Below are 54,005 nucleotides of genomic sequence, written 5' to 3'. Positions count from 1 at the left end.
GTCTCGTGCGCCTGACGGCGCAGCAGCTGGACCAGGACACCGCGGCGAGCCAGGACACCGTAGGCGGCACCGTGGACTCGGAGTGGCGGATCGACCGGGGCGAGAAGCAGCTCGTCGAGGTCGACGACACGCCCCCCGCTCCGCCGGCCGGTACGGCCACGACGCCCGCGGGCTGAAGCCCGGGTCCTGCGGAGGGGTGCCGCCCGCACCCGCGGGCGACGCGGTCCGGCGCGTGCCGGACCGCGGTGCCGGACCCCGGCCGGGCCGGGGTCCGCGCGCCGGGCCTAGGCCGCGACGAGCTGCCAGACGACGTCGGTGTCGTCCGTCAGCGCGAAGGTCCAGCGCTCGGCGCGGGCCTGCTCCTTCGTGCGGGAGCCCTCGACGATCGTCTGCGTGTCGCGGTCCTCGCGGTACCAGCGGCCGTGGTACTGCACGGCGACCTCGATGCGGGGCGGCGAGCTCTCGCCGATCACGCGCTCGATGACGACCTCGTCGATGCGCGGGCCGCGGACGACCGTGCGGACGTCGCCGCGGGTGTCGGCGTAGAGCAGGCGGCGCACGGCGTCCTGGGTGGCGACCTCCTCGAGGCCGGCGTCCGGGCCGTCGATCGCCGTCGTCCAGGCGGCGACCGCGCGGCGGACCGCCACGGTCAGCACGTCCGGGCTGAAGCGGTCGTCCACGAGGGAGAGGTCCAGCGCGGTCGCGCGGGCGTCGTCGGAGAGCGAGGCCGGGATCAGCTCGGTGAGCGTCTCGAGGTCGGTGCGGTCCGCCACCGCGATCTCGGTGCGCGACCGGTCGGCGAGCGTCGGGTCCATGTCGGGCCGGGCGACGACCGGGGCCATCAGGTTGTGGTCCCCCTCGCCGTCCTCCTCGATCGAGAGCAGGATCCAGCGGCCGTCGCGCTTGCCGAGGGTCCAGTACTGCGAGAGCACGATGTTCTCGTCGACGGCGCCCTCCTCGAACATGCGCTGGCCCCAGCGGGTGTCGACCCAGCTCTGGGCCCGGGCCTGCACGTGCACGACGACGCGGTCGTCCTCGTCGGCGGCGTGGTTGACCACGTTGACGATGCGCACCTCGGGCGTCGAGACCACGCGGGAGTGCGACTGCCAGCCGCGGCTCTCGAAGTCGTCGAGCCGGCGCGTCCACTCGCGCAGCAGGTCCGGGCCGACGAGCCGGGCCAACCGCGTGCGGTCGCCTTCGTCCCAGGCGTCCTGCGTGTCGACCACGAGACCGGCGGCGGCGGCCTTGAGGTCGTCGGGGTCGAACGCCGCGTCGTCCTCGGCGGCCTCCATGGCCTGCGGGAGCACCTCGGCCTCGCGCTGGGCGCGCTGACGGCCGCTGCTGCGGCGCTGGCCCGAGGCGGCGGCCGAGTTCATCGCGCGGAAGATCATCGGCAGGACGACCATCAGCACGACGACGATGAGGATGAGGACCAGGAGGCCCCCGCCACCGCCAATGGGGATGAAGAAGAACCCGCCGCCGCCGCCGGTGCGTCGGCCGCTGCCGAAGCCCCCGCCGGAGCTGCCCCCGCCGCTGAAGCGGCCCGAGCCTCGGCCCGCCAGCGCCAGGACCGCGGGATGGGTGAGCAGTGCGGCCAGCATCATCCGAGGATGCCACGATGCGCGTCTCCGTGCGCCCCTTAGGAGCGTTCGCCCGCCACGACGGTCGGACGACGGGCGGGTCGACGTCACACAGTGCACACCCGTGCACTAGGATGCTCGGACGATGACCGGTGCTCCTCCCGCCCCTGCCGGCGCGCGTCGCGACGCGGGGCGCCCGGCGCCGCCGCTGCCGCCGCGCGGGCCGCTGCTGCGCGCCTCGGCCCGGCTGGCCGGGCGCGAGGGCCTTCCCGTGGCCGCGTTGGCGTGGCAGGCGGAGGCGGCCAGGCGACGCCCGCAGCTCGCAGCCGAGGCCACCCGTCTCGCCGCCCCGCGTCTGTGGTCCGACACGGTCGGCAGCCTCGCCGGGACCGCCTGGCGCGTGGTCCGCACCGCGGCGCCCGACGCGCCCTTCGCGCTGCTCTCCGCCGGTGCCACCGCGGTCGGGCTCCCCGTCGCACCGCCCGACACGAGCGCGGGCACCCTGGCCCGCGCGGAGCGGCTCGTGCGCGCGGGCGGGCCGGCGTACGTGAAGCTCGGGCAGTTCGTGGCGAGCGCCCGCGGCCTGCTGCCTGACGAGTGGGTCGACGCCTTCGCGTGGTGTCGCGACGAGGCGCCGCCGCTGGCGCCCGGCGTCGCCGAGGGGGTCGTCCGCCGCGAGCTGGGCGGCGACCTCGGGGCCCTGGCCCGGTTCGACGCCGAGCCGCTGGCCGCCGGATCGATCGGCCAGGTCCACCGCGGCGCGCTGGCGGACGGCACCGAGGTCGTCGTCAAGGTGCGCCGACCGGACCTGCGGGAGCGCTTCCGCGCCGACATCGAGGCCCTCGCACTCGTCTGCGCCGCCGCGGACCGGCTGCACTCGGGGGCCCGCGCGGCGAACCTGCCCGGCTTCGTCCAGCTCTTCGCGCAGCTCACGCTCGAGGAGCTCGACTTCCGGCTCGAGGCCGCGAACCTCGTGGAGAGCATCGCCGTGCTCGAGGACCTCGGCGCGGGCCACGTGCGCGTGCCGCGGCCGATCCCGGGGATGGTCACGGAGCGGCTGCTGGTCATGGAGCACGTGGCCGGCGTGTCCTATGCGCGCCTGCCCCCGGCGGCCGAGCTCGGCGCCCACGGGGAGCGGCTGCTCGAGGTCGGCGTGCGCAGCGTGCTCGAGGCGACGCTCGTGCACGGGCTCTTCCACGGCGACCTGCACGCGGGCAACGTGCTCGTGGACGGGGAGACGTTCTCCATGGTCGACTTCGGCATGTGCGGCCGGCTGGACGCCGCGCAGCGGGCCGGGCTCGTGCGGTTCCTCGTCGCGTTCGCGGCCTCGGACGCCCGCGGGCAGGTCGAGGCGATGCGGACCTTCGGGGCGATCGGGGCCGACGCCGACGTCGAGGCCCTCGTCGCGCGGCTGCAGGAGGACGTCTCGCGGCTCGACGCCCGCACGGACGGCGAGGTCACCTTCGACCGGCTCGGGGACACGCTGGGCCGGCTGCTGCGGACCCTGGCCTCCGGTGGGTTCGTGATGCCGAAGGAGCTCGTGCTCTTCTTCAAGAACCTGCTCTACCTGTCGAGCTTCGCGGCCAGCGTCGCCCCGGACGCCGACGTGCTGCGTGTGGTGGAGGGCATCCTGGCCGGGCTCTTCGCCCGCGAGGGGGACGCCCTCGCCGGGCTCGTGGGCTGAGGCCGCGCCGTCCGCGCTGCCCGGGAGGGGCCGTGGGGTCGGCCTCGGGCGCGGCGGGCGACCCGGCGGCCGTGTCTCTAGGCGGCCGTGTTCGCGGACGCGGCGGTGGAGCCGCGCGACGCCCGGCCCGGCTGGGCCCGGCCGGCGCCGGCGCGCCGCGCCCGGGGGTCCGGCAGCACGGCGCCCAGAGCGCCGCTGCGCACGGTGGACGGCCGCGGGTCCCGGCAGAGCGCGAGCGCGTCGTCCAGGCGGATCTGCGCGGCGGTGCGGCCGGCGAGGGCGCGCCGCCGCACGTCCTCGTGCTCCGCGTGGCGGGGGATGCCGGCGGGGCATCCGCGGAGCTCCTCCGCGACCTCGAACAGGCCCGCGATGGCCTGCGAGGTGCGGCAGCGGGCGCCCGCGGCGAGGTCCGGGTCGGGATGACCCAGCTCGCACAGGTCCTGCCGTACGACGTAGAGGAGCTGCACGATCTCCTCCGTGATGCGGTCCGCCAGGTGCTCGTTCCGGGGCGACGTCGCGGGCTCCTGGTATCCGTTCGCGTCTGCCATCACAACGAGTATCGGGGCCCTGCGTGCACCGCACGATAGTCCGATCGGATGATCTTCCGAGAGCGTGTCCGCCGTCCCGCGGGGTGCCACCCCGCGGGCGGCGGGCCGGACGGCCGGCGCGTCGGCGGCGGGCATCATAGGTCGGCAATGATGAGATCCACTCTCAGGTAGACTGAGGCGACGCGGGTGTGGTTCGGCCGCTTCCCGCGCCCCCTCTTCGTCGTCAGGACCAGCATGCCGCAGCCCTTCAGCACCTCTCCGTCCCGCCCGTCGCGGGGCTCCTCCCGTCCCGCGCTGCGCCGCGCGCTCCGTCCCACGCTCGCGGTCGCCGCGGCCACCGTGGTGCTCGCCGGCTGCGGCTCCGGCGACGACGCCTCGGGCACGTCCGGCGCGTCGGGCGACGCGGTCGACGTGGTCGTCACGACCTCGCAGCTCGGCGACATCGTCCGCGAGGTCGGCGGCTCCTCCGTCGACGTGCACCAGATCCTCTCGGCCAACACCGACCCGCACGAGTACGAGCCGCGCCCCTCCGACGTGACCGCCACCGCGGGGGCGAAGGTCGTCTTCGCCTCGGGCCTGGGCCTCGACGACTGGGTCGCCGACGTCCAGAAGCAGTCGGGCGCGAAGGCGCAGCTCGTGAAGGTCGGCGACACCGTGCCGACGAAGCTCGCCGGCGAGGGCGAGCACGCCCACGACGAGGAGGCGGGCCACGACCACGCCGAGGACGAGGCCGGGCACGACCACGCCGACGAGGAGGCGGGCCACGACCACGCCGAGGGCGAGGCCGGCCACGACCACGCCGAAGGGGAGGCCTCCCACGCCGAGGAGGAGCACGCGGCGGAGGAGGAGCACGCGGGGCACGACCACGGCGACGGCGAGTTCGACGCCCACTGGTGGCACGACCCCAAGAACGTCGAGCACGCGGTCGGCGTCGTCCGCGACGCGCTGGTCAAGGCCGACCCGGGCGCGGCCGACGCGATCCGCAAGAGCGCCTCGGCCTACCTCACGAAGGTGCAGGACCTCGACGCGAAGATCGAGCAGTGCGTCTCGGCCGTGCCGAAGGGCGAGCGCAAGCTCGTGACGAGCCACGACGCCTTCGGGTACTTCGCGCACCGCTACGAGATCACGGTCGTCGGCGCCGCGATCCCGTCCCAGACCACGCGGGCGCAGCCCTCGGCCCAGGACGTCGCGCGGCTCACGAAGCTCATCCGCACGGAGAAGGTCAAGGCGATCTTCCCCGAGTCCTCCGTCAACCCGAAGCTCGCCGACGCGATCGCGAAGGAGACCGGGGCGTCGTCCGACCTGACGCTCTACGGCGACACGCTGGGTCCCGACGGCTCGGACGGCGACACGTACCTCGGCATGGAGGCCCACAACGCCGACGCCGTCGTCCGCGGCCTGACCGGCAAGGCGAAGGGCTGCGACGCCGCGCCGACCCGGTGACCGCGGGCGGCGCCGACCGCGACCGCTGGCTGGCCCACGCGTCGGCCCGGATGACCGCGGCAGGCCTGCGGGCCGGCGCCGCCCGGACCGCCGTGGTCGAGACCCTGGCCCGCGAGGGTCAGTGCCTGCTCACGGCGGCGGAGATCGCGGCGCTGTCCCGCGACGGCCGCGCCGCGTCGATCGCCACGGTCTACCGGGTCGTCGAGGAGCTCTCCGAGCTGGGGCTGCTGCACCGGCTCGACGGCCGCGACGGGGTGGCGCGGTTCGAGATCGCCGACCCGGAGCACCATCACCACCACGCGGTGGACGAGCGCACGGGCGCCGTGCGGCCGTTCCACGACGAGGACCTCGAGGCGGCCATCGCCGCCGTCGCCCGCCGGCTCGGCCTTGAGCTGACCGGGCACGACGTGGTCCTCCGCGGCACGTGGCCGCAGGGGCCGCCGCCGACCTGAGAGTGCGTCCCATGTGCATCCGCTGGGCGATGGGGCCGCCGGGCCCTACGGTCTGGGGCATGAGCGACCACGAGATCCACGCCGGGCACGACCACGTCCACGGTCCGGGCTGCGGCCACACCGCCATCGAGCACGGCGACCACGTGGACTACCTGCACGACGGGCACCTGCACCACCCGCACGGGGACCACGTCGACGAGCACGTCGTCGCCGTCGACGAGACGCACCCCGACGGCCACACGACCCCCGCCGCGGGCCACGAGGCCGCCCACGTCCACGGGCCCGACTGCGGCCACCCCGCCGTGCCGCACGGCGACCACGAGGACTACCTCGTCGACGGCCACCTGCACCACCCGCACGGGGACCACTGCGACGACCACGGGGCCGTGGCCGTCGTCTGAGCGGACCCGGCGGGCCGCAGGAGGGCGGGCTATCCCCGGCTGAACGGCAGCTCGGCCGTCAGCCAGCCGATGAGCTCGCCCGGGTTGCGGCTCTGCGTCCACACGCGGCCGGGGCCGGAGAACTCGAAGACGAGGCCCTCGCCGGACTTCAGGGTCTGCATCAGGCCCTTGGCGACCTTGCGGGTGGTGAACTGCACGCCGTCCTCGAACGCGACCATGTGGCCCGAGTCGAGGACCATCGTCTCGCCCGCGGCCAGCTCCACGACGTCGAGGGCGCCGTAGCAGGAGGCCACGACCTGGCCCCGGCCCTCGGCGCGGACGAGGAACCCGCCCTCGCCGCCGGCCAGGTTCTTCAGGCCGCCCCACTTCGTGTCGATCTCGACGCCGTCGGAGGAGCAGAGCCAGGCGCTGCGGGCCAGGTTCACGCCGCCGTCCACGTCGATCGCCGTGGCGTCGCCGGGCAGGCGCGCGGCGCAGTCGACCCAGCCGCCCTGGGGGCCGGCGGTCAGGCGAGTGACGAACAGGCTCTCGCCGCCCAGCACGCTGTGCTTGAAGCCCTTGAGCAGCCCGCCCTCGGCCTTCGACTCGACGGAGACCCCGGACGACGTGGCCATCATCGCGCCCGACTCGGCGCGCACCCCCTCCCCGGCGGTGAGGGTGATCCGGGCGACGGCGAAGGCGGGACGGTGACGGATGTCGATCTGCACGGGGACCTCGGGGTGGGGAGACGGGGACGCCGCGACCCTAGCCCCGCCGCCTACAGGCCCCCTAAGCGCCGGCGACGTCGCGCACCGCCCCTGCCGGCGCCGTGGGGTCCACGCGCCCTCAGCAGGCGAGCACGAAGGAGGCGCCGGGCGTGCGGGCGACCTGCGTCGCGCCACCGGTCCAGCGGCAGCTCCAGCCGGCGCCCGCGGCGGCGCAGGTGACCGCGGGGACCTGGCCGGGGCAGGCCCGGACGTGCGTGTCCTCCACGAACTGCTCCGCCGCGGCGGCCGTGACGAGCTGGGTGCCGGCCGCGGTGGTGGGCGCGACCGGGACGAAGAGCACGGCGGCGGAGACGGCGAGGAGGACGCCCAGGAGGGCGACCAGGGTCGCGACGCGTCCGGAGGCCTGGGAGTCGGCGCGGCGGGAAGGGGTTCCCGCGGCGGCCACGACGTTGCTGCTCATGGAGGCCATGCTGCAGCCGAGACAGATCGTTCCGGGAACGGCGCGGGATCAGTCGCGTATCGCCCGCGCGGCCGCAACGGTGGCGAACGGGGGGCCGACGCGGTAGCCTCGACGAACGTAGGTTCGAAGGCGCTGCGCTGCGCCGGCGGTGACGGCTCGTTGACGACGGGTCGACTCCGAGGCGGTGCGCATGGGAGAGGTCCCGCGGCTGACGACATGCAGCACACGTGCCCCAGGCACGCGGAGCCGACCTCCGCGCGATCAGGTACGACCGTCGTCACGAGCCCCCACCCCCGGGGCGAGGAGCCCCCACCAGTGTCCGAGAGCTACGAACAGCGAGACGTGCTCGACGTCGCCCTGATCCGCCTGTACCGCGCCACGCGCGATCCCCGGCGGCTCGAGCGGCTCGTGGAGCGGTTCACGCCGCTCGTGCGGTCCATCGTCCGGCCGTACGTCGGCCGCGGCGAGGCGGCGGACGACCTCTTCCAGGTCGGCATGCTCGGCCTGTTGAAGGCGATCGAGCGGTTCGAGCCCTCCGGCGGCAGCTTCGGGGCCTACGCGCGGCCCACGATCTCGGGCGAGATCAAGCGGCACTTCCGCGACCACACGTGGGCCGTGAAGGTCCCGCGCTCCATGCAGGAGCTGGGCGCGAAGGTCAACCACGCCCGCAAGGCGATGCCGTCGGCGACCGTCGACGAGATCGCCGGCCACGTCGGCGCGTCGGTCGAGTCCGTGATGGAGGCCGAGGTCGCGCACGACGCCTACCGCGTCCGCTCGCTGGACTATCGTGCCCCCGACGAGGACGCATCACCGATGGATCGCGTCAGCACGCACGAGATGGGGTACGAGGAAGTGGTGCTTCGTGACGAGGTAGCCGACGCCCTCTCCGTCCTGGGGCCGCGCGACCGCGAGGTCGTCGAGCTGCGGTACTTCGACGAGCAGCTGCAGCGCGAGATCGGTGTCGGGGTAGGCGTGTCGCAGATGCAGGTCTCGCGGCTGCTCAACCGCGCCATCGACGCGATGCACGACCACCTGGCGCCGGACCCCGGCAGCCCGTCGACCCTCGGTGACTCCTCGGCGGTGACGGGGTGAGCGTCCCCGGCACGCACGGGGGGCCGGGCGACGGCCCGCGGCAGGCCGATCGGGCCGGTGGGCCGCGCGTCGTACCCGCCGCCGACGGCACGCGCTCCGTCCCCACGCTGTTGGCGGCCGTCGTCGCGGCGCTCGACGCCGTCGACGACCACGTCGTGATCCTCGACCCGCAGGGCCGGGTCGTGCACGCGAACGTCGCCTGGCAGCGGTTCGCGCTGAACAACGGCTGGGAGAACCCCCGCTGGATCGGCATGGACTACCTCGGCGCGGGCGTCCCGCGGGTCGACGGCAGCGAGGACTCCGTCACCGCGGGCATCCGCAGCGTGCTCGAGGGCCGTCGCGAGCGGTACGTCGCCGAGTACGACTGTCACGCGCCCGACGAGCTCCGCTGGTTCAACATGCGGGTGACGCGGATCGCCGTCCCCGGGGTCGGCGCCGTCGTCACGCACACCGACGTCACGCACCGCCGGCTGGCCGAGCGGGCGCTCGAGCACCGCGCCACCCACGACGAGCTGACCGGGCTCGCCAACCGGGCGAGCGTGCAGCAGTCCGTCGCCGAGATGCTGCGGGCCGGCCAGGTCGTGGGCATCCTCTCCGTCCGGCTCGAGGTCGCCGCCGGCGGCGGGGCGCAGCTGCAGGACCCCGCGATCCGCGAGGCCGCGCACCTGCTGCAGGAGCTCTTCCCGGCGCCGGCCGTCACGGGGCGCTACACCCACGACCGCCTGGTCGTCGCCGCCGCCGGCATGACGGACGAGGGCCTCGGGCTGAGCGAGACGATCGTCCGCACCGCCCTGCGCGACCGTCTGTGGGACGACCACGGCGTCGACGTCTCCATCGTCGCGAGCCACACGACGGACGACCACGCGGCCCGCGCCGCGCTCGGCGAGACGCAGTCCGAGGGCTGAGCCGCGGTGGGGAGGCGACGCGCCGCGCGCGTCGCCTCCCCACCGGAGGCCCGGGGGACCGGCCGGTGAGTGGCCGGCCCGGTCGGCGGCCTACGCCGCCAGGGCGGCGGGGGCGGGGCGCCCGCCGGCGGCCACGTGCTCGTGCATCCGCTCGACGGACTGGCTGATGATCCGCGAGACCTGCATCTGCGACACGCCGATGCGCTCGGCGATCTCCCGCTGCAGCAGCTCGTCGTAGAACCGCCAGGTCACGACGGAGCGCTCGCGCTCGTCCAGCGCCTCGAAGGCGTCGCGGATCGTGGCGTCCAGCTCGACCCGGTCGTAGCCCGGATCGTCGCCGCCGCGCGTGTCGAGGACCTCACGGGTCTCGCCCGCGGGGTGGTCGAGGGAGAGCGCGCGGTACGCCTGCGCGCCCTGCATGCCCTCGCGGACCTGCTCCACGGTGATCCCGAGGCGCTCGGCGAGCTCCTCCGGGGTCGCCTCGCGGCCGTGGTCGGCGAGCACCTGCCGACGCTCCGCCTGGAGCTTCTGGTCGAGCTCCTGGACCGAGCGGGGCACGTGCAGCGCCCAGCAGTGGTCCCGGAAGTGCCGCTTGATCTCGCCCGTGATGTTGGGTGAGGCGAAGGACACGAACCGCGTCCCCGCGCCGGGATCGAAGCGATCGATGGCCTTCACCAGGCCGATCAGCCCGACCTGGACCAGGTCCTCGAGCTGCTCGCCGCGGCCGGCGTACCGGCGGGCGAGGGAGCGCACGAGCGGCATGCACCGTCGCACCAGCTCTTCGCGGGCCTGCACGTCGCCGTGCTCGTGAACGCGTCGCAGGAGATCGAGATCGACCTGCTCGCGCCGTGTTGCGTCTTCCAGCATGAATGTGCCTCCGCGTTGCGTGGTCTTCCATTCCGGCTGGTCCTCGGAGACGAGGGGACACATCTCCAGGGCACCGCACCTTGCTGTCTCTGCACGTGAACTGCCGTCGGGTACACCCGCGCGTGATTCCCGGGTGCGACCACCCCGGGGGGAGCGGTCGGCGCCGGTTTGCACGCCACGACAATCGCTACGCACCGACACAAGAACCCACGTCGCGCGCCCGGCAATCACGGATTCGCGAAAACGTTCACGGTGCCCGGACCGGCGACGCGCCCTCGCCGCCCCGACCGCCTGCTCCGCCGTGCCGCCCCGCTCCCCGCATCCCGCCCGCCCCGCCGTCGTGCTCGCGGCGCCCGGCGCGGCGGACACGTGGATCGCCCGACGGCCCTGGCGTACGTGGCCCTGGGCGGTCGCCCCGCACACCTGCTGCTGCCGCGGTGGCAGCCGGTCGGAGAGGCGGCCGAGGGGCTCGACGCGGCGCTGCGCGCGGCGGCGGCGGTCGTCGCACCCCCGCGGCCCGCGCCCCGCGACGGGCGGCCCGTCTAGACCACGGTGGCGGGCGGGTGCGTCGCGGCCCCGGCGTGCGTCGCGGCGGTCGTGGCCGGGTGGAGCGCGGCCCCGCCGCACGAGGGCCGCAGGACGGGGACGGGGCTTCGCCGCGCCAGGCGCCGGAGTCCGGGGATCCCGCACGAGCCCGGCTCGGCCCCTTGCACCACGAGCAGGTCGTGCCCGCCGCGCTCCAGGGCCCGCAGGACGCGCTCGTCCGGGCGCTCGGGACCGTCGAGCACGCAGGTGCGCACGGACAGGTCGGCGGGCAGCTCGTCGCGCGCGGCGGCGAGCAGGCGCTCGCCGGTGACGCAGGCCTCGCGCCGGGCCATGGCGAGCTCGAAGCCGCCGTAGATGCCGCACCACCAGGGGACCCAGGTCGCGGGGACCAGGGCGACCGTCAATCGCGAGCGATGGCTGCTGGACACCGCGACCGCCAGGTCGAGGGCGCGCCGGCCGGCCGCGCCGGCCGTCAGGAGCAGCAGCGGCTCGCGGATCATCGGGAGGCGCGCTCCGTCGTCGCCCGGGAGCGGAGGGGGTGGACCGGCATGGCTCAGCGTACCCCGGGGTGGGGCCGCGGTGGGGCGGATCCGAGCGTGCACCGTACGTGGCCGCCGGGGTGCGTTGCGTGCCGCCCGGGCCCGCACCCGTTCCGCTTCACCCCGCCGCGCGGCCGACCGTCGCGCACACGAGGTAGTCGGCCCCCGGGGCGAACGGCCAGCGCCAGAACGTCGGCGGCCCGGGGTGGACGCCGGCGCGCTCCAGGGCCGTCCGCGGGTCGCAGCCGGACGGGGTCGTGCCGGTCGCGGCGAGGGCGAGCGCGGCGTCCGGGTCGGTCGTGGCGAGCTGGAGCACGTCGTCGAGCGCGAAGGGCTGCTCGTGGCCGGCCCACCACCCCACCAGGTCGTGGAGGACGACCACCGTCCCTCCCGGCGCGCTTGCGACGAGTCGCGCCACCACGGCGTCCGTCAGCAGCTGGCCGTACCGGTCCAGCGCCGCGCCGGCGGTGCGGCCCGGCAGCCCGGCGTCGCGCAGCGCGGGGTAGAGGAGCTGCGTGAGGAAGAGGTCGGCGACCACGACGTCGTAGCCGCCGGCCCCGACCGGCCCGCGGACGGATCGGACGAGGGTCACGGGGTCCGCTGCCGCCGCGTCGGTGGCCGTCGTCACGGCGGACACGATCGCGTCCGCCGCCCCGGCGGTCACGTCCTCCACCACGGGCCGCACGTGCCGGTGGCGCGTGGCCCGTGCGGTGCGGTGGACGACGCGCGGGTCGACGTCGACCAGGTCGAGCGCGCCGCTGCGCCGCGCGAGCCGGCCGAGGGGCAGGTCGTGCCCGTTGCCGGCACCGACGACCGCGACGCGGGCACCCTGGGCGACGACCGCATCGAGCACCGTCCACGTCGCGGCGCGCGCCGGCCGCCAGCGGGCGAACCGGGCGCGGGACGCCTGGGCGTTGCGGGCGCTGTTGGCGGCGCGGACCGGGGCGTCGGGGACGGGCGGCATCGCGCGCATCTTCCCGCGGCGGCACCCGGCGCGGTCCGCCGCCGGGCGCGACCTGCTCGCTGGGCTCGAGGCGGGCGGTGCGGGGGGGGGTGGCTCAGGCGCCCTGCACCCGGATCATCCAGAGCTGTTCCTCGAGCTTGGCGATGACGCCGTGCAGGACGTCGGAGGTCACCGGGTCGAGGTCCTCGATCGGCGCGTTGCGCTCGCGGATCACGCCGACGGCGTCCGTCAGGATCGCGGTCAGCCGGCGTACGAGCTCGGCGTCGCGCTGCGGGCCGGCCTCGAGGGCGGGCAGGGTCGAGCGGGAGCTGATCGTCTCGGCGCGGCCGTCCGGGGCGTAGCCCAGGGCGACGGCGCGCTCGGCGACGGCGTCGCCGGCCTCGCGCCACGCGTCGATCATCTCGTCGAGCTGGAGGTGCAGGCTGCGGAAGTGGGGGCCCTGCACGTTCCAGTGGGCGTGCTTGCCCAGGAGGGCCAGGTCGGTGAGGACCACGAGGACGGACTGCAGCTCGGCGCCGATCGCCTCGCGGTCGGCGTGGCGGAGGGTCGGGTGGTGGTCGACGCTGAGGACGTGCTCGGACATGGGGTGCTCCTTCGGGTGGCCGCGGGGAGTGCGGCGTCCAGGCGACCGTAGATCCGCGGGACGGGCGCAGATAGCGTCATTTGACCGTCCCTCGCGCTCCGCCGCGACGCGACCCCGAGGGGCACGCCGCTTCGCTCTGCACCGCGCGGGCGACGTGCCCCTCGGCCGGCGGCGGGCGCGTTCGGGGGTCGCCGGATTCGAACCCCGTGGGGCTCCGGCCGGGTGGCGCGGGCCACGCGGCGCGGACGTCCGGCCGGGCGTAGGGTGCCCCGGGCGTGTCCGTCGTCTTGCGTGTCCCCGGGGTCCTCTCGGCCCTGATCACCTCCTGCATCGCCCAGATCCCGATGGGCGCGCTGGGGTTGCTGTTCATCCTCCACACGCGGGACGTGACGGGCGACTACGCGGCGGGCGGGCTGGTAGCCGGCGTCTACGCCCTCGTCCTCGGGATCACGAACCCCGTGCAGGCGCGGTTCGCGGACCGGCGGGGACAGGTCGGCGTGCTGCTGCTCGGCGCGCCCGTGTGTGCCGCGGCGCTCGTCGCGCAGGCCCTGCTGCCCGACACCGCGCCCCTCTGGCTGCGGGTCGTGCTCGCCGGGGTGGTGGGCGCGGCCCAGCCGCCCGTGGGCTCGTTCCGGCGACGCGTCTGGAACGTCCTGATCACGGACGACGGGCTGCGTCACCGGGCCTACGCGACGGAGGGCGCGCTCCTCGAGTTCGTCTACATCCTCGGGCCCGTCGCGGTCGTCGCCGGCGTCGGCTCGTGGTCGCACACCGGGGCGATGGTGCTCTGCGCGGTCGCGATCCTGGCGGGCAATCTGCTGTTCGCTCGCCACCCCGCGGTGCGCAGCCTGGAGGGGGCGCCCCCGACGGGGCACGGGTTCGTGGGCGCGCTGCGGGCGCCCGGGGTGGTCGTCGCCGCGGTCGTCTTCCTCACGCTCGGCGTCGCCGTCGGCGCCGCCGAGGTCGGGGTGCCCGCGGCGCTGGAGGAGATGCACGACCGCTCCCTGACCGGCATCGCGCTCGGCCTCTGGGGCCTCGGATCGATGCTCGGCGGCATCGCGATGTCGCGCACGCAGGCCCCGGCCCGGCCCGTCCGGCGCCTGGCGGTCTTCGTCGCCGCGTGGGGCGCCCTGCACGGGCTGCTGGCCGTCGCGAGCAGCCCGTTGCTCCTCTGCATCGGCCTGCTGGCCGCGGGGGCGACGATCGCGCCGACGTTCACGGTCCTCAACGGCCTGCTCGACCAGATCGCCCTGCCCGGCACGCTGACGGAGGCGTTCACGTGGACGTCGACGGGGATGATGGTCGGCTCCGCCGCCGGCGGGGCCCTGGCCGGGCACCTGGCGGACAGCACCTCGGCCGCGGCGGCCCTGGCGCTGGGCGGCGTCGGCGTGCTCGGTGCCGTGGTGCTCGCCTGCACCCGCGGCACGATGTCCCGCCCGCCGCGGACACCTGCCGCGCCCGCGTAGGCGCGGCGGCAGCTCCAGGCCGGCGGGGGCGGCGCGGCATTCCGGGGTGCCGGCGTGCCGCGACGCCCCGGGCGTCCGGGGCGTCGACCGGCGTGGGCGCGGCCTAGACGTCGTCGCGGACGACGCCCACCGTCAGCACGGGCGCGCGGGCGACGAGGGTCGCCAGCTCCGTGATCGCGCCCTCGCCGGCGCGCCACTCGCGGTAGGCGGCGTCGGCGTCGAGCGACTCCCACTCCTCGACGGCGAGCACCCGCGTCGGATCGGTGTGGTCCTGCACGACGGTGACGGACCGGTTGCCGGCGAAGGCGCGGGTGCGCGGCAGCTCGCGCCGCAGGATCTCGAGGCCCTCGTCCAGGCCCTCCTGGGTGAACTGGACGTCGAGGATGGCGGTGACGGACATGGGTGCTCCGGGTGTCGGTGGGTGCGGGAGGGGGCGCCGTGTCGCGGGTGCGGACCGACCGCGCCGCCGGGGTGGCCGTGTCGGCGGTCGGCGGCGCCGCGCACGGTGCGCGTGACCCTGGGGACGCTCGCACACCGCGGGCTTCGGCCGTCCCGCACGGGACGACGGGGGCTACGCGCGTTCGGGGGCGACGGGGCCGGCGGGCCCGGCGGCCGGCCCCGTCGGGACGGGGGTCTCGTCCTCCGCGCGCTCCGGCGCGTCGACCTGCGCCCGCTCCGGCGCGTCGTCGTCCGCGCGCTCCGGGGCGTCGACCTCGGCCCCCCAAGCGTCGAGCAGCCGCATCGCCCGCTCCGACGGCGAGCCCGCCTCGGTCGTGTAGGCGATGAGCAGCTGGTCCGGGTCGTCGGGCAGGCGCAGGGCCTCGTAGCGGATGGAGAGCTCGCCGACGACGGGGTGGCGGTAGTCCTTCGTGCCGAAGGTGCGCTCCGTGACGTCGTGCGTCGCCCACCAGCCCGCGAACTGCGGGGACTTCATCGACAGCTCACCGATGAGCTCGCTCAGGTCGGGGTCCTCGGGGTGGCGGCCCGCGTCGAAGCGCAGCATCGCCACGGTCTCGCGGGCCACCGTCTCCCAGTCCGGGTAGAGCTCGTGGGCCTCCTCGCCGAGGAAGATCCAGCGCGCCATGTTGCGCTGCGGCGCGGGCAGCGCGTCGAAGTCCGTCAGGAGCAGCCGCGCCATGCGGTTGGTCGCCAGCACGTCCATGCGGCGGCCGAGCACGAAGGCGGGGGAGGAGATGCTGTTCAGCAGCTGGACGACGCCGGGCCGCAGGCGCTGCGGGGCGCTGCGCCGGCGGCGGCGCGCGGCGGGCTGGGGGCGCAGCAGGTCGGTCAGGTGGGTGCGCTCCGTCGCGTCCAGGCGCAGGGCCTGGGCGATGGCGTCGATGACCATGTCGGAGACGTTGCCGGCCCGGCCCTGCTCGAGCCGCGTGTAGTACTCGACGCTGACCCCCGCGAGCTGCGCGAGCTCGGAGCGGCGCAGGCCCGGCACGCGGCGGCGCTCGCCGGTGGACGGCACGCCCACGTCCTCGGGCTGCAGGCGCGCCCTGCGGGACTGGAGGAACTCCGCGATCTCGCTGCGGTCGGGCATGCCGGGATGATCCCACGGGGCCCCGTCCGCAACGTGGCCCTGGCGGAACCAGTCTCGCCGGAACCGGGTCGCAGGGAGGTCTGGTTGCCCGTCGGCGCAGGGCGCAAGGTGTGGTCCATGAGCACCACCGACACCACCACCCACACCGAGAACACCCTCCCGCTGGCCGGCCGCGTGGCCGTCGTCACCGGGGCCTCCAGCGGCATCGGCGAGGCCACCGCCGAGACGCTCGCCGCCCGCGGCGCGAAGGTCGCGCTGCTCGCCCGCCGCGAGGACCGCCTGGCCGCGCTGGCCGAGCGCATCACCCGCGCCGGCGGCACCGCCCTCGCCGTGCCGACCGACGTCCGCGACCGCGACGCCGTGCGGGCCGCCGCGGAGCGGATCGCCGCCGAGCTCGGCGGCGTCGACCTCGTCTTCGCCAACGCCGGCGTGCAGCACGTCTCGCCGATCGAGGACCTGCGCACGGGCGACTGGCAGCACCAGATCGACCTGAACGTCACGGGCGTGATGAACACCATCGGGGCGTTCGTCCCCTCCCTGATCGCGGCCGCCGCCGAGGGCCGCCCGGCCGACCTGATGACCACGTCGTCCATCGCCGCGAGCCGCCAGCTCGAGAAGTTCCAGGTCTACTCGGGCACGAAGGGCTACATCAGCCAGATGTCGCGGGTCCTGCGCGTCGAGCTCGCGCCGAAGGGGGTCCGCGTCACCACGATCTCGCCCGGGATGGTCGACACGGAGCTGCCCGAGCACGTCGACGACCCGGACGCGACGAAGCTCATGGCCGATCTCATCGCCCAGATCGACGTCCTGCAGTCCTCCGACGTGGCCGACACCGTGGCCTTCGTCGCGGGCGCGCCCCGCCACGTGAACCTGGCGGAGATCACGATCCTGCCGACCCAGCAGGCGATCTGACCCGGGCCCGCCGCGAGCACGAGGAGCGCACGATGACTACGAGGACCACCACGACGGGCCGGGCGCCGGAGGCGTCCGGCGACCCGGCGACCACGGGGGCTCCGGCGCCCGGTACCGACGAGACGGCCGCGGCCGTTCCGGCGTCGTCCGCCGCGGCGGACGACGCGCCGCACCCCTACGTGGGGATGTGGGTGACCGCCGACGACCGGATCCGCCAGGAGCTGCTGCCGGAGGGCCGCTACGAGGAGGCGCGCGGCACGGTCGAGCGCGCGTACACGGGGCGCTACGCCGTGACGGGCACGCACATCGACTACGTCGACGACACCGGCTTCACCGCCGACGGCACGTTCGACGGCGATGTCCTGCACCACGGCGGGTGGCGGTTCTACCGCGAGGGGAGCGCCGCTCAGCGGGCCGCCGCGCGCGGCTGACGCCGCACCCCGCGGAGCAGGAGCGCCGTGCCGCGCACGGCGCCCCGGTCACGGACGAGCGCCCGCCAGACGGCGAGCCGCGGATGCGCGGCCGCGGGCGCGCCGTCGCCCCCGAACCGCGCGCGCTCCTCGCGGTCGGCCAGCTCCGCCACCGCCGGGCCGATCTCCGCCAGGCGCGGGCGCAGGGCCGCCAGCGTGGTGGCGGGGCCGACCGGACCGGGGGCGAGCCGGACGAGCAGGTCGCCGACCGGCGCTCCGCCGCGGCGTCGGCGCCGCAGCACGATCGCGCCGCCGCCCGCCAGCAGGAGCGCGAGCGGGGCGAGGACGGCCGGGGGCAGCCCCGCGCCGCCCGTCCCGCCGGCGCCGGCGGTCGCGAGCAGGTCGACCTCGGCGTCGACCGCGGCCTCGGCGTCGAGCGGGGTCGGGTTGAAGGGGACCCAGCCGTAGCCCGGGAAGTAGACCTCGATCCACGCGTGCGCGTCGCGGTCGCGGACCTCGTAGGTGCGGTCCCCGGCGGGGACGCCGGTCGCGAAGCCGGTGACGACGCGCGTCGGGATCCCCGCCAGGCGCAGCAGCAGCGCCGCCCCGCCCGCGAAGTGCTGGCAGTAGCCCTCCCGCGACTCGACGAGGAAGTCGACCACGGGCGCGTCCCCCATGGGGTACTCCGCGACGTCCGTCGTGTAGCGGTACTCCCCGCTCTCGACGAGGTGCGCCTGCACCCGCCGCACGACCTCGAGCTGCGAGGTCGTCCCGCGCGACAGCTTCCGCGCGAGCTGCAGCGTGCGGCCCCAGGGCGTGGCGCGCCAGCCGCGAGGCATGCCGTCGGCCATCTCGACCGCGGGGCGGCGGCTGCGGCGGGCGTTCTGCCGCGGCCAGAAGCGGGTGAAGGGCTCGTACTGCTCGCCCGTCGGGATCTGCACGTCCTCGAGCTGGGCGGGGGTGACGTCGACGACGTCGGAGGTGACCTCGTAGGTCTGGTCCCGGCGCGGCGCGGGCTGCAGCCGGCGTGCCTCGCCCCACTCGGGGGTGACGGCGCCGGCGCCGTCGACCCCGGTGATCCGCCCCGGCGCGACGACGAGCGCGTTGCGCAGGCCCTTGACGCGCACCTTCGTCGTGGTGCTCGTGGCCGCCGGCTCGGGCAGGGGGTCGGGTGGGCGGACGGACATCGTCCAGCCGCGGCCGTCGAAGCGCTGGAGCACCTGCATGCGCCACAGGGCCGGGCGATCCGCCGTGACCTCGAGCATCGTCGCGCCGGTGCGGCGGTCGGTGAGCGGGCCGTAGGACTGGGTGGTGTCGAGGCGGGAGAACGCGGGCGGACGCCCGGCGGCGTCGACGAACGGCAGCCAGCGGTCCTGCGGCCCCAGGGCCTGCCCGCCGATCGCCGCGACGAGCGCGACGGCCGCGGTGGCCGGGATCGCCGTGCGCAGCCGACCGCGCGCGGCCCACAGGACGCCGGCGGCCAGGACCGCGGCCCCCGGCCAGGAGGCGTCACCGGGCTGCTCGAGCAGCAGGGCGGTCACCAGGGGGAGCGCCGCGAGGCCGAAGGCGGCGATCGCGGTCGTGCGCCCCCGCCGCCGGGCGAACGCGGCGGCGAGCCAGGCGCCCGCGCCGCCGACGAGCAGCGCGCCGGCCAGCGGCCACGGGTCGCCGGCGACGGGCTCCCGACCGGGGACCGTGAGGCTGTCGAGGCCGTCGAAGAGGAACACGGAGGAGGCGTTCCACGCGCCCGGCTTCAGCGACGAGGCCGGGACGCCCGCGAGCAGCAACGCCATCGGGATCCAGGCGAGCAGGAACAGGACGCCGGTCCGCACCCGCAGGCGCCCGAGGGTCAGCGCGAGGGCGACGAGCGCCATCGGGATCGCCCACAGGAGGCCGGCGCCGAGAACGGGCCACCAGGCGGCGGCGCCGGCGGCGGAGAGCACGCCGAGGGCGATGCCCCGGTGGACCGGCCGGGCCGGCGCGGTCGGTCGGGACGGCGCGCTCGGTCCGGAACCGCGGCCGCGGCGGGCGGTCCAGGCGCTCATGCGGCCGACCAGGTCGGGAGGGGGACGAGCCCCAGCGGCAGCGGCGGACGGTCGCCCGTCGCCTCGGGCGGGGCGGCGGAGGCCGAGATCCGCAGGGCGTCGTCCTCGCCGGGCGGCACGCGGGTGGCGACGTCGTGGTCCAGGTCGGCGAGCCGCCGGTGCACCGCCGGCCAGCCCGCGGCGTCGGCCACCGTGGTGGGCGTGCGGTCCCCCGGCAGCAGCACGCGGCAGCCGCCCGCCCGTGCCAGCACCTGCACCTGCCCGGCGGCGGCGCGGGCCGCCCAGTCGACGGCGCCGTCGCCCGCGGCGCCCGCGGTGTCGACGACGACGAGGGGCAGCCGGTCGCGGGTGGTCACGAACGCGCGCTCCTGCAGGTCGCCGCCGCGCGCGACGCTGGACCAGTGAATCCGGCTCATCGGCGTGCCCGGCACGTAGGCGCGCAGGCCGTCCGGCTCCGGGTCGCCGACGGGGTCGTGGCCCCGGTGGCGTCCCGCGGGGGCGGCGGGCGCGGGCGCGGGGAGCACGAGCAGGGCCTCGGGTCGCCCGGCGCGCGTGTGCCGGGCGAACACCCCGAGGTCGTCGCGGACCCGCAGCCGCGCGGGCTCGAGCACGTGGCCACCGGGGCGGTCGACGACGAGGGGCAGCTCGCCGCCGCCGGCGGGCAGGGGGCGCCACGCGCCGGTGGGGTCCTCGACCTCGACCTGCACGGGCAGTCCGCCGACCCCGGAGACGGCGAACGAGACGGAGAGCGGGTGACCCTCGACGGTCTCGTGGCGGTCCAGCGTGCGCAGGACCCGCAGCCGCCGGGCGGCGGTGCGCACGACGACGGCGCACCCGACGAGCACGACGAGGAGTCCCAGCGCGAGGGCGAACAGCGGCAACGAGCCCAGGCCGGCGGCGAGCACGCCCACCACGACCGGTGCCGCGAGCCACACCGCCAGGCGCATCACCGGGCGGGGACCTCGCGCAGCGCGTCGGCTACGACCTCGTCCTGGGCCTCGGGCGGCGCGGCGGCGACGGGCTCGATGCGGTGGGCCAGGACGGCCGGGGCCAGCGCCTGCACGTCGTCGGGCAGCACGAAGTCGCGGCCGAGCAGCGCGGCGCGGGCGCGGGCGGCGCCGAGCAGGCCCAGGCCGGACCGGGGGCTGGCGCCCGTCGCGGCCAGTGGGTGCCGGCGCGTGGCGTGCAGGAGCGCGACGACGTACGCCAGGAGCGGCTCGGCGGCGTGGATCCGCTCCGTCCCGGCCTGCGCCGCGATCAGCTCGTCGAGGCTCCCCGCCACGCGGACGTTCGCGCTCGGGCGCTCCCGCAGCAGCGCGACCTCCTGCTCGGCGGAGGGGTAGCCGAGGGATACGCGCGCCAGGAAGCGGTCGAGCTGCGCGGGCGGCAGCACGTACGTCCCGTCGTAGCCGACCGTCGGGTTCTGGGTGGCGACGACCGTGAACGGGCGCTCGAGCGGGTGGGTGTGGCCGTCGACCGTCACCTGCCGTTCCTGCATCGCCTCGAGCAGGCCGGACTGCGTCTTCGGCGTCGCGCGGTTGAGCTCGTCGACGAGCACGACGTTCGCGAACACCGGGCCGGGGTGGAACGCGAAGGTCTCCGTGCCCGCGTGCCAGACCGTGGCGCCGAGGATGTCGGCGGGTAGCAGGTCGACCGTCGCCTGCACGCGGGAGAAGCGCCCGCCGATGGCGCCGGCGAGGGAGCGCGCGAGCTGCGTCTTGCCGACGCCGGGGCGGTCCTCGAGGAGCAGATGCCCGCCCGCGAGGACGACGCACAGCACGGTCTGGAGGACCTCGTCGCGGATCCGCACACCCTCGCGCAGCGACCCGGCCAGCCGGTCGGCGAAGGCCGCGATGGCGGGGGCGTCGAGCGGGAGGAGGGGTGGCCCCGTCGGCGTGGCGACGGGGCTCAGGGCCACGGGACGAGGGGCATCCGGATCACGATCGGTCGATGCCCCCGTACTCATCGTGCGTCGATGGTGACAGGCCGTGGGGGCCGCCCGCGCTGGATGGGGGATCGCTCCCCCCGGCCGGGGCCCGTCGGGACCCGGCCCGGGTCGTCGGCGCGTCGCCGTCGGGGGCGGTTCGCGCGCCGGCCGGCAAGGATCGACGGCCGTCACGGGGAGCACGGGGCCGTCGTGCACCCTGTGGGCATGACCGAGCGCATCCCCGCCGTCGGCTTCGCCGCCCCCCTCCCCATCGACGACGAGCAGAGCCTGCAGGACGTCCTGGTCGACGTGCCGGACCTCCGCCCGCACGACCTGCTCGTCGAGGTCCGCGCGGTGTCGGTCAACCCCGTCGACGTGAAGGTCCGTGCGAGCAGGGAGCCCAAGGCCGACCGGCCCGAGGTCCTCGGCTACGACGCCGCGGGCGTGGTGCGCGAGGTCGGCCCGGAGGTCACGCTCTTCGCCGCCGGTGACGAGGTCTTCTACGCCGGCGCCCTCGACCGACCGGGCACGAACGCCGGGCTGCACGCCGTGGACGAGCGGATCGTGGGCCGCAAGCCGGAGTCCCTGGGCTTCGCCGAGGCCGCCGCCCTGCCGCTGACCGCCATCACCGCGTGGGAGGGGCTGTTCGACAAGCTGCGTCTGACCCGGGAGTCGCGCGGCACGCTGCTCGTGGTCGGCGCCAGTGGCGGCGTGGGCTCCGTGGTCCTGCAGCTCGCGGAGCACCTGCTGCCGGCGGTGCGCGTGATCGCGACCTCGTCGCGGCCGGAGACGGACGAGTGGGTCCGTGGCCTGGGCGCCGAGGCGACCGTGGACCACCGCGGCGACCTGCGTGCCGAGATCGCGGACGCGGCGCCCGACGGCGTGGACTGGATCTTCACGATGAACTCGGAGGGCCAGCTCCCGCTCTACGTCGACGTGTTGAACCCGTTCGGCGAGATCGTGGCCATCGACGACCCGAAGGCCGTCGACGTCGTCGCCCTGAAGTCCAAGGCCCTGACCTGGCACTGGGAGTTCATGTTCGCCCGCTCCCTGCACGACGCCCGCGACCTGATCGAGCAGCACCGCCTGCTGGACGAGGTCTCCCGCCTCGTCGACGTCGGCGCGCTGCGCACGACGCTGACCAAGACCCTCACCCCGATCGACGCCACGCAGCTGCGCGAGGCGCACCGGCTCGTGGAGTCGGGGCGGACGATCGGGAAGGTCGTCGTGGCGCGCGAGGCCGACTGACCCCGGGCGGTCCGCTGCGGCGGTACGCGTCGGCCCAGCGGACCGTGCAGACGCGTACCGGCTCTGCCGAGTGCCACGGCCGCGGGGGGGGGGCACGTTCGCCCCAATGGCCCCGTGGCGCTCAGTGGGACAGGCGGCGGCGCAGCACGCCGCGCGCCGCCCGGCGCCCCCGCGGGCCCGGGCGCTCCGGCCGCACGTCGCCCGCCGCGTCGCGCAGCGCGGCGACCGCGGCCGTCGTCGGCCAGAACGGGTCGGCGACCGTCTCTCCGGTGCGGGTGGCGATCGCGGCGATCGGGATGCCGGCGACCTCGGCGAGCAACAGCGGGCCCTCCGGGAGCGCACGGCTGTCGCGCTGGGCGACCGTACGGAGCGCGGCGCCGTCGGCGGGCAGGGCGGCCCGCAGCTCGAGCGGGCCCTGCGCGTCGGGAAGGCGGCGGCCGGTGGGACGGGACGAGCGGAAGACCATGCGTCGATCCTGGCCTGCGGCGCCCCGTCCCACATCGGGCGAACGGTGCGGATCGGCGGCGCCGAGGCCTTACCCCGGGACGGGCCGGGCCGGCGCCGCACGTACGGGGCCTCGTCGGCCCTTCAGTCCTCGGTGCGCACCGCGAAGACGGCGCGCGCCCGCACGATCTCGTCGTCGTCCGCGCGCAGCGAGCAGTCGACGAACGCCAGGCTGCCGCCGAGGCGCTCGACCTCGCAGCGGGCCTCGAGCCACGCGCCGGCCGGCCCGGGCTTGAGGTAGTCCGTGGTCAGCGACACGGTGGCGACGGCGGCCTCGCCGTCCGCGTTCGCCCGGACCGCCCGGCCGATCGAGACGTCGACGAGGGTGGCGAGGAACCCGCCCATCGCCGTGCCCGCGGCGTTGAGGTGCCGGTCCTCGACGCGCACCCCGACGACGCCGTCCGCCTCGCGCACGAAGACGGGTCCGACGTGGTCGACGAAGGCGCCGGCGTCGGGCAGGGGCGCGAAGCCGTCGGGGACGGGGGAGGAGGACGTCATGGGCCCCGGCTACCCGCTTCGGGGCGCCCTCCCACGCCGCCGGAAGACGCCGCCCGGGCGGAACGCTGCCCGTCGGCGTCCCCGGTCCCGATCCCTCAGTCCGCGCGCCCCAGCGCCGCGGCCAGCGCGTCGGACTGGCGGATCCGCGCCTCGTGGAACCGCGCGACGGGGCCCCCCGTCGTGCCCGCGAGCACCTCGCCCAGCAGCGCCGCGGCCTCCTCGCCGAACGCGAACGGGGTGGGATCGACGACGGTGATGGCGGGGTCGCCGAGCTCCGTCGCGGGGTCCCCGACGAGCGAGACGAGGTCGAAGCCGGCGGTGACGTCGCGGCCCGTCGCGGCGAGGATGCCGCGGGCGCGGCCGGCGAAGCCCTGGGGCGCGCACACGAGGGCGTCGACCCCCGGCGCGTCGACGAGCTCCTCCACGGTGCGGCGGACCTCGTCGGGGCCGGCGGTGACGGCGACGTCGTCCAGGCGCGGCTCCACGTCGCGGTCGGCGCACCAGCCGAGGTAGGCGGCGCGCACGTCGAACGCCCAGGACGAGAAGAACAGCGCGTCCGAGCCGAGGAACGCGGGGCGTCGGCGTCCCGCGGCCCACAGGTCGTCGAGGACCTCGCGGGCCCGGGCGGAGTGCGTCGCCTCGATCGTCGCGTCGACCACGGGCGGGTCGTCCCCGAGGCAGCGCCCGACGGTCACGACGGGCACGCCCTGCTGCTTGAGCCGGCGGACGATCGGGTCGTCCGGGAGCGGGTCGACGACGATCGCCCCGTCGACGGCGAACGGGCGCCCGGCGGTGTGGTCCGGGTCGCGGGCGAACAGCACGAGGTCGGTGTCCAGCGCCGCGGCCCCCTGCACGGCCCCGAAGGCGAACTCCATGTAGAAGGAGAACTCGCGCACCACGGGCGGCACGTGCAGCCCCACGGCACCGACGCGGCTCGTGCGCAGGTTGCGGGCGGCCCGGTTCTGGACGTAGCCCAGGCGCTCCGCCGCGGCGCGGACCCGCTCGCGCGTCGCGTCCGCCACCTGGCCCCGACCCTGCAGCGCGTCGGAGACCGTCGTCTTCGAGATCCCGAGCTCGCGCGCGAGGTCGACGATGGTGACGCGGGACCGGGACATCGCCGTCGCATCGTACGGCCGGGGGGTCGGCGGCGCGGTCCGCCGCGATCCGGGGTTGACACGGTGCGTGACAGCGGGCACTCTGTGCCGCGGGTTGCCCGGAACGTTCCGGGCCCAGCCCACAAGGCGCGCCAGCGCCGCACCAGCACGGCGCATCAGCGCCCCGTCCGCCGCGCCCCGCGGCCCCGCCCGGAGACCCGCCATGCCCCCTGACGCCCCACCCACCCGCCGCCGCCCGCCACGCACCCAGCGCGCCATGGTCGCCATCGGCGTCCTCGACGCCGTGGTGCTCCTCTTCCCGCCGATCCAGTGGTGGCTCGCCGACGGGAACGCGACGATCAGCCTCGCCTACTTCCTGCTCGCCGGCCTGGCGGTCGTCCTCAGCGTGGCGCTGATCCACCACCTCGACGCCGGGGGCGAGGACCGATGAGCATGGTCCTCGGCTACGGCGGCGTCGCGCTGCTCTTCGTCGTGATCGTCGTCGTCCTCGAGCGCACGAAGCGCTCCGGCGAGACCTTCAGCCAGTACGCCACCGCGGCCCGGTCCTTCGGGCCCTGGTTCTCGATGATGGCGTTCGTCAACACGTGGTACCCGGGCACGATGTTCATCTCGTTCGCCGGGCTCGCCGCGGCGTCCGGGGTCATCGGGTTCTACTTCGTCCCGTACTCGCTGCTGGCCGTCGTCCTCATGTACTTCCTCGCGCGCCCCGTGCACGTGTGGGGCCGCGAGCACGACCTCCGCAGCCAGGCCGACCTGCTCGGCCTGCGCTACTCCTCGACCACCGTGCGCGTCGTCGCCGCGATCATCGGGATCGTCGCGTCGTTCCCGTGGATCGTCCTCGGGATGCAGTCGCTCACGCTCGTCTTCTCGTACCTCTCCTTCGGGCGGGTCGACGCGTCCGACGCGGTCTACATCGGCATCGCCGTGATCGTGCTCCGCCAGCTGTGGACGGTCCGGATGGGCGCCCGCGGCCTCGTGATCTCGGACATGGTCCAGGGCCTCGTCGCCTACGTGCTCGGCACGCTGCTGCTGCTCGGCATGGTGACCTGGCTGCTCACGAACGGGCACGGCTTCGGCCGGCCGGAGGAGTCGTTCTTCACCATCCCCGGACCGGGCAGCGCGACCGGCGCGCTCTACTACTTCTCGCTGGTGCTCACGGGCACGCTCGGCGGTTGGTGCTGGCCCGACATCTTCGTGCGTCTCTTCGCGTCGAAGGGCCCCGAGACGATCAAGCGCGCCGCGGTCCGCGCCGCACCGCTCATGTTCGTCTTCGGCTCCGCGATCTGCCTGATGGCGATCGCCGCGTCGACCCTCCCGGGGGTGGCCGAGGCGCCGGACGCCGTCTTCTTCCTCGTCGCGGACGCCATCGGCCCCGTCGCGGTCACGATCGCCGGCGTCTGCGTCGTCGCGGCGACGATGGGCAACGTCGGCGCCAACCTGCAGGCCCTCGGCGCGCAGACCGCCAACGACATCGTCGGCGTGATCCGCCGGCGCCGCATCGACAGCCCGCGCGTCGGGCAGGTCGCGGTCGCGCTGTTCGTGCTGCTCTCGGCGATCTTCGCTGTGTCGACCGCCCGCACGAGCTCCGGGCTCGTGGAGCTGGCGATGATCTCCTACGCCGGCATCTCGCAGCTCGCACCGACGCTGTTCCTCGGGATCTTCTGGCGCCGCGGCAACGCGACCGCCGCGACGGTCTCGATGATCGGCGGCTTCCTCACGGCCGCGATCCTGCAGTGGCAGTACCCGACCTCGATCCCCGGCCTCGAGGGCCTCACGGCCGGCGTCGTCGGGCTGATCGTCAACCTCGCCCTCTACGTCGCCTGCGCGTACCTCGTGCCGACGCCCGAGGCCGAGCGCCGCCGCGTGGACGAGCTCTTCGCGAGCGTCGACGCCGAGTCCCCCGCCGGCGCGGGCGGTCCGCCCTCGCCCTCCGCATCCCCCAACCTGGAGCCCGCCCTATGACCCGTCGCACCGGCTACGTCTGGCACGAGCGCTACGCCTGGCACGACACCGGCACCCACATCGGCATCTACCCCTCGGGCGGGATGTCGCAGCCGTACCACGCGTTCGAGTCCTCGCAGTCCAAGTCGCGCATCGCCGGCCTGATCGAGGTCTCCGGGATGCTCGACGAGCTGACGCGGGTGGGCGCCCGCCCGGCCACGCGCGACGAGCTGCTGCGCGTGCACACCGCCGCGCACGTCGATCGCATCAAGGCCGAGAGCGACGGTGCGGGCGGCGACGGCGGCGACGGTACCACGCCGTTCGGCCCCGGCTCGTACGAGATCGCGGCCTTGGCGGCCGGTGGCACGATCGCCGCGACGGACCACGTGCTCACGGGCGCCGCGGACAACGCCTACGCCCTCGTGCGGCCGCCCGGGCACCACGCCGTCGCCGAGACCGGCATGGGCTACTGCCTGTTCAACAACGTGGCGGTGGCGATCGAGCACGCGCGGGCGACATACGGGACCCGCCGCGTGGCGATCGTCGACTACGACGTGCACCACGGCAACGGCGCCCAGTCCATCTACTGGGACGACCCGGACGTGCTCACGATCTCGCTGCACCAGGAGCGGCTGTTCCCGCAGGACAGCGGCGACGTGTCCGAGACCGGCGGCCCGGGCGCGGAGGGCTCCTGCATCAACGTGCCGCTGCCCGCAGGCTCCGGGAACGGCGCGTACCTCGCGGCGATCGACCGCGTGGTGGCCCCGGCGATCGCGGCGTTCGCGCCCGAGCTGATCATGGTCTGCAGCGGGTTCGACGCCAGTCCCCTGGACCCGCTGGGGTGCATGACGGTCGGCTCGGAGGGCTTCGGCCTGATGGCCGCGCGGCTCGTCGAGATCGCGACCGAGGTCTGCGACGGTCACCTCGTGCTCACCCACGAGGGCGGCTACTCGCCGGTCCACGCGCCCTTCTGCGCGCTCGCGGTGCTCGAGGCGCTCTCGGGCCGGCCGACGGGGGTCGTCGACCCGTTCGCCGTCGGCTTCGAGCACTCGCCCGCCCACGCGCTGCGACCCTGGCAGGAGGAGGCGATCGCGCAGGCCGAGGAGGTCGTGCGGGCGCTCGGGGTCGACTAGCGGGTGCCCCAGGTGAACCGGTGCGTGTGGGTGCGGTAGTAGGAGTACGTCTCGATGCCCCGCACGCCCGGCACCGTCCGGATCTGCCGGTTGACCACGTCGTAGAGGGCGTCGGTGTCGGGCGCGATCACCTCGACGAGGAGGTCCGCCGACCCGGCCGCCACGACGAGGTAGATGACGGCGTCGAGCGCGCCGAGGGCGTCGGCCACCGCGTCGACGTCCCCCTCCACGGAGACGGCCAGCATGGCCATGCTGCGGTACCCGAGCTCGAGCGGATCGGTTACGCCGACGATGCGCAGGATCCCGCGCTCCTGCAGCCGCAGCACCCGGGCGCGCGCCGCGCCGGAGGAGAGCCCGGTGTCCGCCGCCAGGTCGGAGTACGGCAGCCGGCCGTCCTCCTGCAGGAGCGTCAGGAGCCGGCGGTCGATCGCGTCGAGGCCGTCGTCGGGGCGGTCGTCGGGGGCCATCCCCGCAGTATGACGGCGCTCAAGGCGGACGAATCCGCAGTTCCGCGGCGGAATCGCTGCAGATTCGTTGGCGATACGGCGTGGGTGCCCTACGATCAGCGGCGACGCGCGTCGTCCCCTCCGACGCCCCCGCACGACCGCCCGGAGACCCATGGACCCCGTCAGCACCGGCCTGCCCCGCCCCGCCGTCACCGTTCAGCAGGCGCTCGCCTGGGCGCGCGAGCACTTCGGTGTGGAGGGCACGGGTGTCGAGCTCGGCAGCCAGCAGGACCGCAACGTCCTGCTGACCACCGACGCCGGCGAGCGGTTCCTGCTCAAGGTCAGCAACCCGGCGTTCGCGCCGGCCGAGATCGCGGCCCAGAACCTCGTGATGCGCCACCTGGCCGAGCACGGGCACGCGACGCCCCGTCCCTTGCCCGCCCGCGACGGCACGGACGTCGTCGGGGTTCAGATCGATGGCGTCGCCCACGGGCTCCGGCTCCTGACCTTCCTGCCCGGCCGGCCGCTCGCGGACCACGGCAGCCCGGCGCGTCCGACGCTCGAGGGGGTCGGGCGGCTCGCGGGCCGGGTCGTCGTCGCGCTCGCCGGCCTGCAGCACCCGGGGCTCCAGCGCGCGCTGCAGTGGGACCTGCGCCGCGGCGAGGCCGTCGTCGCGGAGCGCCTGCACGTCGTGCGGGACCCGGAGCGGCGCGCGCGGCTGGAGGAAGCCCTGGTCGGCGTCCGCCGGGCGCTCGACCCGGTGCGCGACGCCCTGCCCGTCGGCCCCGTGCACGGCGACCTGACGGCCGACAACCTCGTGGCCGAGCGCGGCGCGGTCGGCGCGCTCCGGGTGTCGGGGATCATCGACTTCGGCGACGCGATGGTCAGCTGGCGCGTCGCCGAGCTCGCCGTGGCGTGCAGTTGGGTCTTCGCCCGCGAGCCCGCCCGGCCGCTCGCGGTGCTGCCACTGATCGCCGCGTTCGACGCCGAGGTCGGCCTGACCGACGCGGAGATCGCGGCGCTGTGGCCGCTGATCGTGCTGCGCGGCGCGACGCTCGTGGTCAGCGGCGAGGAACAGCTCGCGGTCGACCCCACGAACGACTACGCGGCGGCCGCGCTCGAGGACGAGTGGGCGATGTTCGCCGTGCCGGCGGCACAGGACGCGGGGACGATGACGGCCGCGATCCGGCTGGCCCTCGGCCGCCCCGTCGAGCGACCCGCGGCCCTTCCGGACGCCGTGGCGCTGGCGCCCGCGTTCGACGCGCGGCCGCCGACGGTCGTCCGGCTGGGCCACGACGGCGATGCGCTGTGGGACGGCGACTGGCTGACGGACGGGCCCGGTGTCGAGCGGCGGGCGTTGACCGCGGCCGCCCGGGACGCGGACGGCGGGGTCGTGGTCACGCCGTACGGCGAGGGGCGGCTGACCCGTGCGTCGGCGCTGGGCCGCGACGAGCCCGTGAACGTCGCGCTCGGGGTCGACCTGGTGACGCGCGCGCCGCTCACGCTGGTCGCGCCCTTCGACGGGCACCTGTCGGTGGAGGGCGGCGCCCTCGTGCTGACCGGCGAGCTCCACGCGCTCGTGCTCGACCTGGACGCCGGCGAGGCGGCGGAGGCCGCGGACGTCGCCGACGTCGCCCACCCCGGCGGCGCGCGCCCCGTCCGCGTCGCCCCGGGCGAGCCGCTCGTGACGACGGATCACTGCACGTTGTGGCTGACGACGCCCGCGCTCGTGGCCGACGGCCTGCCGCCGCGGTTCGTCCGCGCGAGCGAGCTGCCCGCGTGGGCCACCCGGGTGCTCGACCCCGCGCCGCTGCTGGGGCTGCCGGCGCAGGTCCCGGCCCCGGCGGTGCCGGCGGAGGCCGACGCGCTGCTCGACCGCCGCGTCCACGCCTACGCGCCGCTGCAGAGCCACTACTACGCCGCCCCGCCGCGGATCGAGCGCGGCTGGCGCGAGCACCTCATCGACACGACCGGCCGGCACTACGTCGACATGGTCAACAACGTGACGGTGCTCGGCCACGGGCACCCCGAGGTCGCCGCGGCGGCCGCCGACCAGTGGCGGCGGCTCAACACGAACTCGCGGTTCCACTACGCGGCGGTGGCCGAGCTGAGCGAGCGGCTGCTCCAGACGGTGCCCGTGGAGCTCGACACGGTGCTGCTCGTCAACAGCGGCTCGGAGGCCGTCGACCTGGCGCTGCGCCTGACCCGCGCGTTCACCGGACGCGAGGACGTCCTCTGCGTCACGGAGTCCTACCACGGGTGGTCCGTGGCCTCGGACGCCGTCTCGACGTCGACCTCGGACAACCCGCGCGCGGAGGAGACGCGGCCCGGATGGGTCCACGCCGTCGAGCTGCCCAACGCCTACCGCGGCACCCACCGCGGGCCGGACGCGGGCGAGGCGTACGCCCGCGACGCGGTCGCCGAGATCGAGCGGCTGGCGGCGGCCGGCACGCCGGTCGGCACGTGGATCGCCGAGCCTCGCAACGGCAACGCGGGGGCCATCGGCCTGGCCCCGGGCTACCTGCCGCGGGTCTACGACGCGATCCGCGCCGGCGGGGGCGTGTGCATCGCGGACGAGGTCCAGGTCGGCTACGGCCGCCAGGGCGAGTGGTTCTGGGGCTACGAGGAGCACGGCGTGGTGCCCGACGTCATCACCGTCGCCAAGGCGATGGGCAACGGCCACCCGCTCGGGGCGGTCATCACCCGGAGCGAGATCGCCCAGGCGCTCGCCGACCAGGGCACGTTCTTCTCCTCCGCCGGCGGCAGCACGCTGAGCTCGCGGATCGGCGTCACCGTCCTCGACGTCCTCGAGCGCGAGGGCCTGCAGGAGCACGCGCGGGTCGTCGGCGCGCACCTGAAGGAGCAGGTCGAGCGGCTGGCGGAGAAGCACCCGCTGATCGGCGCCGTCCACGGCCGCGGCCTCTACCAGGGCATCGAGCTGGTGCGCGACCGGGAGACCCTGGAGCCCGCCGTCGAGGAGACCGCCCAGCTCTGCGACCGGATGCTCGAGCTCGGCGTGATCGTCCAGCCGACGGGGGATCGCCAGAACGTCCTGAAGGTCAAGCCGCCGCTCACCTTCACCCGCGAGAGCGCCGACTTCTTCGTGGCGCGGCTGGACGAGGCGCTCGGGGGGTGAGGGCGGTCCGATCGCTCCGGGTGCGCCCCCGGGGGATCGGGTAAGACTCAGGCGTGAGCTTCCGCAGCCTCTACCAGCACGGGTTCGCCCGCGTCGCCGCCTGCACCGGAGGGGTCGCGATCGCCGACCCGCCGAAGAACGCGGAGTCCGTCCTCGCCCAGGCGCAGGCCTGCCACGAGGAGGGGGTGGCCGTCGCCGTCTTCCCCGAGCTGTGCCTCACGGGGTACTCCATCGAGGACCTCGTGCTCCAGGACGCGGTGCTCGACGACGTCGTCGTGGCGCTGCGGACGATCGTGGAGGCCTCGGCCGACCTGCTGCCGCTGCTCGTCGTCGGCGCGCCGCTGCGCCACCGCAACGGCATCTACAACTGCGCCGTCGTGATCCACCGCGGGCGCGTCCTCGGCGTCGCGCCGAAGTCGTACCTGCCGACGTACCGCGAGTTCTACGAGGGCCGGCAGATCACGACGGGGGCCACGGAGCGCGGCGAGATCCGCATCGACGGGATCGACGTCCCCTTCGGCCCGGACCTGGTCTTCGCCGCCGACGACGTCCCGAGCCTCGTGGTCCACGCCGAGGTCTGCGAGGACATGTGGGTGCCGGTGCCGCCGAGCTCCGAGGCCGCGCTCGCCGGCGCGACCGTGTTGCTGAACCTCTCGGGCAGCCCGATCACCGTCGGTCGCGCCGAGGACCGCAAGCTCTACTGCGGCTCCCAGTCCTCGCGCTGCCTCGCGGCCTACGTCTACGCGGCGGCCGGCCAGGGCGAGTCGACGACCGACCTCTCGTGGGACGGCCAGACGATGATCTACGAGAACGGTGTGCTGCTGGCGGAGACGGAGCGGTTCCCCGACGGCGAGCGCCGCTCCGTCGCCGACGTCGACATCGACCTGCTGCGCCAGGAGCGCACGCGGATGGGGACGTTCGACGACAACCGCCGCGTGCACGCGGAGCGCACGGACGGCTTCCGCCGGATCCCGTTCACGCTGAACCCGCCGCGCGACGCTGCGCTGGGCCTGAAGCGCGAGGTCGAGCGGTTCCCGTTCGTGCCCGCCGACGACGACCGACTCGAGCTCGACTGCTACGAGGCGTACAACATCCAGGTCGCGGGCCTGATGCAGCGCATGAGCGCGATCGGCAACCCGAAGATCGTCATCGGCGTCTCGGGCGGGCTCGACTCGACGCACGCGCTCGTCGTGGCCGCGAAGGCGATGGACCGCGCCGGCCGGCCGCGCACCGACATCCTCGGCTTCACGCTCCCCGGGTTCGCCACGAGCGACGGCACGAAGAGCAACGCGCACAAGCTCATGGACGCGCTCGGCATCACGAAGGCCGAGATCGACATCACCGACACCGCGCGGCTGATGCTGAAGGAGATGGACCACCCGTTCTCGCAGGGCGACCCCGTCTACGACGTGACGTTCGAGAACGTCCAGGCCGGCCTGCGCACGGACTACCTGTTCCGGATCGCGAACCAGCGCGGCGGCATCGTGCTCGGCACGGGCGACCTCTCCGAGCTGGCCCTGGGCTGGGCGACCTACGGCGTCGGCGACCAGATGAGCCACTACAACGTCAACGCCGGCGTGCCGAAGACGCTGATGCAGCACCTCATCCGCTGGGTCGTCTCCTCCGGCCAGTTCGAGCAGGACGCGAACGAGACGCTGACGGCGATCCTGGACACGGAGATCAGCCCGGAGCTCGTCCCGGGCGAGGAGCTGCAGTCCACCGAGGGCAAGATCGGCCCGTACGCCCTGCAGGACTTCACGCTCTTCCACGTGCTCCGCTACGGGTTCCGCCCGTCGAAGATCGGCTTCCTCGCCGCCCACGTGTGGCCCGACACCGAGCTCGGCGACTGGCCCGCCGGCTTCCCGGAGAACAAGCGCGTGGCCTACGACGAGGCCGAGATCCGCAAGTGGCTCGAGGTCTTCGTCCGCCGCTTCTTCGCCTTCGCTCAGTTCAAGCGCTCCGCGCTGCCCAACGGTCCGAAGGTCTCCGCGGGCGGCTCGCTCTCGCCCCGCGGCGACTGGCGGGCGCCGTCCGACGGCAACGCCGAGGCGTGGCTGCGGGACCTGGAGCGGTGGAGCGTCGAGGAGTGGGCGGCGCGCTGAGGGGCTAGGGGGCCGGCGCCGCGGCCGTTCGGCCCGTCCCCAGGGCCCGAACGTCACGAACGCACGTTCGCTTGCACGCCGTCCGCACCGCTCCGCAGGATGGATCGGGCCATGAACGCCATCGCCCAGCCGCTCCTCCACCTCCGTCCGCGTCGCCGCACCGAGCCGCGCCGCCAGCCCGGGACGCGCCACCCCGACGCGCGCCGGAGCCGCCCCACGCGGCTGCTGGCCGTCGCGCTGCTCCCCGGCGCCGCCGCGGGGGCCGACGCCATCCCGGCGATCGACGCCGGCCAGGCGCAGGCGCGCCTCGTCCACCTGGGGCTCCTGCCCGAGGCCGCCGCGACGGGCGCCTGGAACGCGCCGACGGTCGACGCCGTCCGACGCTTCCAGGCCGACCGTGGGCTCGAGCCCAGCGGCGTCGCCGGCGCGACGACCGCCGGCCGGCTGCTCGCGGCGTGAGGACGAGCGCTCACCCCCGCCCGACGGCACGGGACGCGTCGCACCCGACGCTCACGGCTATCGGGGCGGGGCCTCGTATCGCGCGAGACCGTCGGCCGCGCATCGCTTCGCGGCCTGGGGAACGAGCCGCGAGAGCAGGACACGCCGCGCAGCGACCTGGCGGTAGACGGCGGACGCCACCGGCCGAGGCGTCCAACGGGCGGCCTCGGCGAGGACGCGCAACCACCACGTCGCGACGCGCGGCGCGAGACCGTCGACCACGTCGGCGCCGCTGCGGAGCCGCGTCCCGTCCCAGAGGTGCCAGCTCTCCAGGCGACGGCCGGGTTCGACCCCGGCGAGGACGCGCTGACCGCGGTCGCCCTGGATCGGGGCGAGCCGCAGCGACCCGGGCCGCGCGCGGTGCGCGATGCCCACGACGCCCCAGATGCAGAAGCGGCACTCGCGATCGTAGAACAGGATCGCCGGCGCCTCCGGAGGCTCCTGCCTCGTCATCGCGCTCGCCGCCGTTCGTCCCGGAGGAACGCGCGGGCGACCTGCCCGGCGCGGCGGGCACCGAACGCCGCCAGCGGCCCGATGCTGTGCGCCATCCCCCGCCAGAGGAACCAGGTGCCCGTCCCGCCGTCGGGCGCGCCGGCCAGCGGCCACGCCGGCTGCAGGTACGGCACGGTGCCGTCCTCGTCGGTCGTCCCCATGGCCACCCATCGTCCGTCGCGCCAGGTGCCCGCGACCCGGGAGCCCGACTCCTCCTGCGGGGGTGCGCCCGCAGGGTCCACGATCGGGACGTCGAGGCCGCGGGAGAACGCGATCCGTGCGCCGGGAAGCGCGCCGTGCCACCGCGCGGCGTCGCCGGACGGCACACCGTGCACCAGGCCGCCCGAGGGATCCGAACCGACCCACCCGAGCCCCGGCACCTCGAACTCCGCCCAGGCGTGCGGAGCCATCGTGACGCTGTCCCACGCACCCAGCACCACCCGAGCGGGCACGCCGGCCGCGCGGCAGAGCGCGACGAACAGCGCGGAGAACGCCCCGCAGTCACCTGCGCCGTCTCGAGCCAACGCGGCGGCGCTGAGGTCGCTCGGGTAGGCGTACGAGAACCGGCCGCCGACCAGGAGCTCGAAGACGTCGCGAGCGACGGCCTGCGGATCGTCGCCGCTGCGGACGCCCGCGTCGCGCAGCAGGTCGGCCGCCGTCTCCGCGGTGAGGCGCTGGCTGGGGGACGGGGTGACCCAACGCCCGTCGCTGGGGTCGTCGACCACCCGTCGGGGGTCGGGGCCGCCGTCGGCCGACCAGCCGACGAGGCGCACCCGGGCCTGGATCGCCACGCTCCCGCGCGCGGGCACCGTGACCCGCCGGATGTCGTCGGGACCGACGCCGCCCACGGGTTCGGCGGCGTCCAGGCCGCGCAGCTCGACGAGCTCCACCTCCTGCTGGGCGGACGGGACGGGCAGCGCGACGGCGAGGTCCATCGGCGAGCGCGACGGGTTGCGGAACGCCCAGTACAGGCGACGGGTGGCCGCGTCAGCCATGGGTGGTCTCCGCTTCCGCGCCGGCCGCCCGAGGAGACGTCTCCCGGCCCCGGGCGCCGAGCCGGCCGCGAACGGCGCGGCGCAGATCGCGCGAGAGCGCTGCGACTCGTCGGTACGTCGCATCGTCCACGATCATCGCCTCGCTGAAGATCATCGTTAGGGAGAACGTGACGATGCCCATGAAGACCGCGATCTGGAGGTGCAGGAGCACGGCGCCCGTGAACGCGAGCGCACGACCGGTCCGCGAGAACAGCAGGAACGGGAAGGCGAGCTGGAACGCGACGGTGAACCAGGTCCCCGTGCCGACGAAGAGCGCGTTCTCGTAGAAGTGCTCGCTGAGTCCGGGCCAGCGGAACTCGTCGGTGCGCATCGCGTAGTACAGCGCGGACCCGTTCTGCCAGAGCTCCCCGCCGGCCTTGTACAGACCCGACAGCACGTATACGACGACGATCTGTCCGACCATGGTCAACCACGCCACGTTGTGGACCTGGGAGGCCAGCATGCGACGGGCGGGAACGGGGGCGTCTGAGGGGAGCGCGCCGGCGAGCCGCGCACGCCGCGCAGCGGCCCCGACGGCGAGGTAGCGGTTGGACTCGACGAGGCAGAACAGCGGCAGCAGGACGTACGTGAGGTTGTCCCCTCCGTCCAGCAGCGAGGGGTTCCGCTCGTAGAGCGACCACAGGAACGCCCAGTGGACCAGCGCGGTCACCCGCGGCAGGACGCCGAGCAGGAAGAGCAGGGCGGCGAGGACGCCGCCGACGTAGAGCAGGTCGAAGACGGTCGTCGAGGAGGAGAGGGTGTAGAGCGAGAACGACCCGTCGGTGTCGAGTTGCTCCACGAACACGTCCCACGGCCACACGCCGTCGGGGCCCCAGAGGTACTGACGGTCCGCGAAGTGCACGGCGTAGTTCAGCAACGCGATGGCAGCGAGCCCGATGCGAGCGACCGCCAGGCCGATGAGGCCGACGCGGGTCGTCGACGCTGCGCGGGCCAGGCGTGCGGGTCCGCTCGATGCCAGGGCGGTTCCGAATCGGCCGGTCATGGGGCACTCCTGACGTTCGCGACGGGCATCCACGCCTGGTCCTCGTAGAACACGCGGCCGGGCCCACGGTCGTGGCGCTCGGAGAAGCGGGGGAACTCGTGGACGACGAGACGGGCCCTCACGGCGAGGACGTCGGGGAAGCGGCTGCGTGCTTCCGCGCTGAGGAGCGACCGGAGGAACTGCTCGAACGAGCGGCGGCGGCCCGCTTCGGTGCGGCTGATCGGCAGCCGGTCGGCGGGCTGCTCGGGGCGGTCGTCCGTGCCCTCTTCGACCTCGCCCGGTCGCCGGTCGTCGTCGGGACGGTTCCGGAGCCGGCGCAGGTCGGGGTCCTCCCAGGAGGCGAGCTGCACGAGCGTCCCGGGCATGCGGTGGATCCGGTTGGGGAACACGCGCCCGCCCAGGGTCTGCGATCGATCCACGCGGGGGGTCGTGATGTCGATCCAGCGGCTCTCGACGGCCCGACCGTCGACGCGGTGGCGCGCCTTGAGGAGGAGCCCGGTGTCCTCCGAGATCGGATCGGGGGCGAAGAGCTGCCAGTTCTGTGCGAAGAACGGCGAGATGTGGCGCATCAGCGCCTCGGCGGGCTGTCGGGTGGCCACGACGTTCAGCGGGGCAGCCGAGAGGAAGGCGCCACCGAGGTGCCACGCCGACGCTCCGAGGAGCAGGACGAGGCTGGCGGAGAGTGCGAGGCGACGGCGTGTCGACGTGCGAGCCTGCGGCGCGGATCCCGGGCCGTCGGTCGGTCGTTGCGGTGTGGGGAGCATGGTCCGGAGGGGCGATGCCGAAGTGGGCCGGGGCGGTGCTCCCGGCCCACTCGCGGATCAACGCGCCGGGTCGAGGAGGACGTCGGCGTTGGCGGCCGGAGCGACGGCGTCGCGCGCCGCTCGCCCGCCGATGAGCTGGCGTCCGGCCTCGCGGAGGGCCCCCTCGGCGACCTTCTTGGCCGCCCACTTCCCGGCCTGGCGGGCAGCGACGCCGGCGATCACGGCCGGGATGGCCTGCGGCTCCACCTCGGACTGCACGGCCTCCCCGGGCGTTGCGGCGAGTGCGAAGGCGGCCGCGGTGCTGTCTGCCTGCTCCGGGGCGCGGTCGTCGGCCGCCAGCGCCGTCGCGGGCACGGCCAGCGCGAGGGCTGCGGCGAGGGCCAGGGGACGGGTCTTCATCGGCATTGCGAACTCCTGTGTGGGTGTGCGTTTCCGGGCCGGGGTCCCGGCCCGCGGCCACTGTACGACGTCCACTCGGGCGCAATCTCATGATTGGCTAAAAATGTCGATATAACGAATTTTCGACTTTCTCCAGCCCATTGGGGGCGTTCGGCGTCCGGGTCTACGCCGGTGGGCTCGACGCCGCAGCGATGAGGACCAGGCACGGCACGATGTGCTCGCGCCGCAGGGCGTAGTCGTTGCGGCGGATCTGCGTCACCACACCGGCGGAGCGGAGCTCGCGGAGGTGGTGCTGCAGTCGGCCCGTCGTGCCGGATGCTTCGACGGCCCGAAGGTCCTCGAGCGTCCGCGCGCCCCGCAGCATCTCGCGGACGATCGCGAGGCGGACGGGGTGGCCGAGGGCCGCCAGGAAGGACGCGGCGGCGTCCAGGTCGGCGTCGAGGACGTCCGCGGCGGCCTGCTCGACCTGCCAGACGGTCTCTCCGGCCTGCCCATCGACCGTCCGTCCCCCGAACGCGATGTGTCCTGCCACGCCGTTGCGCTGCTCGTTCGCGCCGGGGTCGTTCGCCAGGCGTTCCACGATCCACCAGCGGCCGTCGGGCGTCGTCGGCGTGGGGCCCACGGACCCCAGCTCCTGCCGCTCGGCCGGAGGGTCCTCGAGCGCGTCGAGCCGGGCTTCCACCGCGGCCATGCGGGCTTCCCAATCTGCCGGCGGGTCTGGATCGCTCACGATCCCATGCTAGAGCGGCGCTCGCACGCGCCCCGGTGGCGCCTGGGGACCCGGCTCCGCGTGCGACCATCCCGTCCGTGCCGGTGCTGAGGACGGACGAGGAAGCCCTGGACGCCGCGCGCGCCCTGGCCGACGAGCTGCGGCCGGGGGCCGCGGACCGCGACCGCGCGGGCGGGGTGCCGCGCGAGGCGCTGGCGGCGCTCGACGCGAGTGGCCTGATCGGCATCACGGTGCCGCCCGAGCACGGGGGCGCCGGCGTCTCCCACGCGACGCTCGCCGAGGTCATCCGGCTGATCGCCGCCGCCGACCCGTCGATCGCGCAGGGCCCGCAGGCGCACTTCCTCTTCGTCGACGTGCTGCGCCAGCTCGGCACGCCGGAGCAGCAGGCGACCCTGTTCGCCGAGGTGCTCGACGGTCGACGGCTCGGCAACGCGCTGGCCGAGCGCGGCACGAAGCACGCGATGGCGCTCGGCACCACCCTGGCCCCGGACGCCGACGGGGTGCTGCGCCTGGACGGCACGAAGTACTACTGCACGGGCGCGGCGACGAGCCACCGGATCGCGGTCTCCGCCGTCGACCCCCAGGGCGACGTGGTCGTCGCGTTCGTCCTCCGCGACGCCCCGGGGGTGACCGTGGAAGAGGACTGGAACGCCATGGGGCAGCGGGCCACGGCCAGCGGCACCACGACACTCCAAGCCGCCGAAGTCGATCCGGCCCTGCTCCTGCCGTACGGCCGCGCCTACGCCGGCCCGCAGCTGCTCGGCGCCCGCGCCCAGCTGGTGCACGCGGCCATCGAGGTCGGGATCGCGGGCGGGGCGTTCGCCGACGCCGTCACCTTCGTGCGCGAGAAGAGCCGCCCGTACTTCGAGGCGGCCGGCGCGGGCTACGAGCGCGCGAGCGACGACCCGCACGTCCTGCACCGCACGGGCGAGCTGTCCGCGCGGCTGCACGCGGCGGAGGGCCTCCTCGAGCGCGCGGCGCGCGTGCTCGACGGCCTGCCCCACGTGCCGGCGACCCGCGAGGAGGCCGCACGCGGCTCGCTCGCGGTGGCCGAGGCCAAGGCGTTCGGCTCCGAGGCCGCGGTGGCGATCGCCTCCGAGCTCTTCGCCCTGACGGGCGCGAGCGCCACGGACGACAAGTACGACCTGCACCGTCACTGGCGCAACGCGCGCACGCACTCCGTGCACGACCCGATCCGGTGGAAGTACCACCACGTCGGCGCCGGCGTCCTGAACGACGCGGTGCCGCCGAACCACGGGCAGATCTGAGGGCCCGCCGGACGGCGGATTCAGGCGCGCGCCAACGCCGCCGATCACTCAGGGGTGGTGGCCCGTCCTCACATCGCTCCGTTCCGTCTGGCGTGCGCAACGCTCGTCCTCTTCGCCCTGGCAGAGATCGCCCGCCGCGTGGTGGGCTGGAAGCCCGACGCCCTGGGCGTCCTGCTCGACCCGGGCGTGACGCTGGCGATCGAGTTCTGCGCCGCCATCGCCATCGTGCTGCGGGTGGTGCTGCGCGCGGAGGACCGGCTCGCGTGGGCTGCACTCGCGGGGTACGTCGTGCTGACGGCCCTCGGCGAGCTGGGTTGGGCGCTGTCGTTCGACGCGCTCGTCGAGCCGCCCATCCCGAACTGGACGGACGGCCCATACCTGTCGGCCTACGTCTTCGCCGCGGCCGGCCTGGGGTTGCTCCTGCGGGCCCAGGTCGGTGGGCACGTGCGGCGGACCCTCTACCTCGACGGGCTCATCGCCGGCCTGTCCATCACGGCCGTCTGCGCCGCGGTCGTGCTCTCCCCGGCGGGGACCCCCGCCAGCGGGGCCGGGTTCGAGCGGATCGTGACCACGGCCTACCCCGTGTGCGACCTGGTGCTGCTCGGACTCATCGGCGCGGCCTACGGCGTGCGGGGATGGCGCGTCGGAAGCACCTGGCTGACGCTGGGGGCCGCCCTCGCCGTCGTCGCGGTCGGCGACGCGGCGTTCTGGTGGGCGACGGCGCGCGACGTCTACCCGCAGACGGACTGGATCGACGGCACCTGGCCGCTGAGCCTGGCGCTGCTGGCCTGGGCGGCCTGGCGACCGGCGGAGCCGCTTCCCCTCCAGGCCCGTGCGGACTACGGGGTCATCGAGGTGCCCCTGGCGTTCGCCGGGATCTCCCTCGCGGTGCTCCTGGGAGCGGCGTTGTACGCGGTCGGGCTGATGGCGATCGTCGCGGCCGCGGCGGCGCTGCTGGTCACGGGCGCGCGGGCGTGGCTCACGCACCGCGAGAACGTGCGGCTGCTCCTGGCGAGCCGGCGCGAGGCGTACGAGGACGGCCTGACGGGGCTGCCGAACCGCCGGCGGCTCATGCGCGACCTCGACCTCGCGTTCACCCGGGGCACCGGACCGTCCACCCTCGTGTTCCTCGACCTGGACGGCTTCAAGGCCTACAACGACGCCCACGGACACCTCGCCGGCGACAGCCTGCTGGTGCAGATGGGCTGCGCGCTGCGCGACGCGGTCGCCGACGGCGGCGCCGCCTACCGGCTCGGCGGCGACGAGTTCTGCATGCTGCTGCCGGGCGCCGTCACGGCCCGCGACCCCCGGATCGCCGGCGTGGTGCAGGCGCTGCACGGGACGGGGGAGGACGCCGTCGGGGTGGGGGCGTCCTCCGGGGTCGTCGTGCTGCCGCGGGAGGCCGGGTCGCCCACGGCCGCCCTGCGGCTCGCGGACACCCGGATGTACGACGACAAGAGCTTCCGGCGCCGCCTGCGGCCCGAGACGATGGGCCACGGGCGGGTCGCCGATCCTCCGGCGCCGGGCGACCGACGAGCCGGGCTCGGCCCGTCGGTGTAGCGGGGCCCGAGGGTCAGCCCGCGACGCGGATGAGCTTCTTGTTCACGAACTCGTCCGCACCGAAGCGGCCGAGCTCGCGGCCGAAGCCCGAGCCCTTCACGCCACCGAAGGGCAGCTCGGCGCCCTCGGCGCCGACGGCGTTGATGAAGACCATGCCGGCCTCGATCTGGTCGGCCACGCGCAGGGCCTGGTCGCTGTCGTCCGTGAAGATGTACGAGCCGAGACCGAACTCCGTGTCGTTCGCGAGCTCGACGGCCTCGGCCTCAGAGCTCACGCGGTAGACCTGGGCGACCGGGCCGAAGAACTCCTCCTTGTAGGCGGGGTTCTCGGGCGTGATGTCGGTCAGGACGGCGGTGTTGAAGAAGTTGCCGTCGCGACCGCCACCGGCGACGAGCTTCGCGCCGTTCTCCGTCGCGCGCTTGACCTGGTCCTCCAGGTTGTCCGCGGCGTTGGCGGAGGAGAGCGGTCCGAGCTCGGTGTCCTCCTTCGTCGGGTCGCCCGGCTGGACGGCCGAGAGGGCCTTCGTGAACTTCTCGAGGAACGGCTCGTAGAGCTCGTCGACCACGATGAAGCGCTTCGCGGCGTTGCAGGCCTGGCCGCCGTTGTCGATGCGGCCGCCCACGGCGGACTCGACGACGGAGTCGAGGTCGTCCGTGCCGAGCAGGATGAACGGGTCGGAGCCGCCGAGCTCGAGGACGACCTTCTTCAGGTTGCGCCCGGCGATCTCGGCGACCGCGGCGCCGGCGCGGCCGGAACCGGTGAGCGAGACGCCCTGCACGCGCGGGTCGCCGATGACCGTCTCGATCTGCTCGTTCGTCGCGTAGATGTTGATGTAGGCGTCGGCGGGGAGGCCGGCGTCCTGGAAGATCTGCTCGAGCGCCGCGGCCGACTCCGGGCACTGCGGGGCGTGCTTGAGCAGGATCGTGTTGCCGATCAGCAGGTTCGGGCCGGCGAACCGGGCCACCTGGTAGTACGGGAAGTTCCACGGCATGATGCCCAGCAGCACGCCGAGCGAGGAGCGGCGGATGAACGCGGAGCCCTCGCCCTCGAGCAGGTCGATCGGCTCGTCCTTGAGCAGGTCCTCCGCGCGGTCGGCGTAGTACTCGTAGATCGCGACGCAGAAGTCGACCTCGCCGAGCGACTGCTCGATCGGCTTGCCCATCTCGCGCACGATGATCTCCGCGAGCTCCTGGCGACGCTCCTGGTGCAGCTCGCCGACGCGGCGGATGACCTGCGCGCGGTCCTGCACGCCCGTCTCCTTGCTCCAGCCGTGGTGGGCGGCGTGGGCGCGACCGATGGCCGCCTCCAGATCCGCGTCACTGATGGTGGGGTAGGTCTTGATCGTCTCGCCCGTCGCCGGGTCGATCACCGCGTAGTCGGCCATGAAGCTCTCCTTGGTGCTGATGTCCCCATCATCAAAGCACCTGGAGGTGGGGCCGCGCGAGGAATTCCCGCCGGCCGCCGGGTCGGCGCGGCAGCGGGGGCGGCGTTTGCCCTCGATCGGCCGGAACGCCGGGCGACACGGGCACCAATTAATGAGACTGAGTCTCGTTCCGATATAGTGGGACGCTCCGCCCCCTACCCAGCACCTCCCCATGTCGCTCACCTGCCAGGTCACCGGCGCCCGCCCGCGGTCCGGAAACTCCGTCCCCCACAGCCAGCACAAGACGAAGCGCTGGTTCAGGGTCAACATCCAGAAGAAGCGGTACTTCGTGCCGAGCGAGAACCGCTGGATCCGGCTGACGGTCAGCGCCCGCGGGCAGAAGGTCATCGACCGGCGCGGGATCGACCGGGTCGTGAAGGAGATGCGGGCCCGCGGGGAGCGGATCTGATGGCACGCGGCGACGTCCGGATCCAGGTCAAGCTCGTCTCGACGGCCGGGACCGGGACGACATACATGACGACGAAGAACAAGCGCAACACCGCCGAGCGGCTCGAGCTCCGCAAGTTCGACAAGCGCACGCGGAAGATCGAGGTCTTCCGCGAGTCGCGCTGAACATGCACGCCCCGCCCGTCGACGCCCGCACCTGCCTGGCCCACGCCCGCGACGCCCCGGGCGGGCGGACCACCCTGGCCCGGCTGCTCGAGGCGCAGTTCCACCACATGGGCCGCGACGTGACGCACCCGGAGGGGAACCTGCTGCCCCGGATGGGCTTCGCCCGGCAGGCCGCGCCGGCCGGACGACGGACGGCCGTGACCCGCTACGTGCTGCGCCACGGCGCGACGCTCGTGGCGGTCTGGCCCTTCGCCCTCTGCATCGGCGACCAGCGCGGCGCCGCGCTCCTGCCGCGGCGGGGCCGCGCGTCGTGGTGGCCGCTGGCGTCGCAGCCCGACTGCTTCACGGCCCGCGAGCTGGCGGCGGTCCGCGCGGGCTGCACCGCCTGCCCGGACCCGCTCGTCCACCGGGCGCTGCTGTGGCTGGCGGAGTACGAGCAGACCGTCGACGGGCTGGTGGGCACCGCTCACCGCGAGCCGGCCGAGGTGAGCGCCCGCGCCCGCCCGGGCGAGGGGTACGCGCTGCACGCGTCCTGGCGCACCCACGCCGAAGCGCTGGCCGCGGCCGCCTGAGGCGCGCGGCCCGCGTGGCCCCGGAGCCCGCGTGCCCCCTGAGCCCGCGCGTCACGCGGTGGCCGCGGCCGGTGCGCTACACCGTGGGCATGAGCCCGGTCCGCGACGTCGACCACCTCGTCGTCGGACTCGGCGTCCTCGGCAGCGCGGCCGCGTACCGCCTGGCGAGCGAGGCCGCGGGGACGGTCGTGGCGCTCGAGCAGCACGAGCCGGGGCACGCGCACGGCTCGTCCCACGGCGACTCGCGGCTGTTCCGGCTGGCGCACGAGTCGCCGGCCGACGTGGCGTTGGCCCGGGCGGCATACGACGCGTGGCTGGCGGTCGGGGCCGAGGCGGGTGAGGAGCTGCTGGTCGAGTCCGGGGTCGTCTCGTTCTTCCCCCTGGGGGCCGCGGCCGAGGCCGACCGGCTCGCCGCGGGACTCGCGGACGCGGGCGAGACGAGCGAGCGGCTCGACGGCCGGGCGGTGCGCGAGCGGTGGCCGGCGTTCGGGGTCCCCGACGACGTGCCGGCGCTCTTCGAGCCGCGGGCCGGCGTGGTCCGCGCCGACCGGGCCGTGGCGGCGTTCGCGCGGCTGGCCGCCGACCACGGGGCGGAGCTCGTGCCGCACGCGCCCGTCCGCCGCATCGCGCCGGACGGCGAGCGCTACCTCGTCCACACCGACGACGCGACCTACCGCGCCGCGCGGGTCGTCCTCGCGGCCGGGGCCTGGACCGCCGCGCTCGCGGCCGACCTGGGGCTCGACCTCGAGGTGCGCGTGACGCAGGAGCAGGTCGTCTACTTCCCCCAGGAGGACCCGGAGCGGTTCGCGCCCGCGGTGCAGCCCGGGTGGATCCGGTACGGCGCGGAGGCGTTCTACGGGTTCCCGGACCTGGGCCCGACGGGGGTGAAGGCCGCGCAGCACCTCGGCGGGTTCGACGTCACCGCCGACACCCGCACCTACGACCCGGACCCGGCGAACCTCGACCGGGTCGTCGCCGCCGTCCGCGACGTGCTGCCGGGGGTGCCGTCCGGACCGCCGCGCACGGTGAGCTGCCTGTACGCCCTGACCTCCGACGGGGAGTTCCTGGTCGACACCGTGCCGGGGCACCCGGGCGTGGCGCTGGCGATCGGTTGCGGCCACGGGTTCAAGTTCGCGCCGCTGCTGGGGCAGGCCCTGGCCGACCTGGCGCAGCACGGCAGCACCGGGGTCGACGTCGGGCGGTTCTCGCTCGTGCGGCGCGGGTCGGGTGGCGACGCGGAGTAGGGCGGCTCAGCGCGCGAACCAGCGCTCGAGCTGCAGGTCCTCCGGCAGCACGGGCTGCGCGTCCAGCGGACCCGCCTCCTGGCCGCGCGCCTCGTCGCGCGGGGAGCGGACGAAGGCCTGGGTGCTTCGGGCCGGGGCGCTCCGCTGCCACGTCTCGAGGGTGTCCGCGTCGGCGGCGACGGGCGCGAACAGGTCGACGACGAGCTCGCAGCGTCCGAGCACGGCGGCGCTCGGCAGGCCGGGGCGGATCCGCGGGTCGGGGACGGGGGAGGGGTCGTCGGTGCCGAGCCAGATCCCGACGTCGCCCGCGGCCAGGAGCCCCTCGCAGCACGCCACGCGCACGGCGTCGGGCACGTCGGCCGGGAGCGCCAGGCGCACGACGAACCGGGGGTAGGGCCAGAGCAACCCGCGGCCGCGCAGCGCCGGGTCCGTGAGCAGGCCCGCGATCCGCAGCGTCTCCGCGTTCTTCACGGCCGCGAGGTCGCCGGGGCGGCCGGCGAAGTCGGGACCGTCGTGCCACGCGACGGCGCGGCGGGCGTGGACGAAGTCGGCACCCGCGAGCCAGCAGCGCCGGGCGAGCTCCCAGTCCTCGCCGCCGTAGCGGTTGAGCTCCTCGGCGAACCCGCCGACCCGCAGGAACAGCTCCCGCGGGCAAGCCATCACCGCGCTGATCACGAACCGGTACGAGCGCAGGTCGGAGTCGCGCAGGTCGTCCGAGGCCGCGTAGCCGTGCTCGAGCCACTCGGGGGCGGGCAGCTCGGGCGGGGCGGGCGCCCCCGTCGTGAGCCAGCGGCGGAGCGCGGCCGCGTCGAACCCCGAGAGGTCCGCGTGGCGCCGGCGACCGACGGCCAGACGGCGGCCGTCGCAGGCGTCGAGGAGCTCGGCGAGGTACGCGGGCTCGGGGACGGTGTCGCCGTCGAGGAAGACGAGGACCTGCCCCGTGCCGGCCCGCGCGCCGAGGTTGCGCGCCGTGCCGGGCCGCGCGCCCAGGTCGTCCTGGCGGACCGTGCAGACCGCATAGGGCCGCTCCCCGGTGATGGGCGGGTGCGGCGAGCCGTCGTCGGCCACGACCACCTCGAAGTCGCCCGCGGGCAGCGTCTGCAGCTCGAGCGCCGCGAGCACGAGGTCCAGGCAGCGCTGGTCCTCGAAGAAGGGGACGACGACGGTGGCGCGTACGCTCATGCCGCCCGCCCCGCCGACGGAGCGGCCCAGGCGGCGAGGACGGCGTCCTGGGCCGCCGCGGCCTCCGCGGTCGTCGGGCCGACGGCCACGTCGGCGGGGAGCACCGTCGACGCCGGGTCGTCCAGCGCGGCGGTGACGGCGGCGGCGAGGTCGTCCGCCACGACGAGCGCAGCCGGCAGCCGCTCCGCCGTCTCCCGCGCGTAGGCACCGGCGGCCGCGATCGGCCGGCGGCCGGCGGCCATCCACGTGCCGAGGGACGCCGACGCCGACACGTGCCGGTGGGGCAGGACGGGGACCGCCACGCGCGCGGCCTCCTGGAGCAGGGTCATGTCGTCGAGGTACCCCGTGCAGCGGAACCCGACGCCGAGTGCGGCGCAGCGGGCGGCGAGCTCGGCGTCGAGGCCCTCGTGGCCGGCTGAGACGGCGCCGAGCGCGACGAGGGTCGTCGGGCGGCCCACGCCGGCGAGCAACTCGGCCAGCTCGGCGTGGCCCTTCCCCGGATAGAGCCAGCCGAGGACGCCGACGGTCGGCTCCGGCCCGGGGGCCGCCGCGACCTGCCGGGCGTCGATCGCGAGCGGGAGCACGTGGTCCGCGTCGCCGCCGAGTGCGCGCAGGCCGCCCCGCTCGTGGGCGCTCGAGACGACGACGAGGTCGGCGGCGGCGCACAGCTCGACGTAGACGGCCGACCGGCGCCGGAACCGCGCCTCGCCCTCCGCGGCTTGCGGCACGTCGTGGAGCGTGATCGCGACCCGGCGGCCGGCGGCGAGCTCACGCAGCGCGTCGACCGGGTCGGCCCCGAGCAGGTTGTCCGTCAGGTGCAGGTGCAGCAGCGGGGCCGCGTCCGGGGCGGGCAGGAGCGCCCGCGCGGCGCGGGCGTCGTCGACGTCGCGCAGCGCGGCGACGCGGGTCCGCGGCCGGCCGGCGGACAGTGCGAGGGCCACGCCCGTCACGCCGTGGGCGCCGTCGCCGAGGACGACATGGTGGACAGGAGGCGCGCCGCTGTCCGAGCCGCCGAGGGTCTGGCCTGCGCGCCCCGGGGCCACAGGGGTCGGGTCGCCACTCGGGGTCGGTGCGCCCGACGCGCTCACAGGCCCAGCGCCTCGATCGTGGCCGCGTAGCGGCGCAGGGCCGCCTCGACCACCGGTGCGCGGTCGGCGTACCAACCCGCCTGCGTCTCGGCGACCTCGTCCTCGGTGAGCTGCCGCCCGCCGACGTCCCACTCCGGCACGGCGTGGGCGACGTCGAGCCCGAGCGCGTCGAGCACCTCGGGACGGATCGGCGCGCGGACGGACGCCAGCAGGGTCCGCCCCGGGTCGCGCGCGGCGTCGCCCAGGCCGGCGGAGGCCATGATCCGGCCCGCGAGGGGGACGAGCACGGCGTTGCCGGGGTGGTTGACGGTGATCATGGCCTCCGCGCCCGCGGCCTCGACGAGGTCGCTGGCGACGACGGTGCCGCCCTCGCGCTCGCGCCGGGCGAGCTCGTCGAGGGAGAGCCGCGCGACGGCCCGAAAGCCCTCCGGGGCGAAGTGGCCGACCGGCCGGGCGCTGCCGCGCGCGACGGCCAGGATCGTGCGCAGGTCGTGGTAGGGCACCGCGGGCGGGTCCCCCATCCACGGCGTGCGGACGAGGGCCGCCCACGGGTGCAGGCCGGTGTGGCGGACGACGGGGATCCGCACGAGGCGGGCCCGCGGCGCGCGGGCCGCGAGCTGCGCGGTGCCCAGCGGCAGCTCGCGGTAGTCGTCGCGCACGGGCTGGCTCACCAGGACCTCGGCGCGGGCGAGCAGGCGGTCGAGGTGCGGCAGGTCGTCCTGCTCGAGCTCGTGCACCGGCGGCACGCGCACCGCGACGACCTGGTCGGTCGACGCCTCGACGACCACGCGCAGCGACTCGGCCTGGCAGTTGCCGTGGATCAGCAGCAGCGGGCGGTCCTCCGGGACGGGATCGAGCCCGTAGAATCCGCCGTAGTGGCGCCGTCGGGCATCTGCATTCGAGGGCGTCACGAGACGGCGAATCTACGCGACCGGGCCGGCCTGCCCGCTCCCGCGCCGTCCCGACGCGCGGCCCGGCTCGAGGGCGCCGCACCCCGCCGTGCCTGATCGCCCCGTCCGCATCGCCGCGGTCCCGGCGCAGCACCCCTACGTCCAGGCCGTCCGCGTGCCCGGCGACGTGGTGCTCGCCGACCCGCCCGTCCCCGGTGCCCCGCCCACGCAGTGGTGGCCGCCGCAGGTCCTGACGCCCGCGTGGCTGCGGGCGCACGCCACGGAGTACGACCTGCTGCACGTGCACTTCGGGACGGAGAGCCTGTCCCTGGACGCGCTGGCCGCGGCGCTGAGCAGCCTGCGCGAGCTCGGGCGGCCGCTCGTCCACACCGTCCACGACCTCGAGCACCCGCACCTCGTCGACCAGGCGCCGCACCGCGCGCACCTCGAGCTGCTGATGCGCGAGGCCGCCGAGCTGCTGACCCTGACGGAGGAGGCCGCCGCCGAGATCGCGCGGCGGTACGGGCGCGAGGCGACCGTCGTTCCGCACCCGCAGATGGCGCCCGACGCGTGGTTCGCCCGAGCGGACGCGGCACGGGAGGACGCGGCGGCGTCGCGTTCCCGCCCGTCGTCCCCGCCCGACGCGACCGCGGAGGACCCGTCGCCCCGCGGGCCTGTGGTCGGCGTGCACCTGCGTAGTCTGCGCGCGAACGTCCGTCCCGGGGCCTGGCTGGCCCGCCTGGCCGCCGAGACCGCCGCGCGGGACGGGGCGCTGCGGGTGCTTGTCAACGACGACGTCCGCGCGGGCACCCCGGCCGACGAGGCGCTCGGGGACCTCCGGCGCGCCCTGGAGCCCCACGGCGCGCACCTCGTCGTGCGCCCGCGCCCGGACGACGACGGCCTGGCCCGGGAGCTCGTCGGCCTCGACGTCTCCGTCCTGCCCTACGCCCACGGCACCCACTCGGGCTGGCTCGAGCTCTGCTGGGACCTCGGCGTACCCGTCCTCTCGCCGGCCGTCGGCGCGATCGCGGGCCAGCACCGCGAGGGGTGGGCGCTCGCCACGTTCGACGCCGCCCGGCCCGCAGCCGTCGGCGCGGCGCTGGACCGGCTCCTGGCCGCCCCGCCCGCCCCGCCCGCCGCCGAGCGGCTGGCCGAGCGGGAGCGGATCGCCGCGGCGAACCACCGGGCGCACACGGCGGTCTACTGGCGGGCGCTCGGCCACGGCGACTGACGCCGCCGGGCCGACGGACCGGCATGGATCGGCGCCTACCCCTCGACGGAGTCCGCCCAGGCCCCCTGCGCGGCGGCCTCCCGGGCGTAGTCCGCGAAGTCGCGGGGCGGGCGGCCCAGGACCGTGCGGACGTCGTCGGTGAGCGTGGCGAGCTCGTCGTGGGCGAGCTTCGCGTAGAGCGCGGCGAACGACCCGATGCCCTCCTCCGGCCAGCCCTGGTCGCGCCCCTCCTGCGCGAACACGTCGGCGCTCACGGGCACGTAGCGCAGCTCTCGGCCCGTGGCCCGGGCGATCTCCGCGGCCGTGTCCCCGAAGGTCATGAGCCGCGGGCCCGTCAGCTCGTAGACCCGTCCCGCATGGTCGGCGTCCAGCAGCGCGGCGACGGCGACGTCCGCGATGTCGTCCGCGTCGATGAAGCCGTCCCGGCCCTGGGCGGTCGGGAGCCGCAGCTCGCCCCGCATGACGGGGTCGCGGAAGAAGTCCTCGCTGAAGTTCTGGAAGAACCAGTGGGCTCGCACGATCGTGCCGTCGAGGTCGGCGTCCAGCACCGCGTGCTCCGCCGCCCGGGCGTCGTCGACGTCCACGGCCCCACCGTTGGGGACCGAGAGCAGCACCGCCCGCCGCACGCCGGACGCGGCCGCCTGACCGACGAGCGCATCGATCTCGTCCGCCGTCGGCCGCAGGCCCGTGCCGAGGTCCGGGGCGACGACGTAGACGGCCGACGCGCCGTCGAGCGCGGGGCCCCACGTCGCGCGGTCGGCCCAGTCGAACCGCGTGGCGCCGGAGCGCGAGGCGGCCCGAGCCGTGACGCCGCGTTCCTCCAGGCCGGCGGCCACCCGCCGCCCCGTCTTCCCCGTGCCGCCCAGGACCAGAACCGTCTGCGTCGTGCTCATGCCTCCACCCAACCAGCGACGAGGCGAGATGGCCATGCCGTGCGCCCTCGGCCGCATGCTCGATCGTCTACGCTCGCCCCGTGGCGCTCGTCTCCCCCGACCGCTCCGACCTGCTCGCGGACCTGCTGGACGGCGTGCGGGCGACGGGGGCGGCCTTCGACCGGTCCGTGCTGCGGGGACCGTGGTCCATGCGGTGCGACGACGGTTCGCCGCTGGCCCTCGTGGTGCCCCTCCGAGGGCCGGTGTGGATCCTGCCCGACGAGGGAGCGCCGGCGCGGGTCGCTCCGGACCAGGTCGCGGTGCTCGCCGGCGGCGCACCGTACGTGGTGACAGGCGATCCGGGCAGTCCACCCGGCTCGGACCTCCGCCGCGACGCCCGCTGCGCGGCACCCGAGTTCCCGGCGGGCGCCGGCGCTGTCGGAGCCCGGCCGGCCGACGAGGACGAGCCCGACGCCTCCGTCCTGCTGACCGGTCGCTACACGGTCGACACGGGGGCGCCCGCCCGGCTCCTGGCGAGCCTCCCGCCGCTCGCCGTGGTCGACGACGTCGAGGAGGATTGCCCGATCAGTCCGGGCGCGCTGGAGATGCTCGCGCATCCTCGGCCCGGCCATCAGGTGCTCCTGGACCGCACGCTCGAGCTCATGCTGATCACCGCCCTGCGGGCGTGGCTGACGCGCCCCGGCGCGGAGGTCCCCGCGTGGTACGCGGCCCACAGCGACCCGGTCGTGGGCCCGGCGCTGCGGCTGATGCACGAGGACCTCGCCCACCCCTGGACCGTCGCCTCGCTCGCCGCCCGGCTGCACGTCTCTCGCGCGGCGCTCGCCAAGCGCTTCGCCGCGCTCGTCGGCCAGCCGCCGATGAGCTACCTGCGCCACCAGCGGCTCGAGCACGTCGCCGAGCTGCTGCGCGACCCCGCCGTGACGCTGGAGACCGCGGCGCAGCGCGTGGGGTTCTCGAGCGCGTTCGCGCTCAGCGCCACGTTCAAGCGCGAGTGCGGGGTGAGCCCGAGCGCGTGGCGCGCCTCGCAGCCGGCGCACGGGTAGGGCGCAGCTCCGCTCCTGCCCCTGTCACTCCGTGCCGACGAGCTCCCGCGTCACCGCGAGCAGCCGCCGACGGAACTCCGGGTCCGCCGCCTCCGGGGCGGAGGCCAGCTCCTGGCGGTCGTAGAACCGCCCCGTGACCCCGTCGAGCGCCGGGTCGTCGGCCAGCCGCAGGGTCGACTCCACCCCGGTCTCGAGCGTGTCGACGGTCCGTCCGCCGCTCTCGCGGACCATCTTCGTCGGCATGAGGCTGCCCGGGTGGAGGCTGTTGATCGTCACCCGGTCGGCGGGAAGCTCCCCTGCGAGGGTGAACCCGTCGGCCACCAGGGCGCGCTTGGACCGGCCGTAGGCGCGGCCCTGGTCGTAGCCGCCCTCCATGGTGAGGTCGTCGAAGTCGACCGGCGAGGTCGAGAGCGACGCCACGTGGACGACCCGAGCCGGGGCCGCCGCGGTCAGGAGGGGCAGGAGCTCGCGGGTCAGCACGAAGGGCGCGAGGTAGTTGACCGCGAAGGTCAGCTCGTGGCCGTCGACGGTCAGCCGGCGGTCCGGGGGCGCGGTGCCGGCGTTGTTGACGAGCACGTCGAGCCGGTCCGTGAGTCCCGCGACCTGCCGCGCGAGGTCCCGGACGCGGTCGAGGTCCCCCAGGTCGGCCACGACCGTGGCGATCTCCGCGCGGGAACCCTCGAGGGTCCGGCGCACGGCTTCGAGCTTGGAGGCGTCGCGGCCGTGGAGGATCAACAGCGTGCCGGGCCGGTCGGCGAGGTGGTCCGCCAGCGCGCGGCCGAGGCCGTCGGTCGCGCCGGTCAGCAGGACGACGCGGGTGGGGGAGGAGGGCATGTCTTCGTCCTTCGGTGGGGTCGGGTGGGGTCGCGGTGATGCGAAGCGGGGCGGGCGGTGGCCGGTCGGGCACCGTGAGGTGTGGGTCGCGGGCGGGCCGGGTCAGGCGTGGCGGGTTCGTGCGAGCTGGTCGACCGTCTGCCCGACGTGCGCGACGAGCAGGTCGGCCGCGGCGTCGGTGTCGCGCGCCAGGGCGGCGCGCTCGAGGGCGAGGTGCTCGCCCGCCCGATCGTCGCCCGGAAGCCGGCTGATGAACCACCGGCGGGCCAACTCGCTCGCGACCCAGAGCCGGTCGAAGGTCGCAAGCAGGACGTCGTTCTCGCACGCGTCGAGCAGGGTCCGGTGGAACGTGCGGTGCGCCTCGGACCATGCGTCCGCTGCATCCCGGTCCTCCTCGTCGGTCGCCGGCGGAGTTCCGGCGAGCCGGTGGTACGCGGCCCGCACGCGGACCTCCCACTCCAGGTCGCCGCGCTCGATCGCGAGCCGGAGCATGGCCGGCTCGACGACTGCCCGCGCCTCGGCCACGCGCCGCCAGTGGCCGGCGTCGACGGTCGGCACCGCGAACCCGCGGTTGCGGTGACGCTCCGCCAGGCCTTCCCCGACGAGGCGCAGCAGCGCCTCGCGGACTGCCGCGAGGCTCACCGCGTGACCCGTCGCGAGCTCCTGGGGGCGCAGCGGCTCGCCGGGCGCGACGTCGCCGTGGATGACGGCGTCGCGCAACGCGACGTAGACGCGCTCGGACGGCGAGCGCTTCCCGGGGTCGGTCGGATCGGCCATGGAACGCAGTCTAGTACAGATAATCGATTATCTGTATGGTGATCGATCATGACCACGACCCAGCAGCACAAGAACAACCCCTACGCCCGTCACCCGGAGGTGCCGAGCTTCACCGTCACGAGCACGTCGGTCCGCGACGGCGAGCGCCTCCCGCTGGCCCAGCACTCCGGCCTCTCCGGCGTGCCCGGCGGCCAGGACGCCTCGCCCCAGCTCTCTTGGAGTGGCGCGCCGGCCGGCACCCGCGGCTACGCCGTCACCGTCATCGATCCCGACGCGCCGACCGGCTCCGGCCTCTGGCACTGGGCCGTCGCGAACCTGCCGGCGACGACCACCTCGCTGCCCGAGGGCGCGGGGGACGAGAGCGGCGCGGCGCTGCCCCCGTCGGCGGTGCAGCTCCCGAACGACCTGCGCCTGGCGCGGTTCGTCGGTGCCGCCCCGCCGGCCGGCCACGGCGAGCACCGGTACGTCGTCGCCGTCCACGCGCTCGACGTCGACGACATCGGCGTCGCGGCCGACGCGACCCCCGCCGTGCTCGGCTTCACGATGCTCGCTCACACGCTGGGCCGGGCGACGCTCGTGGCGACCGCCGAGACGCCGGCGGCCTGACCGCCCCGGCGCGCGGTCCCGGGCCGTCTACGATCGGCCGGGTGACCGGCCGCTCCATCGCCCTCTTCGTCGTCGCGGCACTGTTCGAGATCGGCGGGGCGTGGCTCGTCTGGCAGGGCCTGCGCGAGCACCGCGGGCTGCTGTGGGTCGGCGGCGGCGTGGTGGCGCTCGGGCTCTACGGGCTCGTGGCGACGCTGCAACCCGACGCGGAATTCGGCCGCATCCTCGCCGCGTACGGCGGGGTCTTCGTGGCCGGCTCGCTCGCCTGGGGCGTGGTCGTCGACGGCTTCCGTCCCGACCGGTGGGATCTCGCCGGCGCGGCGGTCTGCCTGGCCGGGGTCGGCCTGATCATGTACGCGCCGCGGGGTTGAGGCCCGGGGGCGCTCGCCGGCCGGACCGGCAGGCGGCGCGCGGGCCGAGGCCCGCGCGCAGGTGCGCGGGGCGCCCTGGTGGGCCCGCCCGAGGCGGGCCCTCGGGTGCTAGCGGTCGCCGCGCTCGCTGTTGGAGCCGCCATCGAAGTACGGCTCGCGGCTGCCGGACTTGGCCAGGCCGCGGCTGATGAAGTACGCGCCGGCGACGATGGACACGTAGAGCCAGGCCTGGCGGGCGACGAACTCGTCCGTGCCCTCGGTGTCGCCGCCCTTGATGAGCGCGGCGCTCACCAGGATGCCGACGATCACGGCGATCATCGCGAAGAACTC

58 protein-coding genes and 1 pseudogene (1 of these 59 running past the window's edge) are annotated in these 54,005 nt (G+C 75.5%); 28 read left to right on the top strand and 31 right to left on the bottom strand.

Annotated features, from left to right (window positions below; genetic code table 11):
- Positions 1-176, top strand: the 3' portion of a protein-coding gene (locus tag F593_RS0118815; protein ID WP_022930294.1) for a hypothetical protein. The gene continues 397 nt to the left of window position 1, outside the view; 176 of the gene's 573 nt are visible here — the last part of the coding sequence; its start codon lies off the left edge, out of view; its stop codon occupies positions 174-176.
- Between the two features lie 108 nt (positions 177-284).
- Here the strand turns inward: F593_RS0118815 and F593_RS0118810 are convergent, their stop codons facing one another.
- On the bottom strand, positions 285-1,604 hold the full coding sequence (locus F593_RS0118810; RefSeq protein ID WP_022930293.1) for a TIM44-like domain-containing protein: 1,320 nt from the start codon (positions 1,602-1,604) through the stop codon (positions 285-287).
- A 121-nt stretch (positions 1,605-1,725) separates the two neighbouring features.
- On the opposite strand from F593_RS0118810, the gene F593_RS0118805 reads away from it, so the two are divergent.
- The gene (locus tag F593_RS0118805) at positions 1,726-3,264 is read left to right on the top strand and encodes an ABC1 kinase family protein (RefSeq protein ID WP_022930292.1); all 1,539 of its coding nucleotides are present in this window, start codon (positions 1,726-1,728) and stop codon (positions 3,262-3,264) included.
- A gap of 77 nt (positions 3,265-3,341) precedes the next feature.
- Here F593_RS0118805 and F593_RS0118800 read toward each other — a convergent pair whose 3' ends face one another.
- Positions 3,342-3,812, bottom strand: coding sequence for a hypothetical protein (locus tag F593_RS0118800; RefSeq protein ID WP_022930291.1), 471 nt, complete (start codon positions 3,810-3,812; stop codon positions 3,342-3,344).
- Between the two features lie 234 nt (positions 3,813-4,046).
- On the opposite strand from F593_RS0118800, the gene F593_RS26660 reads away from it, so the two are divergent.
- The 3 genes from F593_RS26660 to F593_RS0118785 are packed head-to-tail and all read left to right on the top strand — an operon-like array spanning position 4,047 to position 6,108.
- On the top strand, positions 4,047-5,255 hold the full coding sequence (locus F593_RS26660) for a metal ABC transporter substrate-binding protein (RefSeq protein WP_157251980.1): 1,209 nt from the start codon (positions 4,047-4,049) through the stop codon (positions 5,253-5,255).
- Positions 5,252-5,707 (top strand): Fur family transcriptional regulator, encoded by a 456-nt coding sequence (locus F593_RS26655; protein ID WP_022930289.1) that lies wholly within the window; start codon positions 5,252-5,254, stop codon positions 5,705-5,707. Before F593_RS26660 ends, F593_RS26655 begins: the two co-directional genes overlap by 4 nt.
- A 59-nt stretch (positions 5,708-5,766) precedes the next feature.
- Positions 5,767-6,108 carry a hypothetical protein gene (locus F593_RS0118785; RefSeq protein ID WP_022930288.1) on the top strand — a complete coding sequence of 114 codons (342 nt, stop codon included), beginning with the start codon at positions 5,767-5,769 and terminating at the stop codon, positions 6,106-6,108.
- Positions 6,109-6,137: 29 nt separating this feature from the next.
- Here F593_RS0118785 and F593_RS0118780 read toward each other — a convergent pair whose 3' ends face one another.
- Together F593_RS0118780 and F593_RS30100 are read right to left on the bottom strand one after the other, a co-directional pair.
- Positions 6,138-6,815 (bottom strand): TIGR00266 family protein, encoded by a 678-nt coding sequence (locus F593_RS0118780; protein WP_022930287.1) that lies wholly within the window; start codon positions 6,813-6,815, stop codon positions 6,138-6,140.
- Between the two features lie 118 nt (positions 6,816-6,933).
- Positions 6,934-7,275, bottom strand: coding sequence for a hypothetical protein (locus tag F593_RS30100; RefSeq protein WP_022930286.1), 342 nt, complete (start codon positions 7,273-7,275; stop codon positions 6,934-6,936).
- Between the two features lie 342 nt (positions 7,276-7,617).
- On the opposite strand from F593_RS30100, the gene F593_RS30095 reads away from it, so the two are divergent.
- Complete coding sequence (locus F593_RS30095; protein ID WP_022930285.1) at positions 7,618-8,367, top strand: sigma-70 family RNA polymerase sigma factor; 750 nt, start codon at positions 7,618-7,620, stop codon at positions 8,365-8,367.
- Positions 8,364-9,272 carry a GGDEF domain-containing protein gene (locus tag F593_RS28835; protein ID WP_022930284.1) on the top strand — a complete coding sequence of 303 codons (909 nt, stop codon included), beginning with the start codon at positions 8,364-8,366 and terminating at the stop codon, positions 9,270-9,272. The genes F593_RS30095 and F593_RS28835 overlap by 4 nt, the downstream gene beginning before the upstream one ends.
- Before the next feature lie 90 nt (positions 9,273-9,362).
- Here the strand turns inward: F593_RS28835 and F593_RS26640 are convergent, their stop codons facing one another.
- Positions 9,363-10,139 carry a SigB/SigF/SigG family RNA polymerase sigma factor gene (locus tag F593_RS26640; RefSeq protein WP_022930283.1) on the bottom strand — a complete coding sequence of 259 codons (777 nt, stop codon included), beginning with the start codon at positions 10,137-10,139 and terminating at the stop codon, positions 9,363-9,365.
- A gap of 369 nt (positions 10,140-10,508) precedes the next feature.
- Here F593_RS26640 and F593_RS30090 point away from each other — a divergent pair, with 369 nt between their 5' ends.
- Positions 10,509-10,685, top strand: a complete 177-nt coding sequence (locus F593_RS30090) for a hypothetical protein (protein WP_157251976.1) — start codon at positions 10,509-10,511, stop codon at positions 10,683-10,685.
- On the opposite strand, the gene F593_RS0118750 is transcribed toward F593_RS30090, so the two are convergent.
- The 3 genes from F593_RS0118750 to F593_RS0118740 all read right to left on the bottom strand — a co-directional run bounded on the left by F593_RS0118750 (position 10,682) and on the right by F593_RS0118740 (position 12,771).
- A complete protein-coding gene (locus F593_RS0118750) occupies positions 10,682-11,185 on the bottom strand; it encodes a universal stress protein (protein ID WP_022930281.1) in 504 nt (167 codons plus the stop codon). The two genes, F593_RS30090 and F593_RS0118750, sit on opposite strands and share 4 nt — an antisense overlap.
- Positions 11,186-11,342: 157 nt before the next feature.
- The gene (locus F593_RS0118745) at positions 11,343-12,188 is read right to left on the bottom strand and encodes an MDR/zinc-dependent alcohol dehydrogenase-like family protein (RefSeq protein ID WP_022930280.1); all 846 of its coding nucleotides are present in this window, start codon (positions 12,186-12,188) and stop codon (positions 11,343-11,345) included.
- A gap of 94 nt (positions 12,189-12,282) precedes the next feature.
- Positions 12,283-12,771 carry a Dps family protein gene (locus F593_RS0118740; RefSeq protein ID WP_022930279.1) on the bottom strand — a complete coding sequence of 163 codons (489 nt, stop codon included), beginning with the start codon at positions 12,769-12,771 and terminating at the stop codon, positions 12,283-12,285.
- A gap of 275 nt (positions 12,772-13,046) precedes the next feature.
- Between F593_RS0118740 and F593_RS0118735 the strand changes: the two genes are divergently transcribed.
- Positions 13,047-14,237: an MFS transporter gene (locus F593_RS0118735; protein WP_022930278.1), complete on the top strand. Its 1,191-nt coding sequence runs from the start codon at positions 13,047-13,049 to the stop codon at positions 14,235-14,237.
- Positions 14,238-14,340: 103 nt separating this feature from the next.
- Here the strand turns inward: F593_RS0118735 and F593_RS0118730 are convergent, their stop codons facing one another.
- Positions 14,341-14,637: a putative quinol monooxygenase gene (locus F593_RS0118730; protein WP_022930277.1), complete on the bottom strand. Its 297-nt coding sequence runs from the start codon at positions 14,635-14,637 to the stop codon at positions 14,341-14,343.
- 171 nt (positions 14,638-14,808) lie between these two features.
- A complete protein-coding gene (locus tag F593_RS26635) occupies positions 14,809-15,783 on the bottom strand; it encodes a helix-turn-helix transcriptional regulator (RefSeq protein WP_022930276.1) in 975 nt (324 codons plus the stop codon).
- Between the two features lie 117 nt (positions 15,784-15,900).
- Here F593_RS26635 and F593_RS0118720 point away from each other — a divergent pair, with 117 nt between their 5' ends.
- Positions 15,901-16,695, top strand: coding sequence for an SDR family oxidoreductase (locus F593_RS0118720; protein ID WP_022930275.1), 795 nt, complete (start codon positions 15,901-15,903; stop codon positions 16,693-16,695).
- 32 nt (positions 16,696-16,727) lie between these two features.
- A complete protein-coding gene (locus F593_RS29550) occupies positions 16,728-17,126 on the top strand; it encodes an Atu4866 domain-containing protein (RefSeq protein ID WP_022930274.1) in 399 nt (132 codons plus the stop codon).
- Here F593_RS29550 and F593_RS0118710 read toward each other — a convergent pair.
- The 3 genes from F593_RS0118710 to F593_RS0118700 are packed head-to-tail and all read right to left on the bottom strand — an operon-like array spanning position 17,102 to position 21,068.
- The gene (locus tag F593_RS0118710; RefSeq protein WP_022930273.1) at positions 17,102-19,150 is read right to left on the bottom strand and encodes a transglutaminase TgpA family protein; all 2,049 of its coding nucleotides are present in this window, start codon (positions 19,148-19,150) and stop codon (positions 17,102-17,104) included. The genes F593_RS29550 and F593_RS0118710 overlap by 25 nt on opposite strands.
- Positions 19,147-20,100, bottom strand: a complete 954-nt coding sequence (locus F593_RS0118705; protein WP_022930272.1) for a DUF58 domain-containing protein — start codon at positions 20,098-20,100, stop codon at positions 19,147-19,149. The genes F593_RS0118710 and F593_RS0118705 overlap by 4 nt, the downstream gene beginning before the upstream one ends.
- On the bottom strand, positions 20,097-21,068 hold the full coding sequence (locus tag F593_RS0118700) for an AAA family ATPase (RefSeq protein WP_022930271.1): 972 nt from the start codon (positions 21,066-21,068) through the stop codon (positions 20,097-20,099). The genes F593_RS0118705 and F593_RS0118700 overlap by 4 nt, the downstream gene beginning before the upstream one ends.
- A 234-nt stretch (positions 21,069-21,302) precedes the next feature.
- On the opposite strand from F593_RS0118700, the gene F593_RS0118695 reads away from it, so the two are divergent.
- Positions 21,303-22,325, top strand: coding sequence for a zinc-binding alcohol dehydrogenase family protein (locus tag F593_RS0118695; protein WP_022930270.1), 1,023 nt, complete (start codon positions 21,303-21,305; stop codon positions 22,323-22,325).
- Positions 22,326-22,446: 121 nt separating this feature from the next.
- Here F593_RS0118695 and F593_RS0118690 read toward each other — a convergent pair whose 3' ends face one another.
- From F593_RS0118690 to F593_RS26625, 3 genes are all read right to left on the bottom strand, one after another.
- On the bottom strand, positions 22,447-22,791 hold the full coding sequence (locus tag F593_RS0118690) for a hypothetical protein (RefSeq protein ID WP_022930269.1): 345 nt from the start codon (positions 22,789-22,791) through the stop codon (positions 22,447-22,449).
- A gap of 122 nt (positions 22,792-22,913) precedes the next feature.
- Positions 22,914-23,327 (bottom strand): PaaI family thioesterase, encoded by a 414-nt coding sequence (locus F593_RS0118685; protein WP_022930268.1) that lies wholly within the window; start codon positions 23,325-23,327, stop codon positions 22,914-22,916.
- A 95-nt stretch (positions 23,328-23,422) separates the two neighbouring features.
- Positions 23,423-24,442, bottom strand: a complete 1,020-nt coding sequence (locus F593_RS26625; protein WP_022930267.1) for a LacI family DNA-binding transcriptional regulator — start codon at positions 24,440-24,442, stop codon at positions 23,423-23,425.
- A gap of 256 nt (positions 24,443-24,698) precedes the next feature.
- Between F593_RS26625 and F593_RS30085 the strand changes: the two genes are divergently transcribed.
- Genes F593_RS30085 through F593_RS0118665 form a run of 3 tightly spaced genes read left to right on the top strand, consistent with a single transcriptional unit; the run spans position 24,699 to position 27,516 of the window.
- On the top strand, positions 24,699-24,872 hold the full coding sequence (locus F593_RS30085; RefSeq protein WP_022930266.1) for a hypothetical protein: 174 nt from the start codon (positions 24,699-24,701) through the stop codon (positions 24,870-24,872).
- Positions 24,869-26,404: a sodium:solute symporter family protein gene (locus tag F593_RS26620; protein WP_084630202.1), complete on the top strand. Its 1,536-nt coding sequence runs from the start codon at positions 24,869-24,871 to the stop codon at positions 26,402-26,404. The genes F593_RS30085 and F593_RS26620 overlap by 4 nt, the downstream gene beginning before the upstream one ends.
- The gene (locus F593_RS0118665; RefSeq protein WP_022930264.1) at positions 26,401-27,516 is read left to right on the top strand and encodes a class II histone deacetylase; all 1,116 of its coding nucleotides are present in this window, start codon (positions 26,401-26,403) and stop codon (positions 27,514-27,516) included. The genes F593_RS26620 and F593_RS0118665 overlap by 4 nt, the downstream gene beginning before the upstream one ends.
- On the opposite strand, the gene F593_RS0118660 is transcribed toward F593_RS0118665, so the two are convergent.
- Positions 27,513-27,983: an Lrp/AsnC family transcriptional regulator gene (locus F593_RS0118660; RefSeq protein WP_022930263.1), complete on the bottom strand. Its 471-nt coding sequence runs from the start codon at positions 27,981-27,983 to the stop codon at positions 27,513-27,515. The genes F593_RS0118665 and F593_RS0118660 overlap by 4 nt on opposite strands.
- A gap of 151 nt (positions 27,984-28,134) precedes the next feature.
- Between F593_RS0118660 and F593_RS0118655 the strand changes: the two genes are divergently transcribed.
- The 3 genes from F593_RS0118655 to F593_RS0118645 all read left to right on the top strand — a co-directional run bounded on the left by F593_RS0118655 (position 28,135) and on the right by F593_RS0118645 (position 33,659).
- Positions 28,135-31,098, top strand: coding sequence for an aminotransferase (locus F593_RS0118655; RefSeq protein WP_022930262.1), 2,964 nt, complete (start codon positions 28,135-28,137; stop codon positions 31,096-31,098).
- A 53-nt stretch (positions 31,099-31,151) separates the two neighbouring features.
- Positions 31,152-33,200, top strand: coding sequence for an NAD(+) synthase (locus F593_RS0118650; RefSeq protein WP_022930261.1), 2,049 nt, complete (start codon positions 31,152-31,154; stop codon positions 33,198-33,200).
- A 111-nt stretch (positions 33,201-33,311) separates the two neighbouring features.
- Complete coding sequence (locus F593_RS0118645; RefSeq protein ID WP_022930260.1) at positions 33,312-33,659, top strand: peptidoglycan-binding domain-containing protein; 348 nt, start codon at positions 33,312-33,314, stop codon at positions 33,657-33,659.
- A 57-nt stretch (positions 33,660-33,716) separates the two neighbouring features.
- On the opposite strand, the gene F593_RS0118640 is transcribed toward F593_RS0118645, so the two are convergent.
- From F593_RS0118640 to F593_RS28820, 6 genes are all read right to left on the bottom strand, one after another.
- Positions 33,717-34,151: a thiol-disulfide oxidoreductase DCC family protein gene (locus F593_RS0118640; protein WP_022930259.1), complete on the bottom strand. Its 435-nt coding sequence runs from the start codon at positions 34,149-34,151 to the stop codon at positions 33,717-33,719.
- Positions 34,148-35,185 carry a transglutaminase-like domain-containing protein gene (locus F593_RS30670; RefSeq protein ID WP_022930258.1) on the bottom strand — a complete coding sequence of 346 codons (1,038 nt, stop codon included), beginning with the start codon at positions 35,183-35,185 and terminating at the stop codon, positions 34,148-34,150. The genes F593_RS0118640 and F593_RS30670 overlap by 4 nt, the downstream gene beginning before the upstream one ends.
- A complete protein-coding gene (locus F593_RS26610; RefSeq protein ID WP_022930257.1) occupies positions 35,178-36,227 on the bottom strand; it encodes an HTTM domain-containing protein in 1,050 nt (349 codons plus the stop codon). The genes F593_RS30670 and F593_RS26610 overlap by 8 nt, the downstream gene beginning before the upstream one ends.
- A complete protein-coding gene (locus F593_RS28825; RefSeq protein WP_022930256.1) occupies positions 36,224-36,991 on the bottom strand; it encodes a DUF5819 family protein in 768 nt (255 codons plus the stop codon). Before F593_RS28825 ends, F593_RS26610 begins: the two co-directional genes overlap by 4 nt.
- 57 nt (positions 36,992-37,048) lie before the next feature.
- Positions 37,049-37,390, bottom strand: a complete 342-nt coding sequence (locus F593_RS0118620) for a hypothetical protein (RefSeq protein ID WP_157251973.1) — start codon at positions 37,388-37,390, stop codon at positions 37,049-37,051.
- 163 nt (positions 37,391-37,553) lie between these two features.
- Complete coding sequence (locus tag F593_RS28820) at positions 37,554-38,120, bottom strand: ArsR/SmtB family transcription factor (protein ID WP_157251971.1); 567 nt, start codon at positions 38,118-38,120, stop codon at positions 37,554-37,556.
- Positions 38,121-38,197: 77 nt separating this feature from the next.
- On the opposite strand from F593_RS28820, the gene F593_RS0118610 reads away from it, so the two are divergent.
- The gene (locus tag F593_RS0118610; protein ID WP_022930253.1) at positions 38,198-39,388 is read left to right on the top strand and encodes an SfnB family sulfur acquisition oxidoreductase; all 1,191 of its coding nucleotides are present in this window, start codon (positions 38,198-38,200) and stop codon (positions 39,386-39,388) included.
- A gap of 57 nt (positions 39,389-39,445) precedes the next feature.
- Entirely contained in the window at positions 39,446-40,948 is a 1,503-nt protein-coding gene (locus F593_RS0118605) for a GGDEF domain-containing protein (RefSeq protein WP_157251969.1), read from the top strand.
- 13 nt (positions 40,949-40,961) lie between these two features.
- Here the strand turns inward: F593_RS0118605 and F593_RS0118600 are convergent, their stop codons facing one another.
- Entirely contained in the window at positions 40,962-42,332 is a 1,371-nt protein-coding gene (locus F593_RS0118600) for an NAD-dependent succinate-semialdehyde dehydrogenase (RefSeq protein WP_022930251.1), read from the bottom strand.
- A 211-nt stretch (positions 42,333-42,543) separates the two neighbouring features.
- Here F593_RS0118600 and rpmB point away from each other — a divergent pair, with 211 nt between their 5' ends.
- From rpmB to solA, 4 genes are all read left to right on the top strand, one after another.
- Positions 42,544-42,780: a 50S ribosomal protein L28 gene (gene rpmB / locus F593_RS0118595; protein WP_022930250.1), complete on the top strand. Its 237-nt coding sequence runs from the start codon at positions 42,544-42,546 to the stop codon at positions 42,778-42,780.
- Entirely contained in the window at positions 42,780-42,944 is a 165-nt protein-coding gene (gene rpmG, locus F593_RS28815; protein WP_022930249.1) for a 50S ribosomal protein L33, read from the top strand. Before rpmB ends, rpmG begins: the two co-directional genes overlap by 1 nt.
- Positions 42,945-42,946: 2 nt before the next feature.
- The gene (locus F593_RS0118585; protein WP_022930248.1) at positions 42,947-43,516 is read left to right on the top strand and encodes a hypothetical protein; all 570 of its coding nucleotides are present in this window, start codon (positions 42,947-42,949) and stop codon (positions 43,514-43,516) included.
- 89 nt (positions 43,517-43,605) lie between these two features.
- Complete coding sequence (gene solA, locus F593_RS0118580; protein WP_022930247.1) at positions 43,606-44,760, top strand: N-methyl-L-tryptophan oxidase; 1,155 nt, start codon at positions 43,606-43,608, stop codon at positions 44,758-44,760.
- 6 nt (positions 44,761-44,766) lie between these two features.
- On the opposite strand, the gene F593_RS26595 is transcribed toward solA, so the two are convergent.
- The 3 genes from F593_RS26595 to F593_RS0118565 form a co-directional block, all read right to left on the bottom strand.
- Complete coding sequence (locus F593_RS26595; protein ID WP_051160590.1) at positions 44,767-45,942, bottom strand: glycosyltransferase family 2 protein; 1,176 nt, start codon at positions 45,940-45,942, stop codon at positions 44,767-44,769.
- A complete protein-coding gene (locus tag F593_RS26590) occupies positions 45,939-46,883 on the bottom strand; it encodes a glycosyltransferase family protein (RefSeq protein WP_169449225.1) in 945 nt (314 codons plus the stop codon). Before F593_RS26590 ends, F593_RS26595 begins: the two co-directional genes overlap by 4 nt.
- A 143-nt stretch (positions 46,884-47,026) precedes the next feature.
- Positions 47,027-47,941, bottom strand: coding sequence for a WcbI family polysaccharide biosynthesis putative acetyltransferase (locus F593_RS0118565; protein WP_022930246.1), 915 nt, complete (start codon positions 47,939-47,941; stop codon positions 47,027-47,029).
- 88 nt (positions 47,942-48,029) lie between these two features.
- On the opposite strand from F593_RS0118565, the gene F593_RS0118560 reads away from it, so the two are divergent.
- Positions 48,030-49,151 carry a glycosyltransferase gene (locus F593_RS0118560; protein ID WP_022930245.1) on the top strand — a complete coding sequence of 374 codons (1,122 nt, stop codon included), beginning with the start codon at positions 48,030-48,032 and terminating at the stop codon, positions 49,149-49,151.
- Positions 49,152-49,186: 35 nt separating this feature from the next.
- On the opposite strand, the gene F593_RS0118555 is transcribed toward F593_RS0118560, so the two are convergent.
- Positions 49,187-50,044: an NmrA family NAD(P)-binding protein gene (locus F593_RS0118555; protein WP_022930244.1), complete on the bottom strand. Its 858-nt coding sequence runs from the start codon at positions 50,042-50,044 to the stop codon at positions 49,187-49,189.
- 80 nt (positions 50,045-50,124) lie between these two features.
- Here F593_RS0118555 and F593_RS0118550 point away from each other — a divergent pair, with 80 nt between their 5' ends.
- The gene (locus F593_RS0118550) at positions 50,125-51,087 is read left to right on the top strand and encodes an AraC family transcriptional regulator (RefSeq protein WP_022930243.1); all 963 of its coding nucleotides are present in this window, start codon (positions 50,125-50,127) and stop codon (positions 51,085-51,087) included.
- Between the two features lie 24 nt (positions 51,088-51,111).
- On the opposite strand, the gene F593_RS0118545 is transcribed toward F593_RS0118550, so the two are convergent.
- Together F593_RS0118545 and F593_RS0118540 are read right to left on the bottom strand one after the other, a co-directional pair.
- The gene (locus F593_RS0118545) at positions 51,112-51,921 is read right to left on the bottom strand and encodes an SDR family NAD(P)-dependent oxidoreductase (protein ID WP_022930242.1); all 810 of its coding nucleotides are present in this window, start codon (positions 51,919-51,921) and stop codon (positions 51,112-51,114) included.
- A gap of 102 nt (positions 51,922-52,023) precedes the next feature.
- Positions 52,024-52,698 (bottom strand): GntR family transcriptional regulator, encoded by a 675-nt coding sequence (locus F593_RS0118540; RefSeq protein WP_022930241.1) that lies wholly within the window; start codon positions 52,696-52,698, stop codon positions 52,024-52,026.
- 48 nt (positions 52,699-52,746) lie between these two features.
- Between F593_RS0118540 and F593_RS0118535 the strand changes: the two genes are divergently transcribed.
- Positions 52,747-53,304 carry a YbhB/YbcL family Raf kinase inhibitor-like protein gene (locus F593_RS0118535; protein ID WP_022930240.1) on the top strand — a complete coding sequence of 186 codons (558 nt, stop codon included), beginning with the start codon at positions 52,747-52,749 and terminating at the stop codon, positions 53,302-53,304.
- A 41-nt stretch (positions 53,305-53,345) separates the two neighbouring features.
- A complete protein-coding gene (locus F593_RS0118530) occupies positions 53,346-53,675 on the top strand; it encodes a YnfA family protein (protein WP_022930239.1) in 330 nt (109 codons plus the stop codon).
- A gap of 108 nt (positions 53,676-53,783) precedes the next feature.
- Here the strand turns inward: F593_RS0118530 and F593_RS30460 are convergent.
- Positions 53,784-54,005, bottom strand: a pseudogene (locus F593_RS30460) (hypothetical protein); the annotation flags it as partial.

Source organism: Patulibacter americanus DSM 16676 (genome assembly GCF_000420025.1).
GTDB lineage: Bacteria > Actinomycetota > Thermoleophilia > Solirubrobacterales > Solirubrobacteraceae > Patulibacter > Patulibacter americanus.
The sequence above is the reverse complement of the archived record's forward strand: the minus strand, read 5'-3'. Positions and strand labels throughout refer to the sequence as shown.

What these genes read in the sequence shown, in the direction of transcription:
- rpmG (WP_022930249.1), top strand. Translation starts at nt 42,780, where the DNA reads ATGGCACGCGGCGACGTCCGGATCCAGGTCAAGCTCGTCTCGACGGCC.
- F593_RS0118645 (WP_022930260.1), top strand. Translation starts at nt 33,312, where the DNA reads ATGAACGCCATCGCCCAGCCGCTCCTCCACCTCCGTCCGCGTCGCCGC.
- F593_RS0118540 (WP_022930241.1), bottom strand. Translation starts at nt 52,698, where the DNA reads ATGGCCGATCCGACCGACCCCGGGAAGCGCTCGCCGTCCGAGCGCGTC.
- F593_RS0118740 (WP_022930279.1), bottom strand. Translation starts at nt 12,771, where the DNA reads ATGTCCGAGCACGTCCTCAGCGTCGACCACCACCCGACCCTCCGCCAC.
- solA (WP_022930247.1), top strand. Translation starts at nt 43,606, where the DNA reads ATGAGCCCGGTCCGCGACGTCGACCACCTCGTCGTCGGACTCGGCGTC.
- F593_RS0118665 (WP_022930264.1), top strand. Translation starts at nt 26,401, where the DNA reads ATGACCCGTCGCACCGGCTACGTCTGGCACGAGCGCTACGCCTGGCAC.
- F593_RS0118600 (WP_022930251.1), bottom strand. Translation starts at nt 42,332, where the DNA reads ATGGCCGACTACGCGGTGATCGACCCGGCGACGGGCGAGACGATCAAG.
- F593_RS30085 (WP_022930266.1), top strand. Translation starts at nt 24,699, where the DNA reads ATGGTCGCCATCGGCGTCCTCGACGCCGTGGTGCTCCTCTTCCCGCCG.
- F593_RS0118555 (WP_022930244.1), bottom strand. Translation starts at nt 50,044, where the DNA reads ATGAGCACGACGCAGACGGTTCTGGTCCTGGGCGGCACGGGGAAGACG.
- F593_RS0118690 (WP_022930269.1), bottom strand. Translation starts at nt 22,791, where the DNA reads ATGGTCTTCCGCTCGTCCCGTCCCACCGGCCGCCGCCTTCCCGACGCG.
- F593_RS30100 (WP_022930286.1), bottom strand. Translation starts at nt 7,275, where the DNA reads ATGAGCAGCAACGTCGTGGCCGCCGCGGGAACCCCTTCCCGCCGCGCC.
- F593_RS26610 (WP_022930257.1), bottom strand. Translation starts at nt 36,227, where the DNA reads ATGACCGGCCGATTCGGAACCGCCCTGGCATCGAGCGGACCCGCACGC.
- F593_RS0118810 (WP_022930293.1), bottom strand. Translation starts at nt 1,604, where the DNA reads ATGATGCTGGCCGCACTGCTCACCCATCCCGCGGTCCTGGCGCTGGCG.
- F593_RS0118655 (WP_022930262.1), top strand. Translation starts at nt 28,135, where the DNA reads ATGGACCCCGTCAGCACCGGCCTGCCCCGCCCCGCCGTCACCGTTCAG.
- F593_RS26625 (WP_022930267.1), bottom strand. Translation starts at nt 24,442, where the DNA reads ATGTCCCGGTCCCGCGTCACCATCGTCGACCTCGCGCGCGAGCTCGGG.
- F593_RS0118710 (WP_022930273.1), bottom strand. Translation starts at nt 19,150, where the DNA reads ATGAGCGCCTGGACCGCCCGCCGCGGCCGCGGTTCCGGACCGAGCGCG.
- F593_RS0118785 (WP_022930288.1), top strand. Translation starts at nt 5,767, where the DNA reads ATGAGCGACCACGAGATCCACGCCGGGCACGACCACGTCCACGGTCCG.
- F593_RS0118660 (WP_022930263.1), bottom strand. Translation starts at nt 27,983, where the DNA reads ATGGCCCCCGACGACCGCCCCGACGACGGCCTCGACGCGATCGACCGC.
- F593_RS0118620 (WP_157251973.1), bottom strand. Translation starts at nt 37,390, where the DNA reads ATGAAGACCCGTCCCCTGGCCCTCGCCGCAGCCCTCGCGCTGGCCGTG.
- F593_RS0118745 (WP_022930280.1), bottom strand. Translation starts at nt 12,188, where the DNA reads ATGCCGCCCGTCCCCGACGCCCCGGTCCGCGCCGCCAACAGCGCCCGC.
- F593_RS26640 (WP_022930283.1), bottom strand. Translation starts at nt 10,139, where the DNA reads ATGCTGGAAGACGCAACACGGCGCGAGCAGGTCGATCTCGATCTCCTG.
- F593_RS26620 (WP_084630202.1), top strand. Translation starts at nt 24,869, where the DNA reads ATGAGCATGGTCCTCGGCTACGGCGGCGTCGCGCTGCTCTTCGTCGTG.
- F593_RS0118535 (WP_022930240.1), top strand. Translation starts at nt 52,747, where the DNA reads ATGACCACGACCCAGCAGCACAAGAACAACCCCTACGCCCGTCACCCG.
- F593_RS26660 (WP_157251980.1), top strand. Translation starts at nt 4,047, where the DNA reads ATGCCGCAGCCCTTCAGCACCTCTCCGTCCCGCCCGTCGCGGGGCTCC.
- F593_RS26595 (WP_051160590.1), bottom strand. Translation starts at nt 45,942, where the DNA reads ATGAGCGTACGCGCCACCGTCGTCGTCCCCTTCTTCGAGGACCAGCGC.
- F593_RS0118805 (WP_022930292.1), top strand. Translation starts at nt 1,726, where the DNA reads ATGACCGGTGCTCCTCCCGCCCCTGCCGGCGCGCGTCGCGACGCGGGG.
- F593_RS0118545 (WP_022930242.1), bottom strand. Translation starts at nt 51,921, where the DNA reads ATGCCCTCCTCCCCCACCCGCGTCGTCCTGCTGACCGGCGCGACCGAC.
- F593_RS0118640 (WP_022930259.1), bottom strand. Translation starts at nt 34,151, where the DNA reads ATGACGAGGCAGGAGCCTCCGGAGGCGCCGGCGATCCTGTTCTACGAT.
- rpmB (WP_022930250.1), top strand. Translation starts at nt 42,544, where the DNA reads ATGTCGCTCACCTGCCAGGTCACCGGCGCCCGCCCGCGGTCCGGAAAC.
- F593_RS0118685 (WP_022930268.1), bottom strand. Translation starts at nt 23,327, where the DNA reads ATGACGTCCTCCTCCCCCGTCCCCGACGGCTTCGCGCCCCTGCCCGAC.
- F593_RS0118585 (WP_022930248.1), top strand. Translation starts at nt 42,947, where the DNA reads ATGCACGCCCCGCCCGTCGACGCCCGCACCTGCCTGGCCCACGCCCGC.
- F593_RS0118720 (WP_022930275.1), top strand. Translation starts at nt 15,901, where the DNA reads ATGAGCACCACCGACACCACCACCCACACCGAGAACACCCTCCCGCTG.
- F593_RS0118730 (WP_022930277.1), bottom strand. Translation starts at nt 14,637, where the DNA reads ATGTCCGTCACCGCCATCCTCGACGTCCAGTTCACCCAGGAGGGCCTG.
- F593_RS28825 (WP_022930256.1), bottom strand. Translation starts at nt 36,991, where the DNA reads ATGCTCCCCACACCGCAACGACCGACCGACGGCCCGGGATCCGCGCCG.
- F593_RS0118695 (WP_022930270.1), top strand. Translation starts at nt 21,303, where the DNA reads ATGACCGAGCGCATCCCCGCCGTCGGCTTCGCCGCCCCCCTCCCCATC.
- F593_RS26635 (WP_022930276.1), bottom strand. Translation starts at nt 15,783, where the DNA reads ATGCCCGACCGCAGCGAGATCGCGGAGTTCCTCCAGTCCCGCAGGGCG.
- F593_RS29550 (WP_022930274.1), top strand. Translation starts at nt 16,728, where the DNA reads ATGACTACGAGGACCACCACGACGGGCCGGGCGCCGGAGGCGTCCGGC.
- F593_RS30670 (WP_022930258.1), bottom strand. Translation starts at nt 35,185, where the DNA reads ATGGCTGACGCGGCCACCCGTCGCCTGTACTGGGCGTTCCGCAACCCG.
- F593_RS0118800 (WP_022930291.1), bottom strand. Translation starts at nt 3,812, where the DNA reads ATGGCAGACGCGAACGGATACCAGGAGCCCGCGACGTCGCCCCGGAAC.
- F593_RS0118750 (WP_022930281.1), bottom strand. Translation starts at nt 11,185, where the DNA reads ATGATCCGCGAGCCGCTGCTGCTCCTGACGGCCGGCGCGGCCGGCCGG.